Source organism: Thioclava sp. JM3, assembly GCF_002213185.1.
Classification (GTDB): Bacteria; Pseudomonadota; Alphaproteobacteria; order Rhodobacterales; family Rhodobacteraceae; genus Thioclava; species Thioclava nitratireducens.
This window is the reverse complement of sequence record NZ_NBOB01000006.1, coordinates 56,954-111,477: the sequence shown is the minus strand read 5'-3', so window position 1 is coordinate 111,477 and position 54,524 is coordinate 56,954. Positions and strand designations below refer to the sequence as shown.

The window sequence follows — 54,524 nt, the reverse complement described above, 5'->3', positions numbered from 1 at the left end:
CCCGCCACCGTACCCTTCGTCGGGCCCGAGGAACACGAGCGCCTTGCCGGTCGCCGATTCACCGCGCGGCTGGGAGCCAACGAGAACGGCTTTGGCCCCTCGCCGCGGGCGATTTCCGCGATGGCGGCTGCGGCCGGCGATGCCTGGAAATACGGCGACTCGACGAGCTTCGATCTGCGTACGGCGATTGCCGCGCATCACGATGTCGCGGTCGAGAACGTTCTGGTCGGCGAAGGGATCGACGGGCTGCTGGGCTACCTGTGCCGCCTGATGATCGAACCGGGCGATCCCGTTGTCACCTCGGAAGGTGCCTACCCGACGTTCAACTACCATGTCGCGGGCTTCGGCGGAGTGCTTCACAAAGTGCCCTATGCCGGGGATCACGAAGACCCGCAGGCGCTGATCGCGAAGGCCGCCGAGGTGGGCGCGAAGCTCGTCTATATCGCCAATCCCGATAACCCGATGGGCACGCATCATCCGCGCGAGACGATCGAGGCGATGATCGACGCGGTGCCGGATGGCACGCTGATGGTGCTGGACGAGGCCTATGTGGAATTCGCCGACGACGGGACCGAGGCGCGCATCGCGGCCGACGATCCCCGAGTGATCCGGATGCGGACCTTCTCGAAGGCCCATGGTCTGGCGGGCGCGCGCGTGGGCTATGCGCTTGCGGCCCCCGGCCTGATCGCGGCTTTCGACAAGATTCGCAATCATTTCGGCATGTGCCGCATCTCTCAGGCAGGCGCGCTGGCCGCGCTGCAGGACAAGACGTGGCAGGCCTACATGCGTCTCCTCGTGGCAGGCGCACGCGACCGGATCGACGAGATCGCGCGCGAGAACGGGCTGAGCACCCTGCCCTCCGCCACGAATTTCGTCGCCGTGGACTGCGGGCAGGATGGTGATTTCGCGCGGGCCGTGCTGCAGGAACTGGACGCGCACGCGGTGTTCGTGCGGATGCCCTTCGTCGCCCCGCAAAACCGTTGCATCCGCGTCTCGGTCGGGCCCGAAGCCGAGCTCGACGCTTTTGCCGCTGCCCTCCCTGACGCGCTGAAAGCCGCCCGCGCGCGCTGATCTGCGCGCCCTCCCGGACACAAATCCGCCTACCAAATCGGCAAAAAAGCACCGGCGTCAGCACGTCTCGCCGCAAGGTGAATTGCGCCGACTCGGGGCCGGGCCCATGTTTTGCTCGACAACAGGAGCAGACACATGAGCCGCAAGATCCGCAACGCCCGTATCGCAATGTTGAGCCCGCTGGCCTTCGCGTTGGCCTTCGGCGCCTATGCAGGCAACACCCAGACCAGCCGCGAGATGCGGCTGTCGTCCTCGCGCACCGAGGCGCCGCAGGTCTCGCGGGAAGCCTCGGAAGAGGTCGAACAGCTCACCGACTGGCTGGAGCGTCACGGTCAGGCCTGACCGGCACCTTTCGCGATCGCACCAGCCGCCGCGGCGATGCCGCCTGGGTTGTGCGGGATTTTCAGCGCCTGCATCCCGGCCTCCATCGTCGCCAGCGCGCCCAGCGTCATATGGGCATTCACATGGCCCATATGGGCGACCCGGAGGAAATCGTTGGCCTCGGGCGTGCCGGGTTCGGCCATGCCGAGCCCGATGCCGAGCGTCACCCCCGCCTCGCGCTCCAACCAGCTGCGCAGCCGCTGCGCATTGCCCGCGCCAATCCGCGCTGCCGTCACCGAATGCGCGCGATGCGCCGGGTTGGCGATGTTGAGCGCGATATCCCCTTCCTGCCCCCAGGTCTCGAACGCAGCCCAGACGGCGGAGGCGAGCGTCGCGTGACGCGCCCAGATATGGGTGAGCCCCTCTTCCTCGAGGATCATCTTGAGCGACTCGTCGAGGCCGAAGAGGTGATGCGTCGGGGCGGTGCCTCCGAAATACTGGTAGACCATCTCGGGGAAGGCGCGCGGCTGCCAGTCCCAATAAGGCGTGACCATATCGGCCTCGCGGCTCGCCGCCAGCGCCTTGTCGGAGAACCACACAAAGCCCAGACCCGGCGGCACCATCAGCCCCTTCTGGCTGGCGGCGACCATCACATCGACGCCCCAGTCGTCCATCCGGAACTCGTCGCAGGCGAGCGAGGCGATGCAATCGACCATCAGCAGCGCCGGATGCCCCGCTGCGTCGATCGCCGCACGGATCGCCGCCACGTCGTTGACCACGGAAGTCGCGGTATCGACATGGGTCAGCAGCACGGCCTTGATCTCGTGATCCTTGTCGGCGCGCAGGGCCTCTTCGACGCGGGCCGGATCGGCGGGAGCCTTCAGGCCGAATTCCAGCCGCTCCACATGAACGCCCATCGTCGCCGCGTTACGCGCCCAGATATTGCCGAAGCGCCCTGTCACGAGGCTCAGCGCCTTATCCCCGCGCGAGAAGACGTTCGCGATCGAGGCCTCCCATGCGCCGTGGCCGTTGGCGATGTAGATCGCGACATGGGACGAGGACATTGCCACCCGCCGCAGATTCGCCGCGACCCGCGCCGCGATCTCCTCGATCTCGCCCTCATAGATGTTGGGCGCCGGGCGATGCATCGCGGCCAAAACACGGTCGGGCATCGTCGAGGGTCCGGGAATTGCGAGGTAAGGGCGACCTTGGGCAAGGCTCATCGGGTATCTCCGTCTGGCACAACGAATAATCGGTAATGCCGCCCGCGCGCGGCGTCAATCTCGCGCCCGGCTTGCACGCAGGCCCCGTCTCGCGGTAATTCACGGACTTAACCGCGCGCTCGAGAGGCGCGCCTATCGCATGGTGCCTCGTGGCCAAGACTGCAAACCCTTACACGTCGAAACACCTCGCCGGCCGGATGTGGCGCGATTATCTGCGCAAGCACTGGCCGATGATCGGGGTGTCGATGGTCCTGCTGATGATCGAAGGCTCAACGCTGGGCGCACTGAGCTGGATGCTCAAACCGCTCTTCGACAAGGTCTTCGTGCAGGGCGAGAGCGAGTTGATCTGGTGGGTCGGCGCCGCAATCTTCGGGCTGTTCGTGGTCCGGGCGACGACCTCGGTGGCCTCGCGCACGGTGATGACCAGCGTCTCGCTGCGCACGTCGAGCGACATGCAGACCGATCTGTTCCGCCACATGCTGCGGCTCGACCAGCGCTTCTACCAGGCCAATCCGCCCGGCGCGCTGATCGAACGGGTGCAAGGCGATACGAGCGCCGTGCAGAACGTCTGGAAGATCTTCATTTCCAGCACCGGGCGCGATGCGGTCTCGCTGATCTCGCTGTTCGCCGTTGCGGTCGCCATCGATCCGGGCTGGACCATGGGCGCCGTGATCGGCGCGCCGCTTCTGATCCTGCCGGTCGCGATGGCGCAGCGTTACATTCGCCGCAAAACCCGGCAGATGCGCGAAAGCTCTTCCGACCGCGCGACCCGGCTCGACGAGGTGTTCCACGGTATCGCTGCGGTGAAGCTCAACGGGATCGAAGACTATCAGGCGGGGCGCTTCGCGCGGCTGGTGGACGAGGTCCGCATCGCGCAGATCAAGACCACCTTCATCTCGGGGCTGGTGCCCGCGATGATCGACATCATCACCGGGCTTGGCTTCTTCTTGGTACTGATCCTCGGCGGTCAGGAAATCATGGCGGGCGAGCGTTCGGTCGGCGATTTCATGTCCTTCTTCACCGCAATGGCGCTGGCCTTCCAGCCGCTTCGCCGCCTCGCGAATTCGGCGGGCTCTTGGCAGACGGCGGCGGCGAGCCTCGAGCGGATCTATCGCCTGTTCGATACCGAACCGTCGATCACCTCGCCCGCGCACCCCGCCGCCCTGCCCGAGACCACGCGGATCGAGTTCGACGGCGTACATCTGCATTACGGCGACAAGCATGTCCTGCGCGGCCTCAGCTTCGTGGCGGAGCCCGGCCAGACCACCGCACTCGTCGGCCCTTCGGGCGCGGGCAAGACCACCGTGTTCAACCTGCTGACCCGGCTCGTCGATCCCGATAGCGGACGCATCACTCTGGGCGGCACGCCGCTGAGCGATCTCGGCCTTGCCGAACTGCGCCAGCATTTCTCGACCGTGTCGCAGGACTCGGCTCTCTTCGACGAGACGATCCGCGAGAACGTCCTGCTCGGCCGGCAGGAGGTAGATCCCGACCATATCCAGACCGCGCTCGAAGCCGCGCACGTGACCGAGTTCACAGACCTTCTGCAGAACGGCATCAATACCGGCGCAGGCCCGCGCGGCTCGGCGCTCTCGGGCGGACAACGGCAAAGGGTCGCGATTGCGCGCGCCGTGCTGCGCGACGCGCCGATCCTGCTGCTCGACGAGGCGACCTCGGCGCTTGACACCCTCTCCGAGGCAAAGGTGGCGCAGGCGCTCTCGGAGCTCAGCGAGGGCCGCACGACGCTGGTCATCGCCCACCGCCTGTCGACCGTGCGCAACGCCGACAAGATCGTGGTGGTGGTTGAAGGTCAGGTCGTCGAACAGGGCACGCATGACGAACTGCTGGCCAAGAACGGGCCCTATGCGGGGCTGTGCCGGATGCAGCTTCTCGATTGAGTTGGCATTCCCGCCCCGGCTGCCTACATGGGCGGGGAAAGGAGACCTCCATGGCCGAGCGCATTCTCTACGAGATCACTGGCACGGATCGCGAGCACTTCCTGCAAGGGCTGGTGACGAACGACGTGCGCCACGTGAAAGACGGGCTGGTCTATACCGCCCTGCTGACGCCGCAGGGAAAATACCTTGCCGATTTCTTCTTGCTAGCGCGAGGCGACGCGATCGTCATCGATATCGACGAAAGCATCGCCGAGGCGACGATCAAACGACTGGGCATGTACAAGCTCCGCGCCGACGTCGCGATCGCGCCCTCGGATCTGAAGGTCTACCGCGGCACAGGTCCGGCACCCGAGGGCGCGCTGACCGATCCACGCCATCCCGACATGGGCTGGCGGCTTTACGGCGACGAGGCGGGCGATGACGGCACCGATTGGGATGCGATCCGGGTCGAGCATTGCATCCCCGAGACCGGTATCGAACTGACCCCCGACACTTTCATCCTCGAAGCCGGGTTCGCTCAGCTGAATGGCGTCGATTTCCGCAAGGGCTGCTATGTCGGGCAAGAGGTCACGGCGCGGATGAAGCACAAAACGGAGCTGCGCAAAGGCTTCGTCACCGTAGGTGTCGAAGGGCCCGCGGAACCGGGAGCCGAGATTACCGCCGAAGATCGCAGCGTGGGGCGTCTTTTCACGCGTTCGGGCGATCGCGCGATCGCCTATCTGCGCTTCGGGCGCGCCAATGGCGAGTTGTCGGCTGGCGAGGCCGTGGTCACTTATTTATGACCGCCGCGGATCAACTGTTTCGAAAAGCGCAAGCCCCACGGCGGAGATTTGCGGAACATCGTGACGCGGAGGAAACGAGGATCGGGCACATCTGGAGAACCAAAGGTTTTTTCGCTGCGCCCATCCCGTAAACTTGTAATGTTTACAGAATATTAACCGGCTCTTGATGCGATACGGGTTTCGCGCTTCGCGAATGACAGCCCTTGAATTTCGGGCGCCCGCGCTTAATTCGCGTTCAATGCGACCCTTCGCGAAGGACCAGGTTTTGGAAACGAGCAAAGGTGCCATGCGTTAAGCGCATAGCTGCCATGTGACCCAAGCCATATCGAATCGGGGGCCGAAAGGCCTAGATGGCCCTCACGCCAGGAAACGCAAGAGCAATAACAAAGGACGGAAGAATGCGCGATTTCGTTGACGGCTCGGCCTTCAATTACGAGCAGGGCCAACGAGCCCGCAAACTGTTCGCCGCTGTGGTCCTCGCGGCCTTGGACGATGCGATTGCAGACGACAAGAAATACGGCAATGGCCCCGAGCAGATCGCCCGCTGGGCACGCTCGCGCGATGGCCGTGAAGTCCTGTCCTGCGCCGGCATCGATCCGAACGAGCGCGTCGTCCGGGGTTTGATGGAATTCGTCGGCAAGGGTGTCCGTACTTCGGTCGCGCTGTCGCGCGAAGAAAGCGAACGCCGCCTCGCCGCGATCTCGGATGAGCACGAGGCCGAAGCGGCCTGATCCTGTCAGGCGGCGCCACGGCGACAGTTGAGTACCCAAAACGGCGCGTCCCTCAGGGCGCGCCGTTTTGAATTTTCAAGGGCAGCTTTGCGCCGAGATTACCGCAATCGGGGGCTGAAGCGCATGTTCGCGGGGGCAAACAGCGCGCGATCGTCGCCCCTGCCCCGGCTGTCTTGGCGATGGCGCGAGTCAGTCCATATCGCGGCTCATCAGCGCGCGCTGCACTTCGCGGCGAACCATCTTGCGCAGATTACGTGTGATCTTCGCGCCAAGTGCGCCTTGCAACTCTTCGCGCAGCATCGCCGAGACGATCTGACGAAGTTGGGTTTCGTTCATCGATTGCACCGCCGGATGCAGCGGCGCTTCGGGTTGGTCCGGCGTCGACGCGAGTTCAGCCTCGAGCGCGGCGATCTCGTCGGCTTCGGAGTCCTCTTCCAGCGTCGCACGCAATTCGGCATAGCTGGACATACGTGGCTCCGGCTCCGGGATGCGCGCCCCGGCATCGCTGAGATGCAGGCGGCGTGGCGGTGCGGAATCGGTCGGTGGCGCGGTTGTCGCCTCCGGCGCGGCAGCGCCACCCGCGTCCGGTTCCGGTGCAAGATCTTCCCAATCCTGTGCCGAAGGCGCCTCCTCCGGTGTCTCAGCTCCCGGCGGGACATCGAAGCCCAAGAGGGCGTCTGCCTCGAACGGCGTTTCGCCGAGATTAACGTCTTCCGGCTCCCCTTCGTCTGTGTCGGCCGCAGCGAAATCAAGCCCGGCCAAGGGATCGGTTTCGGCAGGCGCGTCGGCATCCTCTGCCGGGAGCGGCTCTGTGATACCTTCGTCCGCGGCCCCAAACTGATCCGGCGATTGCGGCGCGACGAACCCGGCCACGTCCTCCCAATCGGCAGTGGCAAAAGTCTGCTCCGGATCCGCACCTTGGGACCAGACCGGCGTGAAGCTCTCGGGAAGTTCGGTCAGGGGTGCAGTGCCGGCAGGTTCGAACCTGTCGCCTGTCTCGGATTCGAAATCTGAGCCATCGCGCGCGACTTCCGCCTCGAGTTGCGCGAGCGACCCTTCAAGCCGCTTGAGCTCATCGTCGAACCCGCCCTGCTGCAGTTCCGCCTCCGACGGCCAGGGCTCGGCCTCGGCATCGTCGAATTCGGGTTCGAAATTCTGCGGCTTCCGACGTGCCTCGGACAGTGGCGCGGGCGCCTCGGCCCCGGCAGGCGCGGCGGCCTTCTCCGGCTGGTCCTGCGCGAAATCCTGCGGTTCGGCCGCCTCTTCTTCAGGCGTCACTCCCGGCGCGGACCATTCGAGATCATGGTTGTCGCCGTTCGGCTCCGCCTGCGTGTCGGAGACGAGATGCGCGGGCGTCAGAACCAGCGGATCGGGGGCCGCACGCTCGGCCTTGGAGGCCGGATAACTCTCGGCCATACGCGGGCTGTCCTGCGACACCAGTCGCCGGATCGATGCCAGCACATCTTCGATTTCAGGTCTGGGTCGGGTATCAGCCATAATCACTCCATCCTGCAGCGCGCACGCGCGCCTGTCCAGCCGTGACGGATCCGAAACTGCGAGGGACACCCGGAGGCTGCGATACCCGCGCCACTATGGCGCGGCGGGCGGGCCCCAAGAGCCCGCCGGAACACCGGTTGGTCGTTACTGGCCGATGGCCTTGAGCACACGATCCAGACGCTTGCCCTGCGGGCTGAGCGTAAGGGGCGCGGTGCGGACCGCATTGTAATAAGCCGCGGGATCATAGGTCGGAATTCCAAGCTTCAGGTTTTCTACCGTCAACAGCCCCATAGCGGACAAAAGTTGATAATAAGCTACCTGCAGCGTGGCTGCCGCGTCGATCCGTCCGGCCTGCGCATCAAGCAGATCCTGTTCTGCCGAGAGCACGTCGAGCGTGGTGCGGGCGCCCAGAAGCGCCTCTTCCTTGACGCCCTGGTAGGCGGTGCGCGCTGCGGTGATCTGCTGGTCATAAGCCGAGATCTGCGCCTTCGCGATGTCGATCGCCGACCAGGCATTGGCCACGTTCTGCGCGACCGTCACGCCGGCCTGGCTGAGTTGTGCACGGGCCGACTGGTCGTTCGCTACTGCCTGGCGCTGTGCCGAGAGAAGCGCACCGCCGGAATAGAGCGTCTGGCTCATTTCGATCCCGGCGGACTGGGTCTGGATGCCCTGCTCTTCCTGCTTCAGGCCGAGCGAACCGGTGATTTTCGGCAGACGATTGGCGCGGGCGTAATCAACGCCGAGGTCATAGACCGCAACAGTGTGCTGCAGTTGCTTGATGCTCGGATGGCTGCGTAGGGCGATATCGCGCGCGGCATCCAGCGAGCCCGGCAGCGAGGGCCGCTTCGGGAACGCCGCGAGATTGCTCGGGTAGTGCCCGGTCGCGGCCTTGTAGGCCTCGCGCGCGGAACGCAGCTTGCCCTGTGCCGCGGCGAGCGACGCGCGGGCGGAAGCCAGCTGCGCCTGTGCGAGCGAGACGTCGGTCTTGGTGACTTCACCCACTTCGAACCGGTCGTTCGACGCCTTGAGTTCCTCGTTCAGGACGCGCGCGGAATTCTGGTTGATCGCAACCTGCTCGGAGGCCGACTTCACATCCGAATAGGCCTGGATCGCCGCCAGAAGCACGTTCTGTTCGACCGAACGCAGCCCCTCGCGGGTGGCGAGCACGGTCTCTTTCTTCATCGAGACATTCAGCTTGTTACGGCCGAAATCGAACAGCGTCATCGACGCGCCGAGCGTGGTCGAGGCTTTTTGCGAGATCGTGCGCGTGGCGTCGGCATTGAGGTAATCGTAGCTCGCGGTCCATTGCAGGACCGGGCGCAGATTCGCGACGGCTTGCGCGACGTCTTCATCCGCGGCCCGCAGCGCAGCACGGTTCTGCTCCAGCAGGTTCGAATGGCGATAAGCAGAGACCAGCGCGTCGGCCAGCGTCTCGGCCCCGGCCGTGATCGGCGCCATGGCGGTCGCCGCGACCAAAGCGGTCCATGTCAGTGTCTTGCGCAGCATCGAATGCCCCTCGTTTTCCTGTATCGCCACAGATGCAGGAGTCCCTCTGCCGCCGGGCGCAATTACTTTAAGTTTATCGGCTCGCCGCTCGATTGCATATCCTGCAAAACAGCTAGCCTATTCGATGTGCCTTTCAGAGCACGAATTCACGCGGCTGCACGAAGCCCGGAAGGACCGGTGCGGTGCCATTGAACAGGTCGCGCCAGCTCATCGCTCCGTCGATCTTGTAGCCGATCCGAGCGATGCCGAGGGCGCCTTCCATGAAAATCGCGGCGATCCGACCGCCTTCCTTGAGCTGCTCGATCAGCGCGGGCGGAATGGCTTCCACTGCGCCTTCGATCAGAATTGCGTCATAGGGGCCGTGCTGCGCCGCACCCTCGGTCAGCGCGCCGGTCACGACGGCGACATTGTCGGCCCCGGCCTCGGCCAGCGCGGCCTCCGCCTGCGACGCCATGTCCCCGTCTTCCAGCGCGACGACTGCCTCGGCCATCCGCGCGATCACCGCGGAGGAATAGCCGAGCCCCGCGCCCACATCGAGCACCAGATCGTCGGGCTGAATGTCGAGCGCGTCGAGCATCTTCGCGAAATTGCGCGGCTCGAGCAGAACCCGGCCCGGTGCCAGTTCGAGGTTTTCCCCGATATAGGCGGCTTCGCGCTTGGCCGCGGGCACGAATTGCTCGCGCGGCACATGCAGCATCGCCGCGATGATCGGGAATTTGGTCACGTCGTTGGGGCGGACCTGCGTGTCGACCATCACGGTGCGGCGCGTAGCGAAATCTTGCATGTCGAGAACTCTTCGGTAGCAAACCCTTGTGGGCGGTTTTGCCACAGAAGCAGGACCTGAGCAAGTTATGCGAGAGCCAGATCCGACCTGCCGTCGCGCTCAGGGGCGATGGCGCCCGCGCACAATGCATCTCGGGCGCAACTCGCCTCTTGCGCGGGCGCTTGCGATACCGTATCTGACGGCCACACCACGGTGGCGAGTTGGCGGAGTGGTGACGCAGCGGATTGCAAATCCGTGTACACCGGTTCGATTCCGGTACTCGCCTCCACCTTTCCCCGAAAAATTCAGTTTTCGCCCACGGGGCGACTCCCGACAGAGCCTGCCCCCGATCGCGGCGGCGAGGGCGGAATACGAAGGCCCCGCCTCTTTCGAAGCAGGGCCGGCTATCTCTCCGTCAAACCGATGAGTTTTCAGAGCGCGCGCGTGGTCAGCGAAACCTGACAGCCTTCGAGCCCCCCGTGTAATTGCACCCCCACCGGCAGAGGCTGCGGGCCGATGCGCGCGCCGGTGACGATGCAATGCTCCGCCCGCAGCCCCGGCCCGATCACGGTGGCGCGCTCGGCGAGGAAGCCGAGGAAGGACACGACCTCGGAAAGTGACATCCCAACGGCCATTTCAGGCGGCTCGGCAGGCGCGCCGATCGCAAGCGGCAGGCGCGAGAGGTCACGGGTTTGCCAATCGGGCACCTCATCTCCCATGACGATCGCCCGGTTCGAGAACCGATCCGCCATCTGTGCCAGCGGCGGCTGCTTTTCGAGCGTGGTGAAGCGCGACTGAAGCACTTCGAAGGCGACATGAACGCTGCCGATCGCTTCCAGAATCTCGTGAGATTTGGCCTCGGGCGAAATATCGGCACGCAGCCGCACCGCGATTTCCAGTTCGAGCCGCGCATGGGGCGCAACGGCAAGGGTCGCACCCGAGCGATGGATCGCACGACCCAGAACCGGGGCGCAGGACAGGTCCTGCCCGCCCAGCAGCGCGTGTTTCCAGCCCCCCACGGGGCCGAGATGGCGCAGGCTCTCGGCCTGCACGGCATAGGCTTCCGCCGGCGTGACCGGCAGCGGGGTCAGCGCCTCGAGCGTCTCGCCGTCATTCGCGGCAGCCAGCGCCTCTGCGGCGCTTGCGATCTGGTCACGCTGCATGGTGTGCAACCTCTTCTTTCATGGCATCGCGCGGGATGATCGCGCCGGGATGACGGACGACTCGGCTTGCGAGACGCGCACCGTCGAGAATTGCGGCCTCCAGCGTTTTACCGCGCTGCAGGGCCGAGAGGAGAGCGGCATCGAAACTGTCGCCTGCCGCAGTCGTGTCGACAGCCGCGACGGGATCGGGCAGCGCAACGCGCAGCGTCGCCCCCGATGCGTCGCGCGCGAGCACCGCGCCGCCGCCCGTCGTCAGCACGATGGCGCCCGCTGCGTGTTTCTCGCAGCGCGCCATGATCGCCTCGGGGTCGGTCTCGTTCCAGAGCGCCGCGAGATCGTCGAGCGAGGGCAGCGCGAGGCTCGTCACCGCCAAGGCGCGCTCGGTCCACTCCGCCGCCTCGGCCCGGTCACGCCAGAGCCGCGGGCGGTAATTCGTGTCATAGGCGACAGTGATCCCGCGCTGGCGCAGCGCGTCCAACTCCGCCAGCAAACGGCTGCGCGCCGTGTCGGGAAGGATCGCCAAGGTGATGCCCGAGAACAAAAGGACGCGTGCCTGACCGAGCGCCGCGACCTCATCCCCGTCGGCGCCGAACATCCGGCGCGCCGGCGCCTGATCGCGCCAATAGGTAAAGCTGCGCTCGCCCGTGGCATCGGTGGCGATGAAGCTCAGCCCCGGGCTGCCATCGGCCTCGGACCCGATTCCCTCGATCTCGACCCCCTCCTGCGCGATCGTATCGCGCATCCAGCGGCTCATCCCGTCCGAACCGAGCCGCGAAAGGTAGCCCACCCGCAGATCGGGCCGCAGCCGCGCGAGGTAGATCGCCGCATTCAGCGTGTCGCCCCCAAGCCGGCGGTGGAACAGATCGGGCGTTGCAGGGTCGTTTGTGAACTCGGCGAGAGGCTCGCCGATGCAGAGAAAGTCCAGCATGCAAGGCTCCGATCAGGCGGGCCCTACCGGGCTCGGAAGCGAGGCTCCGGCCAGATAGGCGTCGATATTCGCGATCACCAGCTGCGCCATCGCGCGTCGCGCCTCGTTCGTGGCCGAAGCGATATGTGGCGTGAAAAGCGTGTTCGGCGCGCGCAAAAGACCGTCCTCCGCCCCATCGGGCGCGACAGGTTCGACCTCGAATACATCAAGCGCGGCAGAGCCGAGCGTGCCGCCATGCAGGGCCGCAGCCAGCGCCGCGCTGTCGACGACCGAGCCGCGCGCGACATTGACCAAGGTGCCTTCGGAGCCGAGCGCCTCCAACACCGGCGCATCGACAATATACCGCGTCTCAGGCGTGGCCGAGAGCGTGACGAACAGGACGTCACTTTCGGCGGCCAGCGTCCGGGCGTCGGGGCGCCATGCCTCGGGGGCGTCATCATGGGGCTTGCGGGCATGATAGATCACATCAACCCCCAGCGCGCGCAGCATATCCGCCAGTACGCGCCCGATCCGGCCATAGCCGAGAATACCCGCACGGCAACCGGTCAGCGCCTGACCGAGCCGCGGTTTCTGTCCGTTCGACCAACCGCCCGAGCGAAGCAACCGCTCGCCCTCACCGATCCGCCGCCGCACCGAGATAGCGAGACCCAGCGCCAGTTCGGCCACCGCTTCCGACAGCACGTCGGGCGTGGTCGTCACATGGATGCCGCGCGCGGCCGCCGCATCCAGATCGACCGCATCGGTGCCGACGCCATTGACCGCGATCAGACGCAGGTCGGGAAATTCGGCGATCTCCTCGCCGGAGAGGCCGCGCGCGCCGCTGGTCAGCACGATCTCGATGCCCTCGCGCGCTGTGGCATCGCGGGTGACCGAATGCTCGGCACAGAACGCTTCCATCATGTCGGCGGGCTTCAGTTCGATCAGCGCGAGGATCGACGGGGTGGCTTTGGCATCATCACTCATGAGATCTGCCCCAGGAAGTTGCGCAGACGCTCCGACTTCGGATTGCCGAAGAACTCTGCCGGCGGCCCCTCTTCGATGATCGCGCCCTGCTCCATGAAGATCACACGATCGGCGACGGCACGGGCGAAATCCATCTCGTGGGTGACGCAGAGCATCGTCATGCCTTCACGGGCGAGGTCGATCATCGTGTCGAGCACCTCCTTGACCATCTCGGGGTCGAGCGCCGAGGTCGGCTCGTCGAACAGCATGATCCGCGGCTCCATGCAGAGCGCCCGCGCAATCGCGACCCGCTGCTGCTGACCGCCCGAAAGCTGGGCGGGAAATTTGTCCGCCTGCTCGGGAATCTTCACGCGCTCCAGATACTTGCGCGCGGTCGCCTCCGCCCCGGCCTTGTCCGCCCGCCGCGTCTTGAGTGGCGCGAGCGTGCAGTTCTGCAGCACGGTCAGGTGGGGAAACAGGTTGAATTGCTGGAAGACCATCCCGACTTCGCGGCGCACCTTGGCGACGTTCTCGCCGCCTGCCGTCAGCTCGATCCCGTCGACGGTGATCGTGCCATCCTGAATCTCTTCGAGCTGGTTGAGCGTGCGGATCAGGGTCGACTTGCCGGAGCCGGACGGACCGCAGATCACGATCCGCTCGCCTTGTTCGACCGTCAGATCGATCGACTTCAGCGCCTGAAACGCACCGAAGAACTTGGTGACGCCGCGCATCTCGACGGCGGGCTGCTGTGCTTGTGTCATGGGATGCCTTGTAGGGTGACCCGGCGCAGCGCGGGGCTGCGCCGGATGTGGGGTGAGATCAGTTCGAGGCCGATTTCGGCGTCGCGGCTTCCTCGGCCGATCCGTTGCGGACGAAATCGGGGATGTCCGTCGCCAGCCACTGCTGCGAGATCTTGTCCATCGTGCCGTCTTTCATTGCGGAGCCGACGAACGCGTTGATCTTGGCCAAAAGCTTGTCTGCGCCCGGCTCGACCGCGATGCCCTGGACCTGGCTCGAAAGCGGGAACTTCTCGTCAAAGCGACCCGGCGCAGCCTTCGCGATCTGCGCGGCCACGACGTTGGACACACCGATCAGCGGCACCTGCCCCGAGAGGAGTGCCTGCACTGCGGCCGCGTCGTCGTCGAAGCGGCGGATCGTGGTGTCGTCGGGGGCGACCTTGGTCACGCCCGCGTCCTGCGTCGAGGCACGCACGACGCCGACAGATTCACCAGACAGATCAGCCGGCTTCGAGACCTTTTCCTCTTTCTTGCCGTAGACCATGATCTCGATCCCGGCATAGGGGCGCGAGAAATCGACCCGCTTGGCGCGCTCTGGCGTGATGCCCAACGAGGCGACCAGCACATCGACCTGACCTGAGAGCAGGTAGGGGATACGGTTCGGGCCGGTCACCGGCACGATCTCGATCTTGGTGCCCAGGTAGTCGGCGAGCGCCTTGGCGGTATCCGCGTCATAGCCTTCGGGCTTGCCGCTGGTGCCCATCAGACCGAAGGGCGGGAAATCGACGAGCATGCCGACCTTGAGCACGCCGGCCTTCTCGACCTGATCGAGCGTGGTGGCTTGCGCGTGGCCTGCCATCAATGCGCCGACCGTCAGGGCCGCCGTTGCGACTGTCTTGAGAAACTTCATGTTTTACTCCTCCTAAACCTGAAGCGGGTGAAAAATCAGCGGGTGAATGCGAGGCGCATCAGCCCTTCCAGCCGGCGCGCATAAAGCGACAGCGGCCAGCAGATGATGAAGTAGATCGCGGCCACCAGCCCGAAGACCACGAAGGGGTCGAAGGTCGCGTTGTTGACGATCTGACCGGCGCGCGTCAGCTCGGTGAAGCCGATGATCGAGGTCAGCGAGGTGCCCTTGATCAGCTGCACAAGGAAGCCGACGGTCGGGGCTACGGCGATCCGCGCCGCCTGCGGCAGAACCACATGCTGCATCCGGTCGCGATAGCTCAGCGAAAGCGCAGTCGCGGCCTCGGTCTGCCCCGACGGCACCGCGTCGATCGAGCCGCGCCAGATCTCGCCCAGATAGGCGCTGGCATGGAAGGTCAGCGCGATCGCCGCCGCCAGCAGCGGGTTGATCGGCAGGTTCAGCACGGTCAGCCCGAAATAGAACAGGAACAGCTGCATCAGGAGCGGGGTGCCCTGGAAGATCCGGATGAACCCGGCGCTGATCCGGCGTAGAGCCTTCGAGCCCGAGCTGCGCGCGAGTGCCACGAACAGCCCGCCGATTGCGCCGCCGATGAAGGCGATGACCGACAGCAGAAGCGTCCAGCGCACGGCCTCGATGATGAACAGGATGTCGGAGGGACCGAATTGGCGGATCATGTCAGCGGCTCGCAGGATAGTTGAAAATGGCGTTCTGGACGAGTTTGAAGAGGCCCGAGAACAGCAGCGAGAGAACGAGGTAGAACGCGGTCACGACGAGGTAGATCTCGAAGCTGGCGAAGGTCTTGGCGTTCAAATCCGCCCCTACCGAGGCCAGATCGTTCGCCGAGATCGTCGAGACGACCGACGAGGTCAGCATCAGGTAGATGAACTGGCTCGTCATCGCCGGATAGACGTTGCGCAGCGCCGGCTTCAGGATCACGTAGCGGAAAATCTGGATCGGCCCGAGACCCAGCGCGCGCCCTGCCTCGATCTGGCCATGGGGCACGGATTCGATCCCGGCGCGGGTGATTTCGGTCCCGTACGCGCCGACATTGATCACCAGAGCGATCAGCGCCGCGACATTCGGATCGAGCGAAATCCCGATCGCGGGCAGCCCGAAATACAGAAAGAAGATCTGCACGAGGAAGGGCGTGTTGCGGATGATCTCGACATAGGCGCCGACGATCGCGTGCAGCACCTTCGAATGCGAGGTGCGCGCAGCAGCCCCGAGAACCGACACGATCAGTCCCAGAAGCATCGCCGCGAAAGACAGGCGGATGGTCAGCCATGCGCCGTAAAGCAGCAGGTCCAGATTCTCGAATACGGGCGTGAAGTTGAAGTGATACACGTCGCCTCCCTGCGTGTAACCACATGCCCTCGCGCTCCTCAACGGTCGGCCATGCCAATTTAGATCGATCTAATTAGAACGATCTAAATTCCGAGTCGCAAATCACGGATGCGTGAGTGGAAGACGTCGGGGTAAGTTGGGATCAGTCGGCGGGACCGGTGGTGTCGCGCACCCGCAGGCGCGGCGTCACGATCTCGGTTTTCCGCTCTGCGCCCGGATCTGCGATTCGCCGCAGCAGCAGGCGCGCCGAAGCCGCGCCGATCTGGCGCGGGAAGACCTGCACCGTGGTCAGGCGCGGCGGCGCACCGAGATCGATGAAGGACAGGTTGTCGTGGCCCACCACCGAAAGATCGCGGCCGGGCATCAGCCCCAGATCGAACAGTCCCCGCAGCAGGCCCGAGGCGAGGATGTCGTTGAAGCAGATCGCTGCGGTCGGGCGTGGCTCGAGCGCCATCAGCATCGCGGCCGATTGCGGCGAGCCATCCCATGCGAGCGGCACGTCGATCACCCCAGCATTGATGAGCTCCTGAGTCCGCATCTCCTCCTCGAAGGCCGCGAGACGTTCATCCCGCGTGGAAACCTCCCCCGCGAGCGCGACGAAGGATATCCGTCGATGGCCGAGATCGCGCAAATGCCGAACGCTCAGCCGCACCGCGAGGCCGTGATCGGAGCCTGCGAAATCGCTGAGATCGCGGCCCACGTGGCGCATCGCCTGCACCAGCGGCACGCCAGCCGCGACCAGCTTCTCTATTGTATCCGGCTCGGTCCCTTCGGCGGGAAACAGGATGATCCCCTCCGCGTCATGCTCGCGCAACCGGCGGAGCAGACCCGATTGCCGTTCCGGATCGTCCCGCGAACTGGCGAGCATGACTTGATAGCCCTGCTCGTCCAGTTCGGCCTCGATCCCCTCGACGAATTCCGAGAAGAAGCTGTTCACGAGGTTCGGAATGATCACGCCGATAGTGCGGCTTTTCTGACCGCGCAGACGTGCCGCGCCGCTATTGGGCACGTAGTCGAGCTCGGCGATGACCTTCTCGACCTTCTCGCGCGTCTTTGCCGCCACGAGGTCCGAGCCGCGAATGACGAGCGAGGCCGTCGCGCGGGACACGCCCGCCGCCCGCGCCACATCCATCAATGTCGTACGCTTCACCGCCATAATCGCGGAGTAACGACAGGAAGGCGCTCGCGCAAGCACGACACCTCTGTCACGCGACTAGCTGCGCTCATTGGGAAACGGCCGCCCCGTCTGGGGAGACCGTGTCAACGCGCGTACGAGAGCTTAGCGGTAGTGCTTCTGCGTCATGTCGAAAGCGCCGCGTTTCAGATCCATCTTGAAGAACTTGTGGTCACGCTTGAGGCGCTTCACCGCCTCTCGCCCGAAACACAGCAGATCGTCAACGAACAGATCGAAGGGCTGCATCGCCTCGATGATGCGCGGCTCGATCCGGTAGTCCAGCTCGCCCGCATCGTCGGAGCGCGCGTGGGCCTGCGCCAGCGCCTGCCCGCAGGCATGGGCATAGTCACGCCAGCTGTCCTTCGACAGATCGTCGAGGTCGATATCGTCGCGGAACGGCGCACGTTCGCGCGACATGAAGCTCATATCGTCGATCTCCACGCTGCCGTAAAAGACATCGCCATGCGCCAGATGCACCCGCTGGCCATGCGCGATCCGGTCGCCCTTTTCACCGGCGACAAAATCGTTCTCCGGGACCAGACCTTCGAGCGCGGACTGCCGGGCACGCTTGAACTCGATGATCAGATCGTCGCTGGCATTCTTGCTCGGACCTTCGATCAGGCAATAGTAGCGCGGCAGCCCCAGCGAGGCCGTTCCCTGCCCATGGCGGATGCACATATCCTTCACCTTCAGCTGCCCGGCGCGCCCACCGGGATCGATCCCGTTCTGCTTGGCCACGTCGTTGATGTAACCCTGAAACTCCGAAATCCGACTGGAGATCGGCGTCAGTTCGTCATTCGCCCGGAAGCCCCGCCCGGTCTCGTTGAGATAGCGATCCCAGAGCCATTCCTTCCGACTATTGCGCGCCTTCTTGAACATCCGCCGGATCACCTTCGGACTGTTATCGGGGCGCATCTGCTGGCTCGCCTCCTTGTCGTGGCGGGCATAGAATTCCATCCCGTCACGATAGCCTTCGACGAATTTGCGCACGATCTTCTCACGGTGCTTCTTCTTCTGGTCTCCCTCTTCCTTGGCGGCGATCAGAAAGCCCGTGATGCCGCGCTTCAGATCCCAGGTGAAGGGCCCGTAGAGCACGTCGTCGAAATCGTTCACGCCGAAGATCGGTACGTTATCGGCATTGGGCATGATCCCGAAATTCTCCGGATGGACATCCCCGAGCGCGAGCACCGTCGGCATCCGCTCATCCTCGCCCAGCATGTCGCGGTGAAACAGCAGCGAGGTGCCGCGGAAGAAGGAGAACAGCGAATCCGCCAGTTCCTCGAATTTCTCGCTCGCGCCCTCGGCCTTCTCGTCGATGCGCACCGCGTGGTCCTCGATGATCGTCGAGCGCACATGCAGGCGACGCGCAAGCCCGGTCAGATCGCCCGGACGCATCACGCAGGGGTATTTCACATAGGCCTCGGCGAGCTCGCGATAGGCCTCGACGCGGCTCTGGAGCTGTTGGACGGGCGCAACCCCGGTGGCCTTGCGCGACCGTTTCTGGCTCGACGCTTTCGAATTGGAAGATTTCGGCTTGTTATTGCCTTCCGCCATGGGGCTGCTCCTTTTCGGGGTTCGCTCTCCTAACGGGAGGACGGGCGAAGGCGTTCCAAAAAACCGGCGTGAGCCCCAAGGCTCAGGGCGTGTATTCTCCGCAGAGCGACCGGGAGAGGCGCGCCGCCCGCGTCTGCGGGTCGTCGAGCGAAAGGACATGGGAGAGCTTTGTATAGGCCGACTCCGGCGTCATGTCGCGCCCGTCGATCACCCCGTGATCGCGCAGGACCGCCCCCGCCGCATAGGTGCCAAGCGCCATCCCTCCCTCGGGACATTGGCTGACCCCGATGACCGGGGCCGAGCGGGCCTGCGCCGTGGCAAGCGCCGCGCGCAGGCCGGGCGTGTCGGGCGCAGTCCCCGAGCCGTAGCAGCGCAGCACCAGACCGTCACAGGTCTTGGCTGCATGGTCGAGCAGGCTCTCCTCCGCCCCCGGCGCAACGGCCAGAACGGCGATCCGCGCGGGCCTGACCGGATGACGGATCAGGCGCGGCCCCGGCTGGCAGGGCAGGATGTCGGAAGGATCGGCGGCGAAGGCATCGAAAGCGCGCGAGTGGCTTTTGCGGACCCGCGCGCCGTGCAACAGGCGTCCGGCGAATTGCACCCATATGCCTGGCGTAGCTGTCCGCGCCGCCGCAATCGCGTCGCGCAGATTGCGCGCGCCGTCATTGCCCTCGACCGAAAGCGGCAGCATCGAGCCGGTCACGATCACCGGCTTGCCCAGCCCTTCGAGCGCGAAGCATAAAGCCCCCGCCGTATAGGCGAGCGTATCGGTGCCGTGGGTCACGATCACCCCGTCGCAACGGTCGTGATGCGCGGCGATGGTCTCGGCGATCCGATCCCAATCGGCGGGTGTGGCATTGGCGCTGTCGATCAGCGGATCGAGACGTAGGGTCTCAACCTCGCGCCCCTCGGGCAGGGTCGCGAGGAAATCCTCGACCACGCCCTGCTGCGGTACGAAACCCGCATCAGAGGCGACCATGCCGATCGTCCCGCCCGTATGGATCAGAAGCAGCGCCATGCCGCGTCCCTCAGTTCCGCGACAGGACGCTGGAAGGCCGTGCGCGGGCCAGAGAGACGGTCAGCGCCGCAACGATCAGCGCCTTGATCAGATCGCCGGGGATGAAGACGACCATTAGCGAGGTGCTTTCGATCAGGCTCTTGCCGAGCGCAAGCGACAGCCCGACGATTCCCATCGCGTAGGACAACACGATCCCACCAAGGATCGAGCCCACGAAGACCGATGCGCCCAGCGGAACCGAGCGCCATTTCTCGACGACGAAGCCGGTCAGCCACGCGGCCAGCGGCCAGCTGAACAGGAACCCGCCCGTCGGACCGAAGAAGACGCCGAGGCCCCCACGACCGCCGGCCAGCAGCGGCAGACCAACGGCCACCAGCAGCAGGAACAGCAGGACCGCCAGAGCACCACGCTTCGAGCCCAGAACGGCGCCGGCCAGCATGATCCCAAGGCTCTGCGCCGTGATCGGCACACCGAAGCCCAGCGTGATCTTCGGGATCAGCGCGAGTACCGCGATCAGGGCCGCAAACAGCGCGATCAGCGCGACATTCTTTTCCATCTCAAGTCTCCCTCTCGGATGTGAGCCCTCCCCGGGCCCGTAGCGCATCGCCGACATGGTCGGCATCGTCAAGCGCAAGAAGCGTGAAGGGCAGCACCAGCCGCCAGCTCGGTCGCCGCGTGGCCCGGGCGCGCCAGCTCTCGGTCAGGCGCGCACCCTTGTTGGTCAGCACCGGCACCATGCGGATCACCAAAGCGATCGCGATCTCCAGCGCGGCGGTCGACAGCCCGAAGCGGCGCAACGGTGTCGTCAGCCAGCGCACGACCGCGATCATATCACTGAGCCGCGTCGTCATCGACACGAGGTTCGCCAGCGCCACCGCCGAGATCATCCGCATCACGATCAACGCGCCTTCCGCGATCTCGCCGATCACCATCTGCCAAATCGCGACGATGACGATAAACGGCCAGAGCAGTTTCAGCGCCGACAGGCCCGCGCGCAAGAAGGCGCGACCGGGCAAGGCATAGGCGATCAGGATCGCCGTGACGACGCCCGAGAGGATCAGCGGGCTTTCGATATAGAACAGACCCACGGTCGCGAGGCAGAGCGCTGCGAGTTTCAAACCCGCAGGCCAGTCATGGGCGGCGGTCTTAACGGGAGAGCTGAGCGATATCATCGGCCTCTCCCGCGCGGGTCATCTCTTCGACATAGGCGGGCAGCACCTCGCGCGCCGCGCCATGCATTCGCAGCCGCCCTTGGTCGAGCCAGAGGATTTCGTCGTAATGCTCCAACTCGCGCGGGTCGTGGGTCACCTGCACCAGCGTCCCGCGATAGAGCGTCAGCGCGCGACCCAGCTGCGCCTTGGTCGGGATGTCGAGACCGGAGAAGGGCTCGTCCAAGATCAGCAGGTTCGGGGCCATCGCGCTCACCGCCATCAGGCATAGAAGCTGCTTCTGGCCCTGGCTGAGCGTCGTGACATAGGCATCGCGCCACGCCGCCTTGCCGAACTGCGCGAGTGTCTCTTCCGCCGCAGCCTCGGCTTCGGTTTTCCTCATCCCCTGCTGGCGCAGCCCGAAGGAAATCTCCTCGATCACGGTGGGGAAGATGATCTGATGATCGGGGTTCTGGAACAGGATGCCGACCTCGCGCAGCGCGGCCTTGCGGTCGGCGGCCAGATCGTGGCCATTGATCCGCAGGCTGCCCCGGCTCGGCGCAATCAGCCCCGCCATCAGCCGCGAGAGGGTAGATTTGCCCGATCCGTTGCGCCCTACCACGCCGATGCGGCGGGCACGGGTCTCAAGCGAAATCCCCTCCAGCACCGGGCGACCGTCGAGATCGTGGCCCAGATCGGAAATCGCGATATGGCTCGCAGAAGTAAGGGTCGCGCCGTCAGACATGCGCCGGGTCATATACGCAGTCGCGCCGCGTTTCCAGACGCCCTGCGCATAGCGAAAGGCGCGCGAGGTTTCCCCCCGCGCGCCTCTCTGTCTCAAGTGTCCCTCAGTTTACCGAGGCTCGGTCCGAAGACCCTTCCAGATCGCCCAGCACATCACCAGCAGAACCAGCGTGAAGGGAAGACCGGTCGAGATCACCATCGCCTGTAGCGCGCTCAGACCGCCGCCGATCAACAGCACGATCGCGACCGCGCCCTCGAAGGTGGCCCAGAACACACGCTGCGGCACCGGAGCGTCGACCTTGCCGCCTGCCGTGATCGTGTCGATCACGAGCGAGCCGGAGTCCGACGAGGTCACGAAGAACACGATCACCAGGATGATCGCGATGACCGAGGTGATCGAGGTCAGCGGGAGGCCCTCCAGCATCGCGAACAGCGACAGCGGCGGGTTGTAGCTATCGATGACCTGCGCCTTCACCGGCGAGCCTGCCGGGTCCGAGATAACCTGGTCGATCGCGACGCCACCGAAGACCGCCATCCACAGCACGCAGACGAGCGAGGGGATCAGCAGCACGCAGATGATGAACTCGCGCACGGTACGGCCACGCGACACCCGGGCGATGAACATACCGACGAAGGGCGACCAGGAAATCCACCACGCCCAGTAGAACGCGGTCCAACCGTCGCGATAGCTGTCATCCGTGCGCCCGATCGGGTTCGACAGCGGAATGATGTCCTTGGCATAGGCCAGAAGACCCTGACCGAAATCGGTGAAGATCATCAGGGTCGGACCCGCGAAGAGAACGAAGAGCAGCAGCAGCGCCGCGATGCCCATGTTGATCTCCGAGAGCAGCTTCACGCCGCCGTCGAGGCCGCGCAGCACCGAGAACAACGCAACGCCGGTGATGATGGTGATCAGAATGATCTGCACCGTCGTGTTGATCGGAACGCCGAAGACGTGATTGAGACCCGCATTCGCCTGCTGCGCGCCGAAACCGAGCGAGGTCGCAAGACCGAACAGTGTCGCAAACACCGCGATGATGTCGATGATGTGGCCGGTCCAGCCCCAGACCTTCTCACCGAAGATCGGATAGAAAGCCGAGCGGATCGTCAGCGGCAGCCCCTTGTTATAGGAGAACAGCGCCAGCGCGAGCGCCACGACCGCGTAGATCGCCCAAGGGTGCAGACCCCAGTGATAGATCGTCGCGGCGAGGCCCATTTCCTTGGCCCGGGCGACATTCTCCGGGATCAGGTTGCCATCCGCATCGAAGGGCGAAGGTGTGCCCAACGGCTGCGATACCGCCATGTGATAGACCGGCTCGAGCACGCCGAAGAACATCAGACCGATGCCCATACCGGCCGCGAAGAGCATCGCGAACCAGCCCATATAGGTGAAGTCCGGCTCGGCATCCGTGCCCCCCAGACGCACCGCGCCATAGGGCGAGACGATCAGGGCGAGACAGAAGATGACGAAGATGTTCGCGGCGCTCATGAAGAACCAGTCGAAAGTCGAGGTCAGCCACGGGCGCATTGCGCCGAAGATCTCGCTCGCCTGTTCGGGCAGGGCTAGCGCATAGAAGACGAAGGCCACGATCGTCAGCGCCGAGATCATGAAAACCGGGTTGTGAATGTCGAAACCGAAGGGCCCGACTTGGCCTTCCAGATTGTCCTGACCGATTTCGTAATCGGTTTCGATGAGTTGTGTGTCCCCTTCGGGGGCAGGGATACCCTGAACTTCTTCAGGTTCGGCCATATGCCGTCCTCCTGTCCTTATTGGTTATGTTGGTCCGCTTATCCGCGTACGAGGAAGACCGACGCATCGCTGTGCGCGGCCAGATGTCCCCCATGCGAGGCAAAGAGATAGTTGGCCGCGTTGGGCACGTGCGTGGCCATCACGACGAGATCGGCCTCGAGATCGTCGGCCACCTTCAGCAACGTCTTGTCGAGATCCACGGCAGGATCGGGCACGACGACCGCCTTCCCCGAGGCCTTGTGCCCGAATTCGTTGGCATGACTATCCGCGAAAGCGTCCAGCTTCGCGGCATATTCCTTGGCATTATGGCCGAATTCGCTCGGCTCCTGGCTCGTAACACCTATGAAAACGACTTCCGCGTCGTGTTTCGCTGCGATTTCCGAAGCGACTCTCAACGTCTTGTCCATCTTCTCGACGTGACGCAGGTCGACCGGAACCATGATTTTCTCAAACATCTCGATCCGTCCCTCAGTCTTGAAGCGCAGCACCCTATTGCAGGATGCAACGATATCCAACCAACCCAGTGTGTCACAATCGGTTCCGGAAATCGTGAATAAATATTAAAGAAATGACATGCCGTTATCGGGTGCGGCGCGCGACGGCCCCAATTTCGCGCCAAACCGCCATACGCGGATGTACCATGTCCAATCACCTCAGACCGGAGAGGGCGAGACGTTTTCACCGCCGATATGGAACAGGATTTCAGCGGCACCAATACCGTGATCGCGGTCGAGGCGCCTCGACATCACCCACGCAACGGGCGTTCATTCCGGCGAAACATGCGGCCCGTCTCTCGGCTTTGGAGGACACGTATCCGGCGGACTATCCGTCACTCGCGGGCGTCCTCTCCGCCTGCCCCGCCAGGAGCCAAGAGCTACAAATGCAAAACGCCCCGGCCTTTCGGTCGGGGCGCTTCGTTACTCAGATGAACCGGTCGGTTCAGCCACGCTCTTCGACGATTTCGACGAGGTGCGGGATCTTCGCGACCATACCGCGCACGGCCGGGGTATCTTCCAGCTCACGGGTACGGTTCATCTTGTCCAGACCCAGGCCTTTCAGCGTGGCACGCTGGATGGCGGGGCGACGGATCGGCGAACCGATCTGCTTGACGACGATGGTAGCCATTGATCGCTCTCCTTACGCTTCCGTGGCTTCGGCAGGTGCCTCGGCCTCGGGCTTCTTGAGGATGTCGGCCACTTTCTTGCCGCGGCGCGCAGCCACCTGACGGGGGCTTGCTTCGCGGGTCAGACCGTTCAGCGTGGCACGGATCATGTTGTAGGGGTTCTGGGTGCCGGTCGATTTCGACACGACGTCCTTCACGCCCAGCATCTCGAACACGGCACGCATCGGACCACCGGCGATGATCCCGGTACCTTCCGGTGCGGTGCGCATCACGACCTTACCAGCGCCGTGACGGCCCTCGATGTCGTGGTGCAGCGTGCGGCCATCGCGCAGCGGGACGCGGATCAGGTTGCGCTTCGCTTGCTCGGTGGCTTTGCGGATCGCTTCCGGAACCTCTTTGGCCTTGCCTTTGCCGAAGCCGACACGGCCACGCTGGTCGCCGACGACCACGAGGGCTGCGAAGCCAAAGCGCTTACCACCCTTCACGGTTTTCGACACGCGGTTGATCGCGACGAGGCGATCGGCGAATTCCGGGTTTTCGTCGCGGTCGTCGCGGCGGCCCCGGCGGTTGTCACGTTCTGCCATGAGGCATTCCTTCTCGTGATGGCGTGGTCTCACGCCGTTTGTCTCAATCCAGGTGCCCCGCCCCGAAGGGCGCGGCCCGGATCATCGGGGGGACGCGAACGTCCCCCACCAGTCTTAGAACTTCAGACCGCCTTCGCGGGCTGCGTCGGCGAGCGCCTTGATCTTCCCGTGGAACAGGAAGCCACCGCGGTCGAAGTAGCAGGTTTCGACACCGGCCTTCTTCGCACGCTCGGCGATCGCGGCGCCAACCTTGGCAGCCGCTTCGACGTTGTTCTTGCCGACCACGCCGAGATCCTTCTCGAGCGTGGAAGCGGCGGCCAGAGTGCGACCGTTGACGTCGTCGATCAGCTGAACGCTGATGTTTTTCGACGAACGATGCACCGAAAGACGGGCGCGACCAGCGGCCATCTTGCGAAGCTTGTTCCGGACGCGCAGGCGGCGCTTGAGGAACAGATCCCGTTTGCTGTTTGCCATTTTCGCGTTCCTTACTTCTTCTTACCTTCTTTGCGGAAGATATACTCGCCCTTGTAGCGGATGCCCTTGCCCTTATAGGGCTCGGGAGCACGCCATTCGCGGATATTTGCCGCGACTTGGCCCACCTGCTGCTGGTCGGAACCTTCCACAACGATCTCGGTCTGCTTCGGAGCGGTGACAGTCACGCCCTCCGGAACCTCGAAGTTGACTTCGTGCGAATAACCGAGCGACAGCTTCAGGACGTTGCCCTGCATCTGCGCACGATAACCAACACCCTGGATCTCCAGCTCCTTCTTGAAGCCTTCGGTCACGCCCTGCACGAGGTTCGCGACCTGCGAGCGGGTCATGCCCCACTGCTGGCGCGCGCGCTTCGAGAGGCCACGCGGGGTGATGGTGACGAGGTTGTCCTCGACCTTGAGGGTCACATCGTCGGTCGCGGTGAAGGAACGGGTGCCTTTCGGCCCCTTCACTTCGATGGTCTGGCCCGACAGCTGCGCCGAAACGCCGCTGGGAAGCTCGACCGGTTTCTTACCAATACGAGACATTGAGCCCTCCTTAGAATACGGTGCAGAGCACTTCGCCGCCGACATTGGCGGAGCGTGCGTTTGCATCCGACATCACGCCCTTCGAGGTCGAGACGATCGAGACGCCGAGGCCCTGACGGACCGACGGGACGTCTTTCGCGGCCATGTACACGCGACGACCGGGGGTCGAGACGCGCTGCAGCTCGCGGATGACCGGGGTGCCCTCGTAGTACTTGAGGCTGATTTCCAGCTCCGGATGGCCGGCAGCAGACGTCGTCTGCTCGTAACCACGGATGTAGCCTTCGTCAGCCAGCACGTCGAGAACCCAAGCGCGGAGCTTGGAGGCCGGGGTGCGGACGGTGGATTTGCCACGCAGTTGTGCGTTGCGGATGCGGGTCAGCATATCGCCGAGAGGATCGTTCACAGACATGTCGCCCTCCTTACCAGCTCGACTTCACCATGCCGGGGATCTGACCGTAGGAGGCCAGGTCACGCAGCATGATCCGCGAGAGTTTGAGCTTACGGTAGTAAGCGTGGGGACGACCCGTGAGCTGGCAACGATTGTGCAGCCGGACCGCCGACGAGTTGCGCGGGAGTTCCGCGAGTTTCAGCGACGCCTTGAAGCGCTCTTCCATCGGGCGCTCCTGGTCGTTGATGATTTCCTTGAGCGCGGCCCGCTTGTCAGCGTACTTGTTCACAAGACGCTGGCGCTTCGCTTCGCGCGCAACCATGGATTTCTTAGCCATAAGTTTCGTTCCTCCGCGATCAGGCGTTGAAAGGCATGTTGAAATGCTTCAACAGCGCCTTCGCTTCGGCATCCACGTCAGACGTGGTCACCATGATGATGTCCATACCCAGAACCTCATCGACCTTATCGAAGTCGATTTCCGGGAACACGATGTGTTCCTTGAGGCCCATTGCGAAGTTGCCACGACCGTCGAAGGCCGGCTTCACGCCGCGGAAGTCGCGAACGCGCGGCAGGGCAACGTTGATCAGGCGATCGAGGAATTCGTACATCCGGTCACCGCGCAGGGTCACTTTCGCGCCCAGCGGCATTTCTTCACGGACGCGGAAGCCTGCGATCGACTTCTTCGCCTTGGTCATCACGGCCTTCTGACCAGCGATGAGCGAGAGCTCTTCGGCGGCCTGCTTGACCTTCTTGGTGTCTTTCACGGCTTCGCCGACGCCCATGTTCAGCACGATCTTTTCGAGCCGCGGGATCATCATGTCGTTCTTGTAGCCGAACTCTTCTTTCAGCGCGGCTTTGATCGAGTCGCGGTAAAGAGCGCGAAGACGCGGAGTGTAGGTAGCTTGATCGAGCATCAGATCGCATCCCCCGTGGTCTTGGCGTAACGCACCTTCTTGCCGTCTTCCTCGCGGAAGCCGACGCGGGTGGCTTTGCCGTTTGCGTCCATCAGAGCCAGGTTCGACAGGTCGATCGGCATCGCCTTGGGCTGGCGACCGCCCTGGTTGGACTGGGTCTGACGCTGGTGGCGGATCGCAACGTTCACGCCGTCGACGACAGCTTTGCCGGCTTTCGGGTCAACAGAGGTGATCTCACCCTGCTTGCCCTTGTCCTTGCCAGCGAGAACGACGACCTTGTCGCCTTTGCGGAGCTTAGCAGCCATTACAGCACCTCCGGAGCAAGCGAGATGATCTTCATGAAGTTCTTCGCACGCAGCTCACGCACAACCGGCCCGAAGATACGGGTGCCGACCGGCTCGCCCGCGTTGTTCAGGATGACGGCGGCGTTGCGGTCGAAACGGATGGCGGTGCCATCGTCGCGACGAACTTCTTTGGCGGTGCGCACGACGACGGCCTTGCGGACGTCACCTTTCTTCACGCGGCCGCGCGGGATCGCTTCCTTGACCGACACCACAATGATGTCGCCCACGGATGCGTAACGGCGGTGCGAGCCGCCGAGGACCTTGATGCACTGAACCCGGCGAGCGCCGGAGTTGTCAGCAACATCCAGATTGGTCTGCATCTGGATCATGGGGTTACTCCCGACCTTTGGGGACGCCTATGCAGTAAGGGCCCCAGGGTTTCGAATACTGGCGAAATGGCCGCGGCTTACGCCGTGACCACAACCCGCCAGCGCTTGGTCTTCGAGATCGGCGCGCACTCTTCGATGCGAACAATGTCACCGGTCTTGAACTGGTTTTCCGCGTCGTGGGCGCGGTATTTCTTGGACTTCCGGATCGTTTTCTTGAGAACCGGATGCGTGAAGCGGCGCTCGACCGAAACGGTGATGGTCTGGTCGTTCTTGTCCGACGTCACGGTACCTTGCAGGATGCGTTTGGGCATAGGAAGCTCTCCTTACTTCGCGGCTTCAGCGGCTTTTTGGTTCAGCACGGTCTTGATCCGTGCGACGTCCCGACGAACGGTACGCATGCGCGCGGTGTTCTCGAGCTGGTTCGTGGCCTGCTGAAAGCGGAGGTTGAAGGCTTCTTTCTTCAGCGAGACGAGCTGGTCACGCAGCTCATCAGGCGTCTTCGCCTTGAGTTCTTGGGCGTTCATCCCGGGTCCTTTCTTGGCATCAGAGGGCCCCTCGCGGGTGACCCTACTTCTGATGGGTTATGTCGGTCCTGATTTCAGGAACTTGGGGCCAATATCAGAGCGAATCGAATATGGCAAGGATTGTTTGGCCTCCGGCCCGCTTTCGCGTAACAGGGGGTAAATCCACGCCCAGTTGCGAGAGCCCCCAATGCCCGAGTCCAAATCCCAGATCGAGTCCCTTTTCGTCACCCGCCTCTACCGCGCCTCCTTATCCGAATTCGGCCCCAAGGTCGATACGAACGAGCTGGAGGCCTCGTGCTACGCCATCGCCGAGGATGACGAAGCCGGTCAGGACTGGTGCGAGGAGAACGGCTATCCGGGCTATACCTCCTACGCTTCGCTCACCGACCTGCCCTGGCGCTTCCCGATCTTCGCGGACATGGTGAAGGCGCTCGACAAGCACGTTGCGGCCTTTGCCAAAAATCTCGAATTCGATCTGGGTGAGGGTAAGTTGGTGCTGGAAGACCTCTGGATCAACATCCTGCCCGAAGGCGGCACCCACAGCTCGCACCTGCACCCCCATTCGGTGATCTCGGGCACGACCTATGTCGCGATGCCCGACGGCGCCTCGGCGCTGAAGCTGGAAGACCCGCGCAGCGCCCGGATGATGGCGGCCCCTACCCGCCTCAAGACCGCCCGGCGCGAGCTGCAGCCCTTCATCTACATCGCCCCAGAACCGGGTGAGGTGCTGCTCTGGGAGAGCTGGCTGCGCCACGAGGTGCCGATGAACATGGCCGAAGACGAGCGGATCTCGGTCAGCTTCAATTACAAATGGGTCGACTGAGCCCGGCGCTTTGATCGCCATCATAGCCAAGCCGCATCTCACCTGATTTTCTTGCTGCGCAACCAGACACCGGGAGCGCAGCATGAAAACACTCGTCGCCTATGCCTCGACCGAGGGGCAAACCCGCAAGATCGCGCGGCACGTCGCCGACCGCATCGCGGATCTGGGTCACTCCGCGGAATTGATTTCCACCGATGAGGCCGAAGGGATGGATCTCGGCCGGTTCGACCGGATCGTCCTCGCGGCCTCGATCCATGTCGGACATTATCAGGGTCGCTTCGCGGATTTCGTCGCCGAACAACGCGATATCATCAAGAACCGCCCGAACCTCTTTCTCTCGGTCTCGCTGGCCGCCGCCGGTCATGACGCAGAGGATTGGCGCGCGCTCGATAAAATCCTGAAGGACTTCGAAGCGGCGACCGGCTGGACGCCGGATCTGACGGAACAGATCGCGGGCGCCTATCTGCCGTCGAGATACGATATCTTCCGCCGGTTCGTGATGCGCCGGATCGTGGCGAAGAAAAATCCCGATGCCGATCTCGATGCAGATATCGAATACACCGACTGGAAGGCACTGGACGCGCTGATCGACGGCTGGATTTCCGACGGCGCCTGATCTCAGCGCCAGATACGCAAAAGCCCCGCCATCTCTGGCGGGGCTTTCGTTTGTCTTCAGCAGTCAGACCGGGATTACCAGTCCTGACGCTCGACGATGCGGCAGGCCACCGGAAGCTTGGCCGCGCCAAGGCGCAGAGCCTCGCGAGCGGTCGCTTCGTTGACGCCGTCGATCTCGAACATCACGCGGCCGGGCTTGACCTTGGCGGCCCAACGGTCGACCGAACCCTTACCTTTACCCATACGGACTTCGGTGGGCTTTGCGGTGATCGGGGTATCCGGGAAGATCCGGATCCAGACACGGCCTTGACGCTTCATGTGGCGGGTGATCGCACGACGCGCAGCTTCGATCTGACGGGCGGTGACGCGCTCGGGCGCCTCTGCCTTGAGGCCGAAGTGACCGAAGTTCAGGTCGAAACCACCTTTGGCTTCACCATGAATCCGGCCTTTGTGCATCTTGCGGAACTTCGTCCGTTTCGGTTGCAGCATAACTATCTACTCCCTCAGCGATCGCGACGCGGGCCGCGCGGTGCCGGGCCCTCTTGGGCTTCGGCGTGCTTGCGGTCACGAGCTTGCGGATCATGTTCCATGATCTCGCCTTTGAAGATCCAGACCTTCACGCCGATGATCCCGTAGGGGGTCGACGCTTCGGACAGCGCGTAGTCGATGTCGGCACGCAGGGTGTGCAGCGGAACGCGACCTTCGCGATACCACTCGGTCCGTGCGATCTCGGCGCCGCCCAGACGGCCAGCGACGTTCACGCGGATACCAAGACCACCCATGCGCATCGCGTTCTGCACCGCGCGCTTCATGGCGCGACGGAACGAGACACGACGCTCGAGCTGCTGAGCGATCGACTCGGCAACCAGCTGCGCGTCGAGTTCCGGCTTGCGAACTTCGACGATGTTCAGGTGCAGCTCGCTGTCGGTGAAGTTCGCCAGCTTCTTGCGGAGCGCTTCGATGTCAGCGCCCTTCTTGCCGATGATGACGCCCGGACGCGCAGCGTGAATGGTCACGCGGCATTTCTTGTGCGGACGCTCGATGATGACACGGCTGACGCCGGCCTGCTTGGCTTCCTCGTGGATGAACTCGCGGATCTTGATGTCCTCGAGCAGCAGGTCGCCGTAGTCCTTGCTGTCGGCATACCAGCGGCTATCCCAGGTGCGGTTGACCTGGAGGCGCATGCCGATCGGATTAACCTTCTGACCCATTACGCTTGCTCCTCAACCTGACGCACCTTGATGGTGATTTCCGAGAACGGCTTCATGATCTTGCCGAAGCGACCACGCGCCCGCGGACGGCCACGCTTCATCACCAGGTTCTTGCCGACCCAGGCTTCCGCCACGACGAGTTCGTCCACGTCCAGGCCGTGGTTGTTCTCTGCGTTGGCGATCGCCGACTGGAGGCACTTCTTCACGTCGAGCGCGATGCGCTTCTTCGAGAAGGTCAGGTCCGAAAGGGCCTTGTCGACCTTCTTGCCACGGATCATCGCGGCGACGAGGTTCAGTTTCTGCGGCGAGGTGCGAAGCATACGGGTCTTCGCCATCGCTTCGTTCTCCGCCACGCGGCGCGGATTCTTTTCCTTACCCATGACGATTACTTCCTCTTGGCTTTTTTATCGGCCGCATGCCCGTAATAGGTGCGGGTCGGCGAATATTCACCGAACTTCTGGCCGATCATTTCCTCGGTGACGTTGACCGGGATGTGTTTCTGACCGTTGTAGACCCCAAAGGTGAGGCCGACGAATTGCGGCAGGATGGTGGAGCGACGCGACCAGATCTTGATGACGTCGCCTTTGCCCGATTCGCGAGCCTTCTCTGCTTTTTTCAGCAGGTAGGCATCAACGAAGGGGCCTTTCCAAACAGAACGAGACATATGTTAGCGACCCTTCTTCTTCGCGTGACGCGAACGCAGGATGTACTGGTCCGTCTTCTTGTTGACGCGCGTGCGCTTGCCCTTGGTGGGCTTGCCCCACGGCGTAACCGGATGACGGCCACCCGAGGTGCGGCCTTCACCACCACCGTGCGGGTGGTCGATCGGGTTCATCGCGACACCGCGGACGGTCGGACGAACACCCATGTGGCGCTTACGACCGGCTTTACCGAGGTTCTGGTTCGAGTGGTCGGCGTTCGACACGGCACCGATGGTCGCCATGCATTCCTGACGCACGAGGCGCAGTTCGCCCGACGAAAGACGCAGCTGAGCGTAGCCGCCGTCACGACCGACGAACTGGGCGTAGGTGCCCGCGGCGCGTGCGATCTGGCCACCCTTGCCGGGCTTCAGTTCGACGTTGTGGACGATGGTACCGATCGGCATGCCCGAGAACGGCATCGCGTTGCCCGGCTTGACGTCGTGACGCGAGCCCGAAACGACCTTGTCACCAACAGCGAGACGCTGGGGTGCGAGGATGTAGGCCTGCTCACCATCTTCATAGTTGATCAGCGCGATGAAGGCGGTCCGGTTCGGATCGTATTCGATCCGCTCGACGGTGCCATGAACATCGAACTTGCGACGCTTGAAATCGACGATGCGGTAGAGACGCTTCGCGCCACCACCCTTGTGCCACATCGTGATCCGCCCGGTGTTGTTCCGGCCACCCGACTTGGTCAAACCCTCAGTGAGGGCTTTGACCGGACGGCCTTTCCAAAGCTCCGAACGGTCGATCAGAACCAGCCCACGCTGGCCCGGCGTCGTCGGCTTATACGACTTGAGTGCCATGCTTTCTGTCTTCCGTTGGTTTGCGGCGAGTTGCCTCGCCTGTCTGTGTGTATAGGGCCCCGAAGGTCCCCGAATTCAAAAATCACGGGCCCCGGAACGAATCCGAGGCCGCGAGACTGGCGCGATGTAGCAGGCTTATGGGGGTGAGTCTATAGCCTTGGCCTGTTTTTACCCGCGATGGCCCAAGCAACTGGCGCTTCGCGGTCCGGGCAGGCAAAATGGCCCCGAGGCAGACGACATAACAGGAGAAAATCGATGCGTCCAACCCGAGCAATTCTGCTCGCCGCTACGCTCTGCGCGGCAGCCACCCTCGCCACCCCCACCCTCGCCGACGCTTGGCGCGGAACCTACGAGGTCGCAGGCGTGAAGGGCCAGGACATGCTGAAACTGCGCGCAGGCCCCGGCACCGGCTACAAGGTAATCCTGGGGCTTCCCAACGGCGCAATCGTCCATGTGCGCAGCTGCGAGCGCAGCGGCAATACCCGCTGGTGCAACGTCTCGCTCGACGTCGCGCGCAACCTGCGCGGCTATGTCTCCGAGAGCTACCTGCGGGAGAAGTGAGTGGTGGGCGCTGCCCGGGCTGGCCACCCGGGAGCCCCATGAGAGACAAGCCCCTAATCCAACTCCGCAAACGAAAAGGCCCCCGCGATCACGAGGGCCTTTCCAATGTCTCGGTCGTACCGGATTACAGGCCGGTGGTGACGTCGATCGTGTTGCCTTCTTCCAGCGTCACGTAGGCTTTCTTGAAGTCCGAGCGACGGCCGGGGGTGCCCCGGAAGCGCTTGGTCTTGCCCTTGGTGATGGTGGTGTTGACCGCCTTCACCTTGACGCCGAAGAGAGTCTCGACAGCTTCTTTGATCTGCGGCTTCGAAGCGTCTTTCGCCACTTCGAAAACAACAGCGCCGTTCTCCGAGGCCATGGTGGCCTTCTCGGTGATGACCGGCTTGACGATCACGTCGTAATGTTCGGGTTTCGCGCTCATTTCAGACGAGCCTCCAGAGCTTCGACACCCGCCTTCGTGAGCACGAGCGTGTCACGCTTGAGGATGTCATACACGTTGGCGCCCATCGAAGGCAGCACATCGATGCCGTCGATGTTGCGCGCGGCTTGGGCGAAGTTCTCGTTCACCTCGGCCCCGTCGATCACCAGCACCTTCTTCCAGCCGAGCTCCTTGGCGGCTTTCGCCAGCAACTTGGTCTTGGCTTCGGCGAGCTGCGCGTCCTCCAGGACGATCAGTTTGCCAGCGGCGGCTTTCGACGACAGCGCGTGCTTCAGACCCAGAGCCCGGAACTTCTTGGGCAGGTCATGAGCGTGGCTGCGCGGGGTCGGGCCCTTGTAGACACCACCCTTGCGGAAGATCGGCGCCTTGCGGGAACCGTGACGTGCGCCACCGGTGCCCTTCTGACGGTAGATCTTCTTGGTCGAGTAGCTGACCTCCGAGCGGGTGAGAACCGAGTGGGTGCCCTGCTGAGCCTTCGCGCGCTGCCAGCGCACGACGCGATGCAGGATGTCCGCACGCGGCTCGAGCCCGAAGATCTCGTCGGCGAGGTCGATCGAACCGGCCTTGCCGGCGTCGAGCTTGATCACATCGAGTTTCATTCTTTGTCTCCTTCGGGCGCTTCGCCGCCGTCTTCGCCTTTATCGGCTTCGATCGACGCTTCGGCTTCCTTCAGCGCGGCAGCTTCCTGAGCGGCCTGCTCCTCGGCGAGACGCTGAGCTTCGGCTTCGGCCTCGGCGGCAGCGGCGGCAGCGGCTTCTTCGGCAGCTTTCGCAGCGGCTTCGGCAGCCGACTTCAGCGCGGCGGGGTAGATGATGTTCTCGGAAAGCGGTTTCTTGACCGCATCCTTGACCGTCACCCAGCCACCTTTGGCGCCCGGAACCGAACCCTTGACCATGATCAGGCCACGGTCGGCATCGGTCTTGACGACCTGAAGGTTCTGGGTCGTGACACGGACGGCACCGAGGTGACCGGCCATCTTCTTGCCCTTGAACACTTTACCCGGATCCTGACACTGACCGGTCGAACCGTGCGAGCGGTGCGAGATCGACACGCCGTGCGTGGCGCGCAGACCGCCGAAGTTGTGACGCTTCATCGCACCGGCGAAACCCTTACCGATCGAGGTGCCCGCGATATCCACGAACTGACCTTCGAAATAGTGGTTCGCGGTGATTTCCTCGCCCACTTCGATCAGGTTTTCTTCAGCGACGCGGAATTCCGCGACCTTGCGCTTCGGGGCGACATTGGCTTTCGCGAAGTGACCACGCAGGGCGGCGGTCGTACGCTTGGCCTTGGCTTCACCAGCGCCGAGCTGCACGGCCGTGTAGCCGTCGGTCTCGGAAGTGCGCTGAGCCACCACCTGAAGCTTGTCGAGTTGGAGAACGGTCACAGGAACCTGCTTGCCGTCCTCAAGGAAGAGCCGGGTCATGCCCAGCTTCTTGGCGATAACACCAGTCCGCAGCATAATGCCCTCCTTACACCTTGATCTCGACGTCGACGCCCGCTGCGAGGTCGAGCTTCATCAGCGCGTCCACGGTCTGGGGGGTCGGATCGACGATGTCGAGAAGACGCTTATGCGTCCGGATTTCCCACTGGTCGCGCGACTTCTTGTCGATGTGCGGACCACGCAGAACCGTGAATTTCTCGATCTTGTTCGGGAGCGGGATGGGTCCGCGAACCTGGGCACCCGTGCGCTTCGCGGTGTTCACGATTTCCTGGGTGCTGGCGTCCAGCACGCGGTAATCGAACGCCTTGAGCCGGATGCGGATATTTTGGCCGGTCATATGTCATGCCTCTTCGCATGGCGTGAAGGTTGAGAGGCAGACGGCACCGAATGTAGCGCCTGCATCGAACCTATAAATCTTGGCAGATCAGGCGCGTCCTCTATGGCGTCACCCTGAGTCTGTCAAGAGCGAATGGCGCGCCTTTCGGCGCACCATTCAGATTCTTTCCAACTGTCGTTTTCGGGGCCCCGGAGAGGGCCCCGAAACCACCGATCACTCGATGATTTTGGAGACGACGCCGGCGCCGACGGTGCGGCCGCCTTCGCGGATTGCGAAGCGCAGACCGTCTTCCATCGCGATCGGAGCGATCAGTTCGACTTCGAACTTCAGGTTGTCGCCCGGCATCACCATCTCGGTGCCCTCGGGCAACGTCACGGTGCCGGTCACGTCCGTCGTGCGGAAGTAGAACTGCGGACGGTAGTTCGCGAAGAACGGGGTGTGACGGCCACCTTCCTCTTTGGTGAGGATGTAGGCTTCAGCTTCGAACTTCGTGTGCGGCTTCACCGAACCCGGCTTGCACAGAACCTGACCACGCTCGACGCCGTCACGGTCGATGCCGCGCAGCAGCGCGCCGATGTTGTCGCCAGCTTCACCACGGTCCAGCAGCTTGCGGAACATCTCGACGCCCGTGCAGGTCGTCTTCGAGGTGTCGCGGATGCCCACGATTTCCAGTTCGTCGCCGACGTTGATCACGCCACGCTCGACGCGGCCGGTCACAACCGTACCACGGCCCGAGATCGAGAACACGTCTTCGATCGGCATCAGGAAGGGCTGGTCCACGGCGCGCTCCGGCGTCGGGATGTAGCTGTCGACAGCTTCCATCAGCGCACGGATCGAGTTCTCGCCGATTTCCGGATCACGGCCTTCCATCGCGGCCAGAGCCGAACCCTTGATGATCGGGATATCGTCGCCGGGGAAGTCGTAGGACGACAGAAGTTCACGAACTTCCATTTCCACGAGCTCGAGCAGCTCCTCGTCGTCGACCTGGTCAACCTTGTTCAGGTACACGACCATCGCCGGGATGCCGACCTGACGGCCGAGCAGGATGTGCTCGCGCGTCTGCGGCATCGGGCCGTCAGCTGCGTTCACCACCAGGATCGCGCCGTCCATCTGCGCGGCACCCGTGATCATGTTCTTCACGTAGTCGGCGTGGCCGGGGCAGTCGACGTGCGCGTAGTGACGCGACTCGGTCTCGTACTCCACGTGCGCGGTCGAGATCGTGATGCCGCGGGCTTTCTCTTCCGGCGCGCCGTCGATCTGGTCATACGCGCGGAAATCACCGAAATACTTCGTGATCGCAGCCGTCAGCGTCGTCTTGCCGTGGTCAACGTGGCCAATCGTGCCGATGTTGACGTGCGGTTTGTTACGTTCAAACTTTTCCTTTGCCATGATGGCCTCCTGTCAGTGCGTTGGGTGGGAAAGGCGCCGGGTCTCCCCGGCGCGCGTCCCTTACGCGTATTTCTTCTGAATCTCGTCCGAGATGTTCTGCGGCACGGCTTCGTAATGGCTGAAGAGCATCGTGAAGACCGCACGGCCCGAGGACATCGAACGCAGGTTGTTGATGTAGCCGAACATGTTGGCGAGCGGCACGAAGGCGTTCACGACGACCGCGTTGCCGCGGGTGTCCTGACCTTGCACCTGGCCCCGACGCGAGGTCAGGTCGCCAATGATGCCACCGGTATATTCTTCCGGGGTCACCACTTCGACTTTCATCATCGGCTCGAGCAGCTTCGCGCCAGCCTTGCGCAGACCTTCACGCATCGCGGCACGCGACGCGATTTCGAAGGCGAGCACCGAGGAGTCGACGTCGTGGAATGCACCGTCAACCAGCGCAACCTTGAAGTCGATCACCGGGAAGCCTGCCAGCGGACCGGAGTCCATGACCGACTTGATGCCCTTTTCGACGCCCGGGATGTATTCCTTCGGAACAGCACCACCAACGATGCGGCTCTCGAACGAATAACCTTCGCCCGGCTCGGTCGGCGAGATCTCGAGCTTGACGCGCGCGAACTGACCGGTACCGCCGGTCTGCTTCTTGTGCGTGTAGTCGATCTCGGTCGCGTGGCTGATCGTCTCGCGATAGGCCACCTGCGGCGCACCGATATTCGCCTCGACCTTGAACTCGCGCTTCATGCGGTCGACCAGGATGTCGAGGTGAAGTTCGCCCATGCCCTTCATGATGGTCTGGCCCGACTCGAGGTCGGTTTCGACGCGGAAGGACGGATCTTCGGCTGCCAGGCGCTGAAGGGCGAGGCCCATCTTTTCCTGGTCGGCTTTCGACTTCGGCTCCACGGCGATCTCGATCACCGGATCGGGGAAGGTCATCGTTTCGAGAACGACCTGGTTGTTCGGGTCGCACAGCGTGTCACCGGTGGTGGTCTCTTTCAGACCGGCCAGCGCGATGATGTCGCCCGCATAGGCTTCTTCGATCTCGGTCCGGTTGTTCGAGTGCATCATCATCATACGACCGATGCGCTCTTTACGACCTTTGGTCGAGTTCAGGATCGAGTCGCCCTTCTTCAGCGTGCCCGAGTAGAGGCGCGTGAAGGTGAGCGAACCCACGAAGGGGTCGTTCATGATCTTGAACGCGAGACCCGACAGGGGCTCTTCGTCCGAGGCATGACGTGCGATGTTGCGGGTTTCCGTCTCGTCGTCCGGCGAGAAGCCCATGTAGGCGGGCACGTCGAGCGGCGAGGGCAGGAAGTCGACCACGGCGTTGAGCAGCGGCTGGACACCCTTGTTCTTGAAGGCCGAACCACCGAGAACCGGAACGAAGGACAGCGACAGCGTGCCCTTGCGGATCAGGTTGCGCAGCGTCGGGATATCGGGCTCTTCGCCTTCGAGATAGGCCATCATCGCGTCGTCGTCTTGCTCGACGGCGTTCTCGATGAGGTGCGAACGCCATTCGTCCGCGGTCGCCTTCAGCTCGTCACGGATCGGCTGACGCACCCAGGCAGCGCCCAGATCTTCGCCTTTCCAGACCCACTCTTCCATGGTGACCAGGTCGACGATGCCTTCGAGTTGATCTTCGGCACCGATCGGGAAGTTCACCGGAACCGGAGTCGCACCGGTGCGGTCCTTGATCATCTTCACGCAGTTGAAGAAGTCCGCGCCGATCTTGTCCATCTTGTTGACGAAGACGAGGCGCGGAACCTTGTAGCGGTCAGCCTGACGCCACACGGTCTCGGTCTGCGGCTCAACACCGGCGTTCCCGTCGAGCAGCGCGACAGCGCCGTCGAGCACGGCCAGCGAACGCTCCACCTCGATGGTGAAGTCGACGTGGCCGGGGGTGTCGATGATGTTCATACGGAACTTGGTATCATCCGTACCTTCGGCGGTCGGATCTTCCTGCCACTGCCAGAAAGTCGTGGTAGCTGCCGAGGTGATGGTGATGCCGCGCTCGGCCTCTTGCTCCATCCAGTCCATGGTAGCAGCACCGTCGTGCACTTCGCCGATCTTGTGCGACTTGCCGGTGTAGAACAGGATGCGCTCGGTCGTCGTGGTTTTACCAGCGTCGATATGCGCCATGATCCCGAAGTTGCGATAACGCTTTAGGGGATATTCGCGAGCCATAGTGGCGTCCTTCCGTTATTACCAGCGATAATGGCTGAACGCTTTGTTCGCGTCGGCCATCTTGTGGGTGTCTTCGCGCTTCTTGACCGCGGAACCACGCGAGTTCACGGCATCGAGGAGTTCGCCGGCGAGGCGCTCTTCCATGGTGTTCTCGTTGCGGGACTTGGCGGCAGCGATGAGCCAGCGGATGGCCAGCGCTTCGCGGCGGGTCGGGCGCACCTCGACCGGAACCTGATAGGTGGCACCACCCACACGACGCGAACGCACTTCGACCGAAGGCTTCACGTTGTCGAGGGCTTCGTGGAACACCTCGATGGGCTCACGCTTGAGCTTGCCCTCAACGCGGTTGAGCGCGTTGTAGACGATTTTCTCGGCGGCGGACTTCTTACCGTCGATCATCAGGTTGTTCATGAATTTGGTCAGCACGCGATCGCCATATTTGGCGTCGGGCAGGACTTCGCGCTTCTCAGCGGCGTGACGACGAGACATCTCGAGATCTCCTTACTTCGGACGCTTCGCGCCGTATTTCGAACGGCGTTGACGACGGTCTTTAACACCTTGCGTATCGAGCACACCGCGCAGGATGTGGTAACGAACGCCCGGAAGGTCTTTCACACGGCCGCCACGAATGAGCACAACGGAGTGCTCCTGGAGGTTGTGCTTCTCGCCCGGGATGTAGGAGATGACCTCGAAGCCATTCGTCAGGCGCACCTTGGCGACCTTACGCATAGCGGAGTTCGGTTTCTTCGGCGTCGTGGTGTAGACGCGCGTGCACACGCCACGCTTTTGCGGGCATTCTTGGAGGTGCTGCGACTTAGAGCGCTTCACCTTGGGCTGCCGCGGTTTGCGGATCAGCTGTTGGATCGTCGGCATTCGGTTCCCCGTTCTGCTGTCAATACTCGCCCCGTTTCCGGAGGCGCCACTTCTCGACGCGTTTCCGCGCGGATTCGCGAAAACGCCAAATCGCATTCCTCCCCGGCCCGAGGACCGCGGCGAATGCGTTGAATTCCAGAGGATCGGGGCGAAGGCCCGGATCATGACCACTAGAAATCGGCGACCCTTCGGGCAGACTTCACCCGTCAGGTAGCGCGGCGTATAGGGGGAGTCGTCTGGGTTGTCAACTCTCGCGCCGGGCCTCGCCGCGCACTTGCGCCACAAGCCGCGCGCCCCACCCTGCGAAGAGGATTCCCCAGAGCAGCCAGGCCACCGTAAGGCTTACCAGTCCGGCGAAATAGGTGTCGGACAGAAAGTGCCGTCCGGTGCCGATCCGCTGCACGATGATGAAGACCGCGACGAAGACGCCGACTGCGCGCAGATAGAGCACGCCCCAGCGTGGCAGGTGCGCCCGCCACAGCTCTGCGCCGAGCCATATCAGCAGCCCCAGCGCAACTGCCGCCGCGACCTCGCCCGACACGAACGAGCAGTTCCGCGAGCATTGATCGGTGAAGGTGCCCGGCAGGCTGAAGTGATGCGCGCCGCCGAAGAGATCAACATTCGCAGGTCGCGCTCGCCCGGAATTCGCCTTCAGCACGCCGTTCACGACTACGATCGGACCAAGCAGATAGAGAAGGCAGATGAAGGCCCAGATCCGCGCAGGCAAACGCAGCACCGTGCGATGGCGCAACCCCGCCCATGGCCACGCCACGAGCGAGACGACGAACAGCACGATGGAGATATCCCAGATCCGCTGGCGCAGCCATTCCCAGAGCGGGTTGGTGATTACCGTGAACCCCTCCCCTGCCCGGTAGAACAGCCCGGCGGTGCCCAGATCGAGTTCCGGCACCAGGCGGAACAGCAGGAAGCCTCCGATCCACGCCGCCAGCAACAGCCGGACCGCAAAGCTCATATCAATTTTCGGAACGGACACAGCGCGCCTCCACCAGATAAGCCGCATACCCCTTATCGGCCCAAGTCCCCGTCGCGTCGAGCTGCGCCGCCGGCGAGACCGGGCCGCTGCCGCAATCGGGCGGGCTGTTGGCGATCAGAAGTAGGCGACCTTTGTAGTCCTGTGGCAAGGGCCACATCTGCTCGTAATAGCTGTCGGCCCGCACGACGGGCCTCGGTGCGTAGACGGTCACGCCCGCGCCCTGCCCCGTATAGAACAGATCGGCTAGGATTGCGCGATTGCTGGCATACACCGGAACATCGGCCTCTTTCGCGAGCGTCAGGATCTGGCGGCTCAGATCGGCCTGCCCCAACCACCGCTTCAGGAGCGGCGCGCCGTCTTTTTGCGGATAGGGTGCGAGGACGGTCAGCAGCGGGATCGACAGCGCGATCAGACCGTTGATCAGGATCGCAATCCAGCGCCAGATGTCGCGCAGAACCATCGCCGCCAGAACGGTTCCGGCGAAATAGGCGGCAACCGCCCAATTGGCATAGGCCCGGTCCAAGAGCGCCTCGAGCGTCACCGCGACCAGCGGCGGCACCGAGAGCATCGCCAGCCCGCGCTTCGCCGGGTCACCCCAGCTCGCATAGCCGATCAGCAATGCCACCATCGTCACCGGCCCGAAGACGGCGAATTGCGAGGCGACGAACTCGACCATCGAGCCGAAATTCAGCTCGGCCCCTTCGCGGACCCAGCCGACGTTATCCATCGTATGCGAGACCGTGGTCAGGCCATGGGTGAGGTTCCAGACCACGTTCGGCGCGATCACGAGCCCGAACGCCAGCGCCGCAATCACCGTATTGCGCCAGCCGATCCGCCATGCCGGCGCGACAAGTGCGGCCAGCACCAGACCGGGGATCAGGTAGATTGCGGCGTATTTCGCCATGAAGGCCAGCCCTGCCGTCAGCCCCGCGGCCAGCGCGTCCGACCAATGGCGGCTACCGCCCGCGCGGTGCAGGAACAGCAAGCTCAACGCGTAGAAGGGCGCCATCACCGTATCGGTCGAGATCAGCACCGAGCCGAGCGCGGCGAAGGGCAGCGTCACATAGATCGCAGCCGACCAGATCGCCACCCGACGCGATGCGATCCGGGCTCCCAAGGCGCCAAGTACCAGCGCCGTGATTCCGTGCAGAATGGCGCCCGGCATCCGCACCCAGAACGGCGCATCGGAGCCCGCCAGATCGGTCACCGCCCGAAGCAGCCAGCCGATCAGCGGCGGCTTGGAATAATAGCCGAAGTCGAGATGCTGGCCCCAAAGCCAGTATTGCGCCTCGTCGACGAAGAGATCTGTTTTGTTGAACGCCAGGAATACGAGCCGCAGCGCAGTGGCCGCGGCGACGACGATCAGGGTCGGGAGGAACCAGCCGTCCCGATCCGCCTCGCGATCAAGCTTCGCGCCGACGCTTGGCATAGATCAGCCACAGATTGCGCCCGTAGATGAACACCCCGAGCGACTGGCCGAGAACGAAAACCGGGTCTCTGCGATAGAGCGCATAGGTCAGCAGCATCGCACCACCCGCGACCGAGAAATACCAGAACGAAATGGGCACTACGGATTCGCCCTTGCGCTCGGAGGCAATCCACTGGACGAGAAACCGCCCGGTGAACATCAGCTGCGCAAGCAGGCCGAACAGGACCCACCACAGCTCGACTATGCTTTCCACGTGAAGCATATCCATCAGCCAGTCCATCGGCGTCACTCCTCGCGCGCCACTTCTCCGGGCTGCGCTTTCTTGCGCCGGCGGAGAAGCCACGCAACGCCCATCAGGTCGACGATGCCGACAAGACCGCGCTGCAGATTGTTGTAATTCGAGCTGCCGCCGCCGCGCGAGCGGTGGGCCACGTCGACATGGGCCACCTGCCACCCATCGCGCGAGAACAGCGCGGGGAGGTAGCGATGCATATGATCGAAATAGGGCAGCGCCAGGAACGCCTCGCGCCGGAACGCCTTGAGGCCGCAACCGGTGTCGCGGGTTCCATCCTTGAGGATCGCGCCGCGGATCTTGTTCGCGAGCTTGGACGCCAGCTTCTTCGACATCGTGTCCTGCCGCCCGACGCGTTGCCCCGCGACCAGCCCGATCATCTCGGAGCCCTCGGCGCGCAGCGGCGCCATCAGCGCAGGCAGTTCCGACGGCGGGTTCTGACCGTCACCATCGAGCGTGCAGATGATGTGGCCCTTCGCGGCCCGAACGCCCGAATGCACGCCCGCGCTCTGACCGCCCGAGGCCCGCTGACCGGCGGCGTTCAAATGCTGCAGCAGACGCAGGTTCGGATGGGTCTCCATGCGCTCGCGCAGAATCTGGTCCATCCCGTCATCCGAGCCGTCATCGACCACGATCACCTCGTAGTCGCAGACCGGCGCGCAGGCGGCGTCGATCTCATCGAGGAGCCCCGCGATGTTGGGCGCCTCGTTCTTTGCCGGGATGACGATGGAAATCTCGGGCATGGGTGCCAGAACTCTTTTGTCGCTGCGCCACGGTAGCGCCGAAGGTGCGGCTCTATTAGACCTGCGACCCGGTCTTGTAAACGGATCATGCCGGGACAGCCGCCCCCCTGTGGCCGATCAGCCGAATTTCGCGAAAAGCTGCGCGTAGCTCGCTTTGAGGGCGTTTCGCATCTCCATCGCGCGCTCCATGTCGCCCGCCATCGCCGCATCATAGAAAAACGCGACGGAGACAGCGAAGCCGTCCACGAGTTTTTGATAGCTCATATCGGCGTCGGCCTCCGGCGCCGGATGCTTGACGACCTGCGCCGCGAGGTAGCTCAGAAGCGAGGCATCCGCGATCAACTGGCGCGCGCCCTCGCCGCCCATCCCGACGTAATCGCGGGCGAGCACTTTTTCCATTTCCGCGTGATAGGCATTCATCCGGTCCGAGAAGCCGACGACACCGTTGCGCAGGTGCAGATCGCCGATACTCTCACGCACCCCTTCGAGGGTCTCATGCGCCTCGGGCAACTTGCCGGCGGCGACCTCTTCCTTGGCCTTCGCGGCCAGTTCGCCGACCTTGTCGAAGGTCGCACCGAGCACCGCGTCATCGGCATATTGCGGCGGCGGCGAAGCGGTCCATTCGTCCGACAGGGTCTGCCACTCTCCGACGAAGCGATCGAGCGCGGCCTTGGTTTCCGCCTGCTTGCCCTGGTTCGACAGGAACAGCGCCGCACGATAGTCCCCATAGGCCTTGCGCAGCTGGGCCTCCGCATCCTGATAGGCTCCTGCGAAAGCAGGCAACGCGATCAACGCGCTCAGCGCAAACGGGGTGACAAAGCGGATCATCGGGGTCCCTCCTCCGGCAAACAGGCTTTCGCCTTTCGACGTTACACTGCCCCACGGATCGGGTTCGCGCAAAGAAAAACCCCCGCGCGAGCGATCGCGCGGGGGTGTGTCATATCGTCTCCAACCGGAGTTGGATCAATCGCGGCTTTCGGGCGTCTCGACCGGACCGAAATCGGCTTCTTCCTCGGTCGGAGCCGCCAGCGCTGCCGCGGCTTCCGCCTCGGCCTGACGCTGCTGGATGACCTTGGAGTCGCGCTCGGTCGCGATCTTGCGGACCTTGGTGGTCGCGCCACCGGTACCCGCCGGGATCAGACGGCCGACGATGACGTTCTCCTTGAGGCCCACGAGCTTGTCGCGCTTACCCTGCACCGAGGCTTCGGTGAGGACGCGGGTCGTCTCCTGGAAGGAGGCCGCCGAGATGAACGACCGGGTCTGCAGCGACGCCTTGGTGATGCCGAGCAGCACGGGTTCGCCATGCGCCGGACGCCCACCACGGGCCGCGACCTTGTCGTTCTCCTCGTCGAACTCGACCTTGTCGACATGTTCGCCCTTGAGGAGCGTCGTATCGCCGGAGTCGAGGATCTCGATCTTCTGCAGCATCTGGCGAACGATCACCTCGATGTGCTTGTCGTTGATCTTCACGCCCTGCAGTCGATAGACGTCCTGCACCTCGTTGATGAGGTAGTCGGCCAGAGCCTCGATCCCCATGATGCGCAGGATGTCGTGCGGCGCCGGGTTGCCGTCCATGATGTAGTCACCCTTCTGCACGAAGTCGCCTTCCTGCACCGGGATGTGCTTGCCTTTCGGCACCATGTACTCTGCCGGCTCCAGACCCTCGTCACGCGGATCGATCGCGATCCGACGCTTGTTCTTGTAGTCCTTGCCGAAGCGCACATAGCCATCGATTTCGGCGATGATCGCGTGATCCTTGGGACGGCGTGCCTCGAAGAGTTCGGCCACACGCGGCAGACCGCCGGTGATGTCCTTCGTCTTCGCGCCTTCGCGCGGAATACGCGCAACGACGTCGCCCGCCTTCACGTCCTGACCGTCTTCCACCGAGAGGATCGCGTCCACCGACATGGTATAGGTCACCGGGTTGCCCGCTTCGTTGCGGACCGGTTCGCCATCCTCGCCGAGGATCAGAACTTCCGGCTTCAGATCGTTGCCCTTGGGCGCAGCGCGCCAGTCGGACACGATCTTCTGGGTCATGCCGGTCGCATCGTCGGTATCCTCGCGAACGGAGATACCCGAGATGAGGTCCACGAAGCGCACCTTACCGGGCTTCTCGGCGATGATCGGCAGGGTGTAGGGATCCCATTCGATCAGCTTGTCGCCGCGCTTGACCGTTTCGCCATCCTTCACGAAGACCTTGGTGCCGTAGCCGATCTTGTGCGAGGCAAGCTCGTCACCCTGATCGTTCACGATCACGATCTGCATGTTCCGGCCCATGACGATCTGCTCGTCCATCTCGTTGAGGATGATGTTGGCGTTACGGAACTCGATCTTGCCTTCCTGGCTTGCCTCGAGGAACGACTGCGAGCCACCCTGAGCAACACCGCCCAAGTGGAAGGTCCGCATCGTCAGCTGCGTACCGGGTTCACCGATGGACTGCGCGGCGATGATGCCCACCGCTTCGCCCTGGTTCACCAGCGTACCGCGTGCGAGGTCGCGACCGTAGCAGAGCGCGCAAACGCCCTCTTCGGCCTCACAGGTCAGCGCCGAGCGGATACGGACGGATTGGACGCCCGCCTGCTCGATCGCGTCGGCCTTGCGCTCGTCGATCAGCTCGCCGGCGCGGACGATCACTTCGTCCTCGCCCGGAACCGTCACGTCATCCGCTGCGACACGGCCCAGCACGCGCTCCGAGATCGGAGCGACGACTTCGCCGTCGTTCACAGCCGCCGACGCGGTGATCGCGCGGTCGGTGCCGCAATCATGCGTACGCACGATGCAGTCCTGAGCGACGTCCACCAGACGACGGGTCAGGTACCCCGAGTTCGCCGTCTTCAGTGCGGTATCCGACAGACCCTTACGGGCGCCGTGGGTCGAGTTGAAGTATTCAAGAACGGTCAGACCTTCCTTGAAGTTCGAGATGATCGGCGTCTCGATGATCTCGCCGTTCGGCTTGGCCATGAGGCCACGCATGCCGCCCAGCTGCTTCATCTGCGTCACCGAGCCACGCGCACCCGAGTGGGCCATCATGTAGACCGAGTTCGGTTCCTGCTCGGCACCGTTCTCGTCGTATTTCGGCGCCGAGATGGTGTTCATCATCGCGTCGGTGACCTTGTCGTTACACTTCGACCACGCATCGACGACCTTGTTGTACTTCTCACCCTGGGTGATCAGACCGTCCATGTATTGCTGTTCGAAGTCCTTGACCTGGTCGCGGACGGTTTCGACGATGTCCCACTTGTTATCCGGGATCACCATGTCGTCCTTGCCGAACGAGATGCCCGCCTTGAACGCTTCCTTGAAGCCCATGCCCATGATCTGGTCGCAGAAGATGACCGACTCTTTCTGACCGCAATAGCGGTAGACGGTGTCGATCGTGTTCTGCACGTCTTTCTTACGCAGAAGACGGTTCACCAGCTCGAACGGAGCTTTCGCGTTCAGCGGCAGCAGCGCGCCGAGGCGCACCCGGCCGGGCGTGGTCTCGAAACGCTGGTAGACCTCGTTACCTGTTTCGTCGATCTGCTTGATCCGCGCGGTGATCTTGGCGTGCAGATGCACTTCGCCAGAGTTGAGCGCGTGCTCCACTTCCTCGACCGAGGAGAAGGACATGCCTTCGCCCTTCATGCCTTCGCGTTCCATGGTCACGTAGTAGAGACCCAGAATCATATCCTGCGAAGGAACGATGATCGGCGCGCCGTTGGCGGGCGACAGAACGTTGTTCGTCGACATCATCAGCACGCGCGCTTCCAGCTGGGCTTCCAGCGAGAGCGGGACGTGGACGGCCATCTGGTCACCGTCGAAGTCAGCGTTGAACGCCGAACAGACGAGCGGGTGCAGCTGGATCGCCTTGCCTTCGATCAGCATCGGTTCGAACGCCTGGATACCCAGACGGTGCAGCGTCGGCGCACGGTTCAGCAGGACCGGGTGCTCGCGGATGACCTCGTCGAGGATATCCCACACTTCGGGACGCTCTTTCTCGACCAGCTTCTTCGCCTGCTTCACGGTGCTCGACAGGCCTTTGGCCTCGAGGCGCGAGTAGATGAAGGGCTTGAAAAGTTCGAGCGCCATCTTCTTCGGCAGACCGCACTGGTGCAGCTTGAGTTCCGGGCCGGTCACGATGACCGAACGACCCGAGAAGTCGACGCGCTTACCCAGAAGGTTCTGACGGAAGCGACCCTGCTTACCTTTCAGCATGTCCGAGAGCGACTTCAGCGGGCGCTTGTTGGTGCCCGTGATGACGCGGCCGCGACGGCCGTTGTCGAACAGCGCATCGACCGATTCCTGCAGCATCCGCTTTTCGTTGCGCACGATGATGTCGGGCGCACGCAGTTCGATCAGACGCTTCAGACGGTTGTTCCGGTTGATCACGCGACGATAGAGATCGTTGAGATCCGAGGTCGCGAAACGGCCACCGTCGAGCGGGACGAGCGGACGCAGTTCCGGCGGGATCACCGGAAGCACGGTCAGCACCATCCACTCGGGACGGTTGCCCGACTCGAGGAACGACTCGACGATCTTCAGACGCTTGATGATCTTCTTCGGCTTCAGCTCGCCGGTGGCTTCCTTCAGCTCCTCGCGGAGCTGCTCGGCCGTGGCTTCGAGATCGATGCCAGCGAGCATTTCACGGATCGCTTCCGCGCCGATATTGGCGGTGAAAGCATCCGCGCCGTAGGTGTCCTGCGCGTCGAGATACTCTTCTTCGGACATCAGCTGACCGTATTGCAGGTCGGTCAGACCCGGCTCGATCACCACGAAGTTTTCGAAGTAGAGGATACGCTCGAGGTCGCGCAGCGTCATGTCCAACATCAGGCCGATGCGCGAAGGCAGCGACTTGAGGAACCAGATGTGAGCGACCGGCGAGGCCAGTTCGATGTGGCCCATACGCTCGCGGCGCACTTTCTGGAGGGTGACTTCGACGCCGCATTTCTCGCAGACGACGCCGCGATACTTCATGCGCTTATATTTGCCGCACAGGCATTCGTAGTCTTTGATCGGGCCAAAGATGCGCGCGCAGAACAGACCGTCACGCTCGGGCTTGAACGTACGGTAGTTGATGGTTTCCGGCTTTTTGATTTCACCGAAGGACCAGCTCAGGATCCGCTCCGGCGAGGCGAGCGAGATCTTGATCTCGTCAAACGCCTTCGGCTGCGCGAGCGGGTTGAACGGGTTTTGGGTCAGTTCCTGGTTCATCTGTAAATCCTTGAATGAGGGCGGAAGGGCTTAGAGGAGGGCCGTAGCCCTCACTCCTCATCCTCCGCGTCCAGGAGTTCCATATTGAGGCCGAGGCCCCGGACCTCTTTGACGAGAACGTTGAACGACTCCGGCACGCCGGCTTCGAAGTTGTCCTCACCTTTGACGATCGACTCGTAGACCTTCGTTCGGCCTGCCACGTCATCCGACTTCACCGTCAGCATCTCCTGCAGGGTGTAGGCGGCGCCGTAAGCTTCCAGAGCCCAGACCTCCATCTCCCCGAGACGCTGACCGCCGAACTGCGCCTTACCACCCAGCGGCTGCTGCGTGACGAGCGAGTACGGACCGGTCGAACGGGCGTGCATCTTGTCATCGACGAGGTGGTGAAGCTTCAGGAAGTACTTCACACCCACTGTGACCTGCCGCGCGAACTGCTCGCCGGTGCGGCCATCGAACACGATCGACTGACCGGATTCGTTGAAGCCCGCACGCTTGAGCGCGTCGTTGATGTCGGCCTCCTTGGCGCCGTCGAAGACCGGGGTCGCGATCGGAACGCCGGTGCGGACGGCTTCGGCGCTCTCGATGAACGCTTCGTCATCCATACCTTCGATGATCTCACCGTAGGTCTCGTCGCCATAGCCGATCTTCATCGCTTCGCGAACCGGGGTCAGGTCGCCGTTACGACGATAGGCTTTCAGCGCCTCGTCGATCTGGTTGCCCAGACCGCGCGAAGCCCAGCCCATGTGCGTCTCGAGAATCTGACCGACGTTCATGCGCGACGGCACGCCCAGCGGGTTCAGCACGAGATCGACAGGGGTGCCATCGGCGAGGAACGGCATGTCTTCCATCGGAACGACTTTCGACACAACGCCCTTGTTGCCGTGACGGCCAGCCATCTTGTCGCCAGCCTGAAGCTTGCGCTTCACAGCCACGAAGACCTTGACCATCTTCATCACGCCCGGAGGCAGATCGTCGCCCTGACGGACCTTCTCGACCTTGTCCTCGAAGCGCAGGTCGAGCGCGCGCTTCTGCGCCTCGAACTGGTCGTTGAGGGCTTCGACTTCCTTGGCGTCGCCCTCGTCTTCGAGCGCGAGCTGCCACCACTGGCCCTTCGACAGGGTGCCCAGCAGTTCTTCGTCGATGGTCGAACCAGCCTTGACGCCTTTCGGCCCCTTCACGGCGGTCTTGCCGGTGATCAGGGTCTTGAGACGCGCGTAGATGTTGCGCTCGAGAATGGCGAGCTCGTCGTCCCGGTCACGGGCCAGACGCTCGACTTCCTCACGCTCGATCTGCAGCGCACGCTCGTCCTTGTCGACGCCGTGACGGTTGAAGACGCGGACTTCCACGATCGTGCCGTAAGCCCCCGGCGGCAGACGCAGCGAGGTGTCGCGCACGTCCGATGCCTTCTCGCCGAAGATGGCGCGGAGGAGTTTCTCTTCCGGCGTCATCGGGCTTTCGCCCTTCGGCGTGATCTTACCGACGAGAATGTCACCCGGCCCCACTTCGGCGCCGATATAGACGATACCGGCCTCGTCTAGGTTGCGCAGGGCTTCCTCGCCGACGTTCGGGATATCGCGGGTGATCTCTTCCGGGCCGAGCTTGGTATCGCGCGCCGCCACTTCGTATTCGTCGATATGGATCGAGGTGAACACGTCGTCGCGGTGGATCCGCTCGGAGATCAGGATCGAGTCTTCGTAGTTATAGCCGTTCCACGGCATGAAGGCGACGACCACGTTGCGACCGATAGCCAGTTCGCCCATGTCGGTCGACGGACCGTCAGCGACGATCTGGCCCTTCACCACCCGGTCGCCCACTTTCACGATCGGACGCTGGTTGATGGTCGAGGACTGGTTCGAACGCTTGAACTTGCGCAGACGATAGATGTCCACGCCCACATCGCCCGCTTCGAGATCGTCGGTCACGCGGATAACGATACGCTGCGCATCGACCTGGTCGATGATGCCGCCGCGGTTCGCCATGATCGCAGCACCGGAGTCGCGTGCGACGGTCGCTTCCATGCCGGTGCCGACATAGGGAGCTTCCGAGCGCAGAAGCGGCACGGCCTGACGTTGCATGTTCGCACCCATCAGAGCGCGGTTGGCGTCGTCGTTTTCGAGGAACGGGATGAGCGCTGCACCGACCGAGACCAGCTGCTTCGGCGACACGTCGATCAGGTCCACCATTTCCGGCGGGTTGAGCGCGTATTCGCCCGACTGGCGGGTCGAGACGAGATCGTTGATGAACTTGCCGTTCTCATCGAGTGTCGCGTTCGCCTGCGCCACGGTGTGACGCATTTCCTCGGTCGCGGACATGTAGACCACCTCGTCGGTGACCTGACCGTCGGTGACCTTGCGGTACGGGGTTTCGATGAAGCCGTACTTGTTCACGCGGGCGAAGGTGGCCAGCGAGTTGATCAGGCCGATGTTCTGACCTTCCGGCGTCTCGATCGGACACATCCGACCGTAGTGGGTCGGGTGAACGTCGCGCACCTCGAAGCCGGCACGCTCACGGGTCAGACCGCCCGGACCGAGCGCCGACAGACGACGCTTGTGCGTGACTTCCGACAGCGGGTTGGTTTGGTCCATGAACTGCGACAGCTGCGAGGAACCGAAGAATTCACGCACCGCGGCCGCGGCCGGTTTCGCGTTGATCAGATCCTGCGGCATGACCGTGTCGATCTCGACCGAGGACATACGCTCCTTGATGGCGCGCTCCATACGCAGCAGGCCGACGCGATACTGGTTTTCCATCAGTTCGCCGACCGAACGCACACGGCGGTTGCCGAGGTGGTCGATGTCGTCGATCTCGCCCTTGCCGTCGCGCAGCTCCACCAGGCCCTTGATGCAGGCGATGATGTCTTCGCGGCGCAGCGTGCGCTGGGTGTCCGGCGCATCGAGGTCGAGACGCATGTTCATCTTGACGCGGCCCACGGCCGAAAGGTCGTAGCGCTCGGAGTCGAAGAACAGGCTGTTGAACAGGGTTTCCGCGGCCTCGACGGTCGGCGGTTCGCCCGGACGCATGACGCGGTAGATATCCATGAGCGCGGTTTCCCGGTTCATGTTCTTGTCCGACGCCATGGTGTTGCGGATGTAAGGACCGACATTGACGTTATCGATGTCGAGCACCGGGATCTCGGTGATGCCGTTGTCGATCAGGGTTTTGATCGAACCGCCCGAGAGTTCCCCGTTCTTGTCGTATTCCGCCGTCAGCTCGTCGCCGGCTTCGATGTAGATGTAGCCGGTTTCCTCGTTGATGATGTCCTTGGCGCAGAAGCGGCCCATGATGTGATCGAACGGCACGAGCAGCTCGGGAACCGAGTTGTCGTCACGCCATTTCTTGACCATGCGCGGGGTCGCCTTGTCGCCCGCCTTCAGGATCACTTCGCCCGACGCCGCGTCGACGAGATCGAAGGTCGGACGGGTGCCGCGCACGCGGTCGGGGAAGAACTTGGTGACCCAGCCCGACTTGCCCTTCGCGGTGTAGGTGACGGTCTCGTAATAGGCATCCATGATGCCTTCCTGGTCGAGCCCCAGCGCATAAAGCAGCGTCGTCACCGGCAGTTTCCGGCGGCGGTCGATACGCGCGAACACGAGGTCCTTGGCGTCGAATTCGAAGTCCAGCCACGAGCCGCGATAGGGAATGATGCGGCAGGCGAACAGCAGCTTGCCCGAGGAGTGGGTCTTGCCGCGGTCATGGTCGAAGAAAACGCCCGGCGAGCGGTGCATCTGGCTCACGATGACCCGCTCGGTGCCGTTCACGATGAACGTACCGTTCTTGGTCATGAGGGGCATATCCCCCATGAACACGTCTTGTTCCTTGATGTCCTTGACCGAGCGCGCGCCGGTTTCCTCGTCCACATCGAACACGATGAGGCGCAGGGTCACCTTGAGCGGCGCCGAATAGGTCATGTCGCGAGCCTGGCACTCGTCGACATCGTATTTCGGTTTTTCGAGCTCGTATTTCACGAACTCCAGGATGGCGTTGTCGTTGAAATCCTTGATCGGGAAGACCGACTGGAAAACGCCCTGGATACCCTCGCCATCGGTGGGCTGATCCACTTCGCCGGAGCGCAGGAACAGATCGTAGGAGGATTTCTGAACCTCGATGAGGTTCGGCATTTCGAGGACTTCGTGGATTTTGCCGTAATAGCGACGGATGCGTTTCTGACCAACGTAAGCTTGAGCCATGCTCTGCGTGACCTTTCGTCTCTTCGCGGCACATGCAATGTCGGGGCCCATTGCACGCCGCAAGGCGAATGAAGGGGGGGCGGTTCCATACCTGCCTTCCGTCCCACCGGAAGGCTCCCGAACCGCGAACACCGCCTTGGAGAGGGCTTCAGGGCGCCAAAGCCCTCTCCGAGACAGGTTCGGCTGGGCCCGGGAAAACCCCGGACCCAGCCCATTTTTCAGATCGGATGCGGACGCATCCGGCTCGCTTACTTGAGCTCGACTTTCGCGCCAGCGTCTTCGAGCTTTTTCTTGATCTCTTCGGCTTCCGCTTTCGCAGCGCCTTCCTTGACCTTGCCGCCAGCTTCAACGAGCTCTTTGGCTTCTTTCAGGCCCAGGCCGGTGATGCCACGGACTTCTTTGATCACGTTGATCTTCTGAGCGCCGGCTTCGACGAGAACGACGTCAAATTCGTCTTTCTCTTCAGCAGCTTCTTCGCCACCAGCAGCCGGACCAGCCATCATGACGGCGCCACCAGCAGCCGGCTCGATGCCGTATTCGTCTTTCAGGATGGTTTTCAGTTCCTGGGCTTCCAGGAGGGTCAGACCCACGATTTCTTCGGCGAGTTTTTTCAGATCAGCCATTTTTCAGTTCCTAGATTTGGGTTTCCAACGTCGCGGTTTCAAGCCGCTACGGGACAAGTCGATTGCTTACGCAGCCTTTTCCTCGATGGTGGAAAGGATGCTCGCGATGTTCGAAGCAGGCGCGCCAACGGCACCGGCGATGTTCGAAGCGGGTGCGCCGATCTGCGACACGATCTGAGCGATGAGCTCTTCACGCGACGGCATGTCAGCGACAGCTTTGACACCAGCGATGTCGAGTGCCGAGTCTCCCATTGCGCCGCCGAGGATCGAGAGCTTCTCGTTCTCTTTGGCATAGTTGACGACCACTTTCGCCGCAGCGACAGGGTCCTCGGAATAGGAAAGCACGGTCATGCCCGTCAGGTATTCAGCGATGCTTTCGCAGGGCTGACCTTCAAGGGCGATCTTGGCGAGCTTGTTCTTGGCAACACGAACCGAACCACCCGCTTCACGCATGCGTGCGCGGAGATCCTGCATGTTAGCAACCGTCATGCCTTCGTAGTGAGCAACCACTACGACGCCAGAGCTTGCGAAGATCTGGCCGAGTTCCTCGACCACTTTCTCTTTTTGGGCTCTATCCACAGTTACACTCCAAGTATGGGGGTTTCCCCCCGGCTCTCATTGTCCCGGTTTCCCGGGGTCGGGTCCGAAGGGCCCGAGGCCAGATCGCCCGAGATCGGCCCGAAGGCCCAAACCCGGAATTGGTCTCGATCCCCATCTCAGGAAGGAAATTAAGCCGTCACCTTGCGGGATCTGGCACCCTCCGTCTCGGACAGGTCAGGGCGGAGACTTCAGGCCGCCGCCCCACCACCCACCGAGGTTTCCCCCGGTGGAATTCTCTTAGTTGCCGGTCGCCGACGTGATGTCGACTGCGACGCCCGGGCCCATCGTCGAGCTCAGGGACACCTTCTTCATGTAGGTGCCCTTGGCGCCGGCGGGCTTGGCTTTGGTCACGGCATCCACGAAGGCGCGGATGTTTTCGGCCAGTTGCTCCTCCGAGAAGGAGACCTTGCCGATGCCGCCATGAATGACGCCGGCCTTTTCGACCTTGAACTGAACCTGGCCACCTTTCGCCGCTTCGACAGCCGCTTTCACGTCCATCGTCACGGTGCCGACCTTCGGGTTCGGCATCAGGTTGCGCGGGCCCAGGACCTTACCCAGACGGCCGACGATCGGCATCATGTCCGGGGTCGCGATGCAACGATCGAATTCGATCGTGCCGCCCTGAATGGTTTCCAT

61 protein-coding genes and 1 tRNA gene (2 of these 62 running past the window's edge) are annotated in these 54,524 nt (G+C 63.2%); 9 read left to right on the top strand and 53 right to left on the bottom strand.

What is annotated here, in order from left to right; translation table 11 throughout:
• Both B6V73_RS12565 and B6V73_RS12560 read left to right on the top strand, forming a co-directional pair.
• Nucleotides 1-1,071, top strand: partial view of a pyridoxal phosphate-dependent aminotransferase gene (locus B6V73_RS12565; protein ID WP_088725409.1) — the 3' portion only. 39 nt of this gene lie to the left of the window's left edge; the window shows 1,071 of its 1,110 coding nt (coding positions 40-1,110); the start codon falls outside the window, past its left edge; the stop codon is at nt 1,069-1,071.
• 135 nt (nt 1,072-1,206) lie between these two features.
• Nucleotides 1,207-1,413 (top strand): hypothetical protein, encoded by a 207-nt coding sequence (locus tag B6V73_RS12560; RefSeq protein WP_075773878.1) that lies wholly within the window; start codon nt 1,207-1,209, stop codon nt 1,411-1,413.
• Here the strand turns inward: B6V73_RS12560 and B6V73_RS12555 are convergent.
• On the bottom strand, nt 1,404-2,615 hold the full coding sequence (locus B6V73_RS12555) for an aminotransferase class V-fold PLP-dependent enzyme (RefSeq protein WP_088725408.1): 1,212 nt from the start codon (nt 2,613-2,615) through the stop codon (nt 1,404-1,406). The two genes, B6V73_RS12560 and B6V73_RS12555, sit on opposite strands and share 10 nt — an antisense overlap.
• Before the next feature lie 197 nt (nt 2,616-2,812).
• Here B6V73_RS12555 and B6V73_RS12550 point away from each other — a divergent pair, with 197 nt between their 5' ends.
• The 3 genes from B6V73_RS12550 to B6V73_RS12540 all read left to right on the top strand — a co-directional run bounded on the left by B6V73_RS12550 (nt 2,813) and on the right by B6V73_RS12540 (nt 6,026).
• Entirely contained in the window at nt 2,813-4,513 is a 1,701-nt protein-coding gene (locus B6V73_RS12550; RefSeq protein ID WP_088725407.1) for an ABC transporter ATP-binding protein, read from the top strand.
• Nucleotides 4,514-4,563: 50 nt separating this feature from the next.
• Nucleotides 4,564-5,295 carry a folate-binding protein YgfZ gene (locus B6V73_RS12545; RefSeq protein WP_088725406.1) on the top strand — a complete coding sequence of 244 codons (732 nt, stop codon included), beginning with the start codon at nt 4,564-4,566 and terminating at the stop codon, nt 5,293-5,295.
• Between the two features lie 398 nt (nt 5,296-5,693).
• Nucleotides 5,694-6,026: a DUF6280 family protein gene (locus B6V73_RS12540; protein ID WP_075773874.1), complete on the top strand. Its 333-nt coding sequence runs from the start codon at nt 5,694-5,696 to the stop codon at nt 6,024-6,026.
• 189 nt (nt 6,027-6,215) lie between these two features.
• Here the strand turns inward: B6V73_RS12540 and B6V73_RS12535 are convergent, their stop codons facing one another.
• The 3 genes from B6V73_RS12535 to B6V73_RS12525 form a co-directional block, all read right to left on the bottom strand.
• Complete coding sequence (locus B6V73_RS12535) at nt 6,216-7,523, bottom strand: hypothetical protein (RefSeq protein ID WP_143597902.1); 1,308 nt, start codon at nt 7,521-7,523, stop codon at nt 6,216-6,218.
• Nucleotides 7,524-7,667: 144 nt separating this feature from the next.
• Entirely contained in the window at nt 7,668-9,029 is a 1,362-nt protein-coding gene (locus B6V73_RS12530) for a TolC family outer membrane protein (RefSeq protein ID WP_075773872.1), read from the bottom strand.
• Nucleotides 9,030-9,162: 133 nt separating this feature from the next.
• Nucleotides 9,163-9,813, bottom strand: a complete 651-nt coding sequence (locus tag B6V73_RS12525) for a protein-L-isoaspartate O-methyltransferase (RefSeq protein ID WP_088719483.1) — start codon at nt 9,811-9,813, stop codon at nt 9,163-9,165.
• 194 nt (nt 9,814-10,007) lie between these two features.
• Between B6V73_RS12525 and B6V73_RS12520 the strand changes: the two genes are divergently transcribed.
• Nucleotides 10,008-10,081 (top strand) — tRNA-Cys (locus B6V73_RS12520).
• A 142-nt stretch (nt 10,082-10,223) separates the two neighbouring features.
• On the opposite strand, the gene B6V73_RS12515 is transcribed toward B6V73_RS12520, so the two are convergent.
• The 26 genes from B6V73_RS12515 to rpmC all read right to left on the bottom strand — a co-directional run bounded on the left by B6V73_RS12515 (nt 10,224) and on the right by rpmC (nt 28,447).
• Nucleotides 10,224-10,955 carry a hypothetical protein gene (locus B6V73_RS12515; RefSeq protein WP_088725404.1) on the bottom strand — a complete coding sequence of 244 codons (732 nt, stop codon included), beginning with the start codon at nt 10,953-10,955 and terminating at the stop codon, nt 10,224-10,226.
• Nucleotides 10,945-11,883 (bottom strand): sugar kinase, encoded by a 939-nt coding sequence (locus tag B6V73_RS12510; RefSeq protein WP_240504134.1) that lies wholly within the window; start codon nt 11,881-11,883, stop codon nt 10,945-10,947. Before B6V73_RS12510 ends, B6V73_RS12515 begins: the two co-directional genes overlap by 11 nt.
• A gap of 12 nt (nt 11,884-11,895) precedes the next feature.
• Complete coding sequence (locus B6V73_RS12505) at nt 11,896-12,846, bottom strand: NAD(P)-dependent oxidoreductase (protein WP_088725403.1); 951 nt, start codon at nt 12,844-12,846, stop codon at nt 11,896-11,898.
• Complete coding sequence (locus B6V73_RS12500) at nt 12,843-13,586, bottom strand: amino acid ABC transporter ATP-binding protein (RefSeq protein WP_075773869.1); 744 nt, start codon at nt 13,584-13,586, stop codon at nt 12,843-12,845. Before B6V73_RS12500 ends, B6V73_RS12505 begins: the two co-directional genes overlap by 4 nt.
• Before the next feature lie 58 nt (nt 13,587-13,644).
• Nucleotides 13,645-14,472, bottom strand: a complete 828-nt coding sequence (locus tag B6V73_RS12495) for a transporter substrate-binding domain-containing protein (RefSeq protein ID WP_088719476.1) — start codon at nt 14,470-14,472, stop codon at nt 13,645-13,647.
• A 35-nt stretch (nt 14,473-14,507) separates the two neighbouring features.
• On the bottom strand, nt 14,508-15,164 hold the full coding sequence (locus tag B6V73_RS12490; RefSeq protein ID WP_088725402.1) for an amino acid ABC transporter permease: 657 nt from the start codon (nt 15,162-15,164) through the stop codon (nt 14,508-14,510).
• Between the two features lies 1 nt (nt 15,165).
• Entirely contained in the window at nt 15,166-15,834 is a 669-nt protein-coding gene (locus B6V73_RS12485; RefSeq protein WP_088719475.1) for an amino acid ABC transporter permease, read from the bottom strand.
• Nucleotides 15,835-15,976: 142 nt separating this feature from the next.
• A complete protein-coding gene (locus tag B6V73_RS12480; protein WP_088725401.1) occupies nt 15,977-16,990 on the bottom strand; it encodes a LacI family DNA-binding transcriptional regulator in 1,014 nt (337 codons plus the stop codon).
• Between the two features lie 123 nt (nt 16,991-17,113).
• Entirely contained in the window at nt 17,114-18,562 is a 1,449-nt protein-coding gene (locus B6V73_RS12475) for a DUF2252 family protein (protein ID WP_088725400.1), read from the bottom strand.
• 82 nt (nt 18,563-18,644) lie between these two features.
• The gene (locus tag B6V73_RS12470; protein WP_088725399.1) at nt 18,645-19,580 is read right to left on the bottom strand and encodes an asparaginase; all 936 of its coding nucleotides are present in this window, start codon (nt 19,578-19,580) and stop codon (nt 18,645-18,647) included.
• 10 nt (nt 19,581-19,590) lie between these two features.
• Nucleotides 19,591-20,136, bottom strand: coding sequence for a biotin transporter BioY (locus B6V73_RS12465; RefSeq protein ID WP_075773862.1), 546 nt, complete (start codon nt 20,134-20,136; stop codon nt 19,591-19,593).
• A gap of 1 nt (nt 20,137) precedes the next feature.
• The gene (locus B6V73_RS12460; RefSeq protein ID WP_088725398.1) at nt 20,138-20,752 is read right to left on the bottom strand and encodes an energy-coupling factor transporter transmembrane protein EcfT; all 615 of its coding nucleotides are present in this window, start codon (nt 20,750-20,752) and stop codon (nt 20,138-20,140) included.
• Nucleotides 20,727-21,473 carry an ABC transporter ATP-binding protein gene (locus B6V73_RS12455; RefSeq protein WP_233242999.1) on the bottom strand — a complete coding sequence of 249 codons (747 nt, stop codon included), beginning with the start codon at nt 21,471-21,473 and terminating at the stop codon, nt 20,727-20,729. The genes B6V73_RS12460 and B6V73_RS12455 overlap by 26 nt, the downstream gene beginning before the upstream one ends.
• 108 nt (nt 21,474-21,581) lie before the next feature.
• The gene (locus B6V73_RS12450) at nt 21,582-23,222 is read right to left on the bottom strand and encodes a BCCT family transporter (protein ID WP_088725397.1); all 1,641 of its coding nucleotides are present in this window, start codon (nt 23,220-23,222) and stop codon (nt 21,582-21,584) included.
• Between the two features lie 38 nt (nt 23,223-23,260).
• Entirely contained in the window at nt 23,261-23,677 is a 417-nt protein-coding gene (locus B6V73_RS12445) for a universal stress protein (protein ID WP_075773859.1), read from the bottom strand.
• A 484-nt stretch (nt 23,678-24,161) separates the two neighbouring features.
• Nucleotides 24,162-24,347, bottom strand: coding sequence for a 50S ribosomal protein L30 (gene rpmD / locus B6V73_RS12440; protein WP_075773858.1), 186 nt, complete (start codon nt 24,345-24,347; stop codon nt 24,162-24,164).
• Nucleotides 24,348-24,359: 12 nt separating this feature from the next.
• The gene (gene rpsE, locus B6V73_RS12435; protein WP_075773857.1) at nt 24,360-24,929 is read right to left on the bottom strand and encodes a 30S ribosomal protein S5; all 570 of its coding nucleotides are present in this window, start codon (nt 24,927-24,929) and stop codon (nt 24,360-24,362) included.
• A gap of 114 nt (nt 24,930-25,043) precedes the next feature.
• Nucleotides 25,044-25,403, bottom strand: a complete 360-nt coding sequence (rplR, locus tag B6V73_RS12430; RefSeq protein WP_075773856.1) for a 50S ribosomal protein L18 — start codon at nt 25,401-25,403, stop codon at nt 25,044-25,046.
• Nucleotides 25,404-25,414: 11 nt separating this feature from the next.
• The gene (rplF, locus tag B6V73_RS12425) at nt 25,415-25,948 is read right to left on the bottom strand and encodes a 50S ribosomal protein L6 (RefSeq protein WP_088722245.1); all 534 of its coding nucleotides are present in this window, start codon (nt 25,946-25,948) and stop codon (nt 25,415-25,417) included.
• Between the two features lie 10 nt (nt 25,949-25,958).
• Nucleotides 25,959-26,357, bottom strand: coding sequence for a 30S ribosomal protein S8 (gene rpsH / locus B6V73_RS12420; protein WP_088719470.1), 399 nt, complete (start codon nt 26,355-26,357; stop codon nt 25,959-25,961).
• A gap of 10 nt (nt 26,358-26,367) precedes the next feature.
• Nucleotides 26,368-26,673 (bottom strand): 30S ribosomal protein S14, encoded by a 306-nt coding sequence (rpsN, locus tag B6V73_RS12415; RefSeq protein WP_075773854.1) that lies wholly within the window; start codon nt 26,671-26,673, stop codon nt 26,368-26,370.
• Between the two features lie 19 nt (nt 26,674-26,692).
• Nucleotides 26,693-27,250 carry a 50S ribosomal protein L5 gene (gene rplE / locus B6V73_RS12410; protein WP_088725396.1) on the bottom strand — a complete coding sequence of 186 codons (558 nt, stop codon included), beginning with the start codon at nt 27,248-27,250 and terminating at the stop codon, nt 26,693-26,695.
• On the bottom strand, nt 27,250-27,555 hold the full coding sequence (rplX, locus tag B6V73_RS12405; protein WP_075773852.1) for a 50S ribosomal protein L24: 306 nt from the start codon (nt 27,553-27,555) through the stop codon (nt 27,250-27,252). Before rplX ends, rplE begins: the two co-directional genes overlap by 1 nt.
• The gene (gene rplN / locus B6V73_RS12400) at nt 27,555-27,923 is read right to left on the bottom strand and encodes a 50S ribosomal protein L14 (RefSeq protein ID WP_075773851.1); all 369 of its coding nucleotides are present in this window, start codon (nt 27,921-27,923) and stop codon (nt 27,555-27,557) included. The genes rplX and rplN overlap by 1 nt, the downstream gene beginning before the upstream one ends.
• A gap of 77 nt (nt 27,924-28,000) precedes the next feature.
• Nucleotides 28,001-28,234 (bottom strand): 30S ribosomal protein S17, encoded by a 234-nt coding sequence (gene rpsQ / locus B6V73_RS12395; RefSeq protein ID WP_075773850.1) that lies wholly within the window; start codon nt 28,232-28,234, stop codon nt 28,001-28,003.
• A 12-nt stretch (nt 28,235-28,246) separates the two neighbouring features.
• Nucleotides 28,247-28,447, bottom strand: coding sequence for a 50S ribosomal protein L29 (gene rpmC, locus B6V73_RS12390; protein WP_075773849.1), 201 nt, complete (start codon nt 28,445-28,447; stop codon nt 28,247-28,249).
• 187 nt (nt 28,448-28,634) lie between these two features.
• Here rpmC and B6V73_RS12385 point away from each other — a divergent pair, with 187 nt between their 5' ends.
• Both B6V73_RS12385 and B6V73_RS12380 read left to right on the top strand, forming a co-directional pair.
• Nucleotides 28,635-29,270 carry a 2OG-Fe(II) oxygenase family protein gene (locus B6V73_RS12385; RefSeq protein ID WP_088725395.1) on the top strand — a complete coding sequence of 212 codons (636 nt, stop codon included), beginning with the start codon at nt 28,635-28,637 and terminating at the stop codon, nt 29,268-29,270.
• 82 nt (nt 29,271-29,352) lie between these two features.
• Nucleotides 29,353-29,886: a flavodoxin domain-containing protein gene (locus B6V73_RS12380; protein WP_075773847.1), complete on the top strand. Its 534-nt coding sequence runs from the start codon at nt 29,353-29,355 to the stop codon at nt 29,884-29,886.
• A 74-nt stretch (nt 29,887-29,960) separates the two neighbouring features.
• Here the strand turns inward: B6V73_RS12380 and rplP are convergent, their stop codons facing one another.
• From rplP to rplB, 5 genes are read right to left on the bottom strand one after another with little or no spacing between them, the layout of a single operon-like run.
• Complete coding sequence (rplP, locus tag B6V73_RS12375; protein ID WP_088725394.1) at nt 29,961-30,374, bottom strand: 50S ribosomal protein L16; 414 nt, start codon at nt 30,372-30,374, stop codon at nt 29,961-29,963.
• Between the two features lie 14 nt (nt 30,375-30,388).
• Complete coding sequence (rpsC, locus tag B6V73_RS12370) at nt 30,389-31,096, bottom strand: 30S ribosomal protein S3 (RefSeq protein ID WP_075773845.1); 708 nt, start codon at nt 31,094-31,096, stop codon at nt 30,389-30,391.
• Nucleotides 31,096-31,476 carry a 50S ribosomal protein L22 gene (gene rplV / locus B6V73_RS12365; protein ID WP_078521290.1) on the bottom strand — a complete coding sequence of 127 codons (381 nt, stop codon included), beginning with the start codon at nt 31,474-31,476 and terminating at the stop codon, nt 31,096-31,098. Before rplV ends, rpsC begins: the two co-directional genes overlap by 1 nt.
• Before the next feature lie 5 nt (nt 31,477-31,481).
• On the bottom strand, nt 31,482-31,760 hold the full coding sequence (gene rpsS, locus B6V73_RS12360) for a 30S ribosomal protein S19 (RefSeq protein WP_075773843.1): 279 nt from the start codon (nt 31,758-31,760) through the stop codon (nt 31,482-31,484).
• A 3-nt stretch (nt 31,761-31,763) separates the two neighbouring features.
• Nucleotides 31,764-32,603, bottom strand: a complete 840-nt coding sequence (gene rplB / locus B6V73_RS12355; protein ID WP_075773842.1) for a 50S ribosomal protein L2 — start codon at nt 32,601-32,603, stop codon at nt 31,764-31,766.
• 255 nt (nt 32,604-32,858) lie between these two features.
• On the opposite strand from rplB, the gene B6V73_RS12350 reads away from it, so the two are divergent.
• Nucleotides 32,859-33,164, top strand: a complete 306-nt coding sequence (locus tag B6V73_RS12350) for an SH3 domain-containing protein (RefSeq protein ID WP_088722243.1) — start codon at nt 32,859-32,861, stop codon at nt 33,162-33,164.
• A gap of 124 nt (nt 33,165-33,288) precedes the next feature.
• Here B6V73_RS12350 and B6V73_RS12345 read toward each other — a convergent pair whose 3' ends face one another.
• From B6V73_RS12345 to rplA, 18 genes are all read right to left on the bottom strand, one after another.
• Complete coding sequence (locus B6V73_RS12345; protein WP_075773840.1) at nt 33,289-33,585, bottom strand: 50S ribosomal protein L23; 297 nt, start codon at nt 33,583-33,585, stop codon at nt 33,289-33,291.
• A complete protein-coding gene (gene rplD, locus B6V73_RS12340) occupies nt 33,582-34,202 on the bottom strand; it encodes a 50S ribosomal protein L4 (RefSeq protein WP_075773839.1) in 621 nt (206 codons plus the stop codon). The genes B6V73_RS12345 and rplD overlap by 4 nt, the downstream gene beginning before the upstream one ends.
• A complete protein-coding gene (rplC, locus tag B6V73_RS12335; protein ID WP_075773838.1) occupies nt 34,199-35,065 on the bottom strand; it encodes a 50S ribosomal protein L3 in 867 nt (288 codons plus the stop codon). The genes rplD and rplC overlap by 4 nt, the downstream gene beginning before the upstream one ends.
• Before the next feature lie 10 nt (nt 35,066-35,075).
• Nucleotides 35,076-35,384, bottom strand: a complete 309-nt coding sequence (gene rpsJ / locus B6V73_RS12330; protein ID WP_036639457.1) for a 30S ribosomal protein S10 — start codon at nt 35,382-35,384, stop codon at nt 35,076-35,078.
• Nucleotides 35,385-35,597: 213 nt separating this feature from the next.
• Nucleotides 35,598-36,773 (bottom strand): elongation factor Tu, encoded by a 1,176-nt coding sequence (gene tuf, locus B6V73_RS12325; protein WP_077701325.1) that lies wholly within the window; start codon nt 36,771-36,773, stop codon nt 35,598-35,600.
• A 60-nt stretch (nt 36,774-36,833) separates the two neighbouring features.
• A complete protein-coding gene (gene fusA, locus B6V73_RS12320) occupies nt 36,834-38,957 on the bottom strand; it encodes an elongation factor G (protein WP_088719467.1) in 2,124 nt (707 codons plus the stop codon).
• A gap of 18 nt (nt 38,958-38,975) precedes the next feature.
• Entirely contained in the window at nt 38,976-39,446 is a 471-nt protein-coding gene (gene rpsG / locus B6V73_RS12315; RefSeq protein ID WP_075773836.1) for a 30S ribosomal protein S7, read from the bottom strand.
• Between the two features lie 12 nt (nt 39,447-39,458).
• Complete coding sequence (gene rpsL, locus B6V73_RS12310) at nt 39,459-39,830, bottom strand: 30S ribosomal protein S12 (protein ID WP_038074720.1); 372 nt, start codon at nt 39,828-39,830, stop codon at nt 39,459-39,461.
• A gap of 244 nt (nt 39,831-40,074) precedes the next feature.
• Nucleotides 40,075-40,803: a phosphatase PAP2 family protein gene (locus tag B6V73_RS12305; RefSeq protein WP_075773835.1), complete on the bottom strand. Its 729-nt coding sequence runs from the start codon at nt 40,801-40,803 to the stop codon at nt 40,075-40,077.
• A 1-nt stretch (nt 40,804) separates the two neighbouring features.
• The gene (locus tag B6V73_RS12300; RefSeq protein ID WP_088725393.1) at nt 40,805-42,253 is read right to left on the bottom strand and encodes a glycosyltransferase family 39 protein; all 1,449 of its coding nucleotides are present in this window, start codon (nt 42,251-42,253) and stop codon (nt 40,805-40,807) included.
• Complete coding sequence (locus B6V73_RS12295) at nt 42,228-42,533, bottom strand: lipid-A-disaccharide synthase N-terminal domain-containing protein (RefSeq protein WP_075773834.1); 306 nt, start codon at nt 42,531-42,533, stop codon at nt 42,228-42,230. The genes B6V73_RS12300 and B6V73_RS12295 overlap by 26 nt, the downstream gene beginning before the upstream one ends.
• 5 nt (nt 42,534-42,538) lie before the next feature.
• The gene (locus tag B6V73_RS12290; RefSeq protein WP_075773833.1) at nt 42,539-43,288 is read right to left on the bottom strand and encodes a glycosyltransferase family 2 protein; all 750 of its coding nucleotides are present in this window, start codon (nt 43,286-43,288) and stop codon (nt 42,539-42,541) included.
• Nucleotides 43,289-43,405: 117 nt separating this feature from the next.
• On the bottom strand, nt 43,406-44,116 hold the full coding sequence (locus tag B6V73_RS12285) for a hypothetical protein (protein ID WP_088725392.1): 711 nt from the start codon (nt 44,114-44,116) through the stop codon (nt 43,406-43,408).
• 135 nt (nt 44,117-44,251) lie between these two features.
• Complete coding sequence (gene rpoC / locus B6V73_RS12280) at nt 44,252-48,478, bottom strand: DNA-directed RNA polymerase subunit beta' (RefSeq protein ID WP_075773831.1); 4,227 nt, start codon at nt 48,476-48,478, stop codon at nt 44,252-44,254.
• 50 nt (nt 48,479-48,528) lie between these two features.
• Nucleotides 48,529-52,665: a DNA-directed RNA polymerase subunit beta gene (gene rpoB, locus B6V73_RS12275; RefSeq protein WP_088725391.1), complete on the bottom strand. Its 4,137-nt coding sequence runs from the start codon at nt 52,663-52,665 to the stop codon at nt 48,529-48,531.
• A gap of 248 nt (nt 52,666-52,913) precedes the next feature.
• Nucleotides 52,914-53,288, bottom strand: a complete 375-nt coding sequence (rplL, locus tag B6V73_RS12270; RefSeq protein ID WP_075773829.1) for a 50S ribosomal protein L7/L12 — start codon at nt 53,286-53,288, stop codon at nt 52,914-52,916.
• Between the two features lie 66 nt (nt 53,289-53,354).
• On the bottom strand, nt 53,355-53,867 hold the full coding sequence (gene rplJ, locus B6V73_RS12265; RefSeq protein WP_075773828.1) for a 50S ribosomal protein L10: 513 nt from the start codon (nt 53,865-53,867) through the stop codon (nt 53,355-53,357).
• A 258-nt stretch (nt 53,868-54,125) separates the two neighbouring features.
• On the bottom strand, nt 54,126-54,524 hold the 3' portion of the coding sequence (rplA, locus tag B6V73_RS12260; protein ID WP_075773827.1) for a 50S ribosomal protein L1. 300 nt of this gene lie beyond the right edge of the window; the window shows 399 of its 699 coding nt (coding positions 301-699); its start codon lies beyond the right edge, outside the window; its stop codon occupies nt 54,126-54,128.

What these genes read in the sequence shown, in the direction of transcription:
- B6V73_RS12560 (WP_075773878.1), top strand. Translation starts at nt 1,207, where the DNA reads ATGAGCCGCAAGATCCGCAACGCCCGTATCGCAATGTTGAGCCCGCTG.
- B6V73_RS12555 (WP_088725408.1), bottom strand. Translation starts at nt 2,615, where the DNA reads ATGAGCCTTGCCCAAGGTCGCCCTTACCTCGCAATTCCCGGACCCTCG.
- B6V73_RS12550 (WP_088725407.1), top strand. Translation starts at nt 2,813, where the DNA reads ATGTGGCGCGATTATCTGCGCAAGCACTGGCCGATGATCGGGGTGTCG.
- B6V73_RS12545 (WP_088725406.1), top strand. Translation starts at nt 4,564, where the DNA reads ATGGCCGAGCGCATTCTCTACGAGATCACTGGCACGGATCGCGAGCAC.
- B6V73_RS12540 (WP_075773874.1), top strand. Translation starts at nt 5,694, where the DNA reads ATGCGCGATTTCGTTGACGGCTCGGCCTTCAATTACGAGCAGGGCCAA.
- B6V73_RS12535 (WP_143597902.1), bottom strand. Translation starts at nt 7,523, where the DNA reads ATGGCTGATACCCGACCCAGACCTGAAATCGAAGATGTGCTGGCATCG.
- B6V73_RS12530 (WP_075773872.1), bottom strand. Translation starts at nt 9,029, where the DNA reads ATGCTGCGCAAGACACTGACATGGACCGCTTTGGTCGCGGCGACCGCC.
- B6V73_RS12525 (WP_088719483.1), bottom strand. Translation starts at nt 9,813, where the DNA reads ATGCAAGATTTCGCTACGCGCCGCACCGTGATGGTCGACACGCAGGTC.
- B6V73_RS12515 (WP_088725404.1), bottom strand. Translation starts at nt 10,955, where the DNA reads ATGCAGCGTGACCAGATCGCAAGCGCCGCAGAGGCGCTGGCTGCCGCG.
- B6V73_RS12510 (WP_240504134.1), bottom strand. Translation starts at nt 11,883, where the DNA reads ATGCTGGACTTTCTCTGCATCGGCGAGCCTCTCGCCGAGTTCACAAAC.
- B6V73_RS12505 (WP_088725403.1), bottom strand. Translation starts at nt 12,846, where the DNA reads ATGAGTGATGATGCCAAAGCCACCCCGTCGATCCTCGCGCTGATCGAA.
- B6V73_RS12500 (WP_075773869.1), bottom strand. Translation starts at nt 13,586, where the DNA reads ATGACACAAGCACAGCAGCCCGCCGTCGAGATGCGCGGCGTCACCAAG.
- B6V73_RS12495 (WP_088719476.1), bottom strand. Translation starts at nt 14,472, where the DNA reads ATGAAGTTTCTCAAGACAGTCGCAACGGCGGCCCTGACGGTCGGCGCA.
- B6V73_RS12490 (WP_088725402.1), bottom strand. Translation starts at nt 15,164, where the DNA reads ATGATCCGCCAATTCGGTCCCTCCGACATCCTGTTCATCATCGAGGCC.
- B6V73_RS12480 (WP_088725401.1), bottom strand. Translation starts at nt 16,990, where the DNA reads ATGGCGGTGAAGCGTACGACATTGATGGATGTGGCGCGGGCGGCGGGC.
- B6V73_RS12475 (WP_088725400.1), bottom strand. Translation starts at nt 18,562, where the DNA reads ATGGCGGAAGGCAATAACAAGCCGAAATCTTCCAATTCGAAAGCGTCG.
- B6V73_RS12470 (WP_088725399.1), bottom strand. Translation starts at nt 19,580, where the DNA reads ATGGCGCTGCTTCTGATCCATACGGGCGGGACGATCGGCATGGTCGCC.
- B6V73_RS12465 (WP_075773862.1), bottom strand. Translation starts at nt 20,136, where the DNA reads ATGGAAAAGAATGTCGCGCTGATCGCGCTGTTTGCGGCCCTGATCGCG.
- B6V73_RS12460 (WP_088725398.1), bottom strand. Translation starts at nt 20,752, where the DNA reads ATGATATCGCTCAGCTCTCCCGTTAAGACCGCCGCCCATGACTGGCCT.
- B6V73_RS12455 (WP_233242999.1), bottom strand. Translation starts at nt 21,473, where the DNA reads ATGTCTGACGGCGCGACCCTTACTTCTGCGAGCCATATCGCGATTTCC.
- B6V73_RS12450 (WP_088725397.1), bottom strand. Translation starts at nt 23,222, where the DNA reads ATGGCCGAACCTGAAGAAGTTCAGGGTATCCCTGCCCCCGAAGGGGAC.
- B6V73_RS12445 (WP_075773859.1), bottom strand. Translation starts at nt 23,677, where the DNA reads ATGTTTGAGAAAATCATGGTTCCGGTCGACCTGCGTCACGTCGAGAAG.
- rpmD (WP_075773858.1), bottom strand. Translation starts at nt 24,347, where the DNA reads ATGGCTACCATCGTCGTCAAGCAGATCGGTTCGCCGATCCGTCGCCCC.
- rpsE (WP_075773857.1), bottom strand. Translation starts at nt 24,929, where the DNA reads ATGGCAGAACGTGACAACCGCCGGGGCCGCCGCGACGACCGCGACGAA.
- rplR (WP_075773856.1), bottom strand. Translation starts at nt 25,403, where the DNA reads ATGGCAAACAGCAAACGGGATCTGTTCCTCAAGCGCCGCCTGCGCGTC.
- rplF (WP_088722245.1), bottom strand. Translation starts at nt 25,948, where the DNA reads ATGTCTCGTATTGGTAAGAAACCGGTCGAGCTTCCCAGCGGCGTTTCG.
- rpsH (WP_088719470.1), bottom strand. Translation starts at nt 26,357, where the DNA reads ATGTCTGTGAACGATCCTCTCGGCGATATGCTGACCCGCATCCGCAAC.
- rpsN (WP_075773854.1), bottom strand. Translation starts at nt 26,673, where the DNA reads ATGGCTAAGAAATCCATGGTTGCGCGCGAAGCGAAGCGCCAGCGTCTT.
- rplE (WP_088725396.1), bottom strand. Translation starts at nt 27,250, where the DNA reads ATGCTCGATCAAGCTACCTACACTCCGCGTCTTCGCGCTCTTTACCGC.
- rplX (WP_075773852.1), bottom strand. Translation starts at nt 27,555, where the DNA reads ATGGCTGCTAAGCTCCGCAAAGGCGACAAGGTCGTCGTTCTCGCTGGC.
- rplN (WP_075773851.1), bottom strand. Translation starts at nt 27,923, where the DNA reads ATGATCCAGATGCAGACCAATCTGGATGTTGCTGACAACTCCGGCGCT.
- rpsQ (WP_075773850.1), bottom strand. Translation starts at nt 28,234, where the DNA reads ATGCCCAAACGCATCCTGCAAGGTACCGTGACGTCGGACAAGAACGAC.
- rpmC (WP_075773849.1), bottom strand. Translation starts at nt 28,447, where the DNA reads ATGAACGCCCAAGAACTCAAGGCGAAGACGCCTGATGAGCTGCGTGAC.
- B6V73_RS12385 (WP_088725395.1), top strand. Translation starts at nt 28,635, where the DNA reads ATGCCCGAGTCCAAATCCCAGATCGAGTCCCTTTTCGTCACCCGCCTC.
- B6V73_RS12380 (WP_075773847.1), top strand. Translation starts at nt 29,353, where the DNA reads ATGAAAACACTCGTCGCCTATGCCTCGACCGAGGGGCAAACCCGCAAG.
- rplP (WP_088725394.1), bottom strand. Translation starts at nt 30,374, where the DNA reads ATGCTGCAACCGAAACGGACGAAGTTCCGCAAGATGCACAAAGGCCGG.
- rpsC (WP_075773845.1), bottom strand. Translation starts at nt 31,096, where the DNA reads ATGGGTCAGAAGGTTAATCCGATCGGCATGCGCCTCCAGGTCAACCGC.
- rplV (WP_078521290.1), bottom strand. Translation starts at nt 31,476, where the DNA reads ATGGGTAAGGAAAAGAATCCGCGCCGCGTGGCGGAGAACGAAGCGATG.
- rpsS (WP_075773843.1), bottom strand. Translation starts at nt 31,760, where the DNA reads ATGTCTCGTTCTGTTTGGAAAGGCCCCTTCGTTGATGCCTACCTGCTG.
- rplB (WP_075773842.1), bottom strand. Translation starts at nt 32,603, where the DNA reads ATGGCACTCAAGTCGTATAAGCCGACGACGCCGGGCCAGCGTGGGCTG.
- B6V73_RS12350 (WP_088722243.1), top strand. Translation starts at nt 32,859, where the DNA reads ATGCGTCCAACCCGAGCAATTCTGCTCGCCGCTACGCTCTGCGCGGCA.
- B6V73_RS12345 (WP_075773840.1), bottom strand. Translation starts at nt 33,585, where the DNA reads ATGAGCGCGAAACCCGAACATTACGACGTGATCGTCAAGCCGGTCATC.
- rplD (WP_075773839.1), bottom strand. Translation starts at nt 34,202, where the DNA reads ATGAAACTCGATGTGATCAAGCTCGACGCCGGCAAGGCCGGTTCGATC.
- rplC (WP_075773838.1), bottom strand. Translation starts at nt 35,065, where the DNA reads ATGCTGCGGACTGGTGTTATCGCCAAGAAGCTGGGCATGACCCGGCTC.
- rpsJ (WP_036639457.1), bottom strand. Translation starts at nt 35,384, where the DNA reads ATGACCGGCCAAAATATCCGCATCCGGCTCAAGGCGTTCGATTACCGC.
- tuf (WP_077701325.1), bottom strand. Translation starts at nt 36,773, where the DNA reads ATGGCAAAGGAAAAGTTTGAACGTAACAAACCGCACGTCAACATCGGC.
- fusA (WP_088719467.1), bottom strand. Translation starts at nt 38,957, where the DNA reads ATGGCTCGCGAATATCCCCTAAAGCGTTATCGCAACTTCGGGATCATG.
- rpsG (WP_075773836.1), bottom strand. Translation starts at nt 39,446, where the DNA reads ATGTCTCGTCGTCACGCCGCTGAGAAGCGCGAAGTCCTGCCCGACGCC.
- rpsL (WP_038074720.1), bottom strand. Translation starts at nt 39,830, where the DNA reads ATGCCGACGATCCAACAGCTGATCCGCAAACCGCGGCAGCCCAAGGTG.
- B6V73_RS12305 (WP_075773835.1), bottom strand. Translation starts at nt 40,803, where the DNA reads ATGAGCTTTGCGGTCCGGCTGTTGCTGGCGGCGTGGATCGGAGGCTTC.
- B6V73_RS12300 (WP_088725393.1), bottom strand. Translation starts at nt 42,253, where the DNA reads ATGCCAAGCGTCGGCGCGAAGCTTGATCGCGAGGCGGATCGGGACGGC.
- B6V73_RS12295 (WP_075773834.1), bottom strand. Translation starts at nt 42,533, where the DNA reads ATGGACTGGCTGATGGATATGCTTCACGTGGAAAGCATAGTCGAGCTG.
- B6V73_RS12290 (WP_075773833.1), bottom strand. Translation starts at nt 43,288, where the DNA reads ATGCCCGAGATTTCCATCGTCATCCCGGCAAAGAACGAGGCGCCCAAC.
- B6V73_RS12285 (WP_088725392.1), bottom strand. Translation starts at nt 44,116, where the DNA reads ATGATCCGCTTTGTCACCCCGTTTGCGCTGAGCGCGTTGATCGCGTTG.
- rpoC (WP_075773831.1), bottom strand. Translation starts at nt 48,478, where the DNA reads ATGAACCAGGAACTGACCCAAAACCCGTTCAACCCGCTCGCGCAGCCG.
- rpoB (WP_088725391.1), bottom strand. Translation starts at nt 52,665, where the DNA reads ATGGCTCAAGCTTACGTTGGTCAGAAACGCATCCGTCGCTATTACGGC.
- rplL (WP_075773829.1), bottom strand. Translation starts at nt 53,288, where the DNA reads ATGGCTGATCTGAAAAAACTCGCCGAAGAAATCGTGGGTCTGACCCTC.